55 protein-coding genes and 3 pseudogenes are annotated in these 44,019 nt (G+C 47.7%); 10 read left to right on the top strand and 48 right to left on the bottom strand.

Going from position 1 to position 44,019, the window contains the following annotated elements:
* Window positions 1-98 precede the first annotated feature (98 nt).
* Window positions 99-815, top strand: coding sequence for a PAS domain-containing protein (locus Q0274_RS06445; RefSeq protein WP_298028404.1), 717 nt, complete (start codon window positions 99-101; stop codon window positions 813-815).
* A gap of 172 nt (window positions 816-987) precedes the next feature.
* On the opposite strand, the gene Q0274_RS06440 is transcribed toward Q0274_RS06445, so the two are convergent.
* From Q0274_RS06440 to rpsJ, 23 genes and pseudogenes are all read right to left on the bottom strand, one after another.
* Window positions 988-3,027 (bottom strand): phosphoethanolamine transferase, encoded by a 2,040-nt coding sequence (locus Q0274_RS06440; RefSeq protein ID WP_298028403.1) that lies wholly within the window; start codon window positions 3,025-3,027, stop codon window positions 988-990.
* Between the two features lie 644 nt (window positions 3,028-3,671).
* On the bottom strand, window positions 3,672-4,430 hold the full coding sequence (gene map, locus Q0274_RS06435; RefSeq protein ID WP_298028402.1) for a type I methionyl aminopeptidase: 759 nt from the start codon (window positions 4,428-4,430) through the stop codon (window positions 3,672-3,674).
* A gap of 2 nt (window positions 4,431-4,432) precedes the next feature.
* Window positions 4,433-5,698: a preprotein translocase subunit SecY gene (gene secY, locus Q0274_RS06430; protein WP_295150643.1), complete on the bottom strand. Its 1,266-nt coding sequence runs from the start codon at window positions 5,696-5,698 to the stop codon at window positions 4,433-4,435.
* On the bottom strand, window positions 5,698-6,099 hold the full coding sequence (rplO, locus tag Q0274_RS06425; protein ID WP_005868985.1) for a 50S ribosomal protein L15: 402 nt from the start codon (window positions 6,097-6,099) through the stop codon (window positions 5,698-5,700). Before rplO ends, secY begins: the two co-directional genes overlap by 1 nt.
* A 12-nt stretch (window positions 6,100-6,111) precedes the next feature.
* Window positions 6,112-6,555, bottom strand: a complete 444-nt coding sequence (rpsE, locus tag Q0274_RS06420; RefSeq protein ID WP_005868986.1) for a 30S ribosomal protein S5 — start codon at window positions 6,553-6,555, stop codon at window positions 6,112-6,114.
* 15 nt (window positions 6,556-6,570) lie between these two features.
* The gene (gene rplR / locus Q0274_RS06415; RefSeq protein ID WP_298028401.1) at window positions 6,571-6,927 is read right to left on the bottom strand and encodes a 50S ribosomal protein L18; all 357 of its coding nucleotides are present in this window, start codon (window positions 6,925-6,927) and stop codon (window positions 6,571-6,573) included.
* 10 nt (window positions 6,928-6,937) lie between these two features.
* On the bottom strand, window positions 6,938-7,474 hold the full coding sequence (rplF, locus tag Q0274_RS06410; RefSeq protein ID WP_298028400.1) for a 50S ribosomal protein L6: 537 nt from the start codon (window positions 7,472-7,474) through the stop codon (window positions 6,938-6,940).
* 77 nt (window positions 7,475-7,551) lie between these two features.
* On the bottom strand, window positions 7,552-7,947 hold the full coding sequence (gene rpsH / locus Q0274_RS06405; RefSeq protein WP_005868989.1) for a 30S ribosomal protein S8: 396 nt from the start codon (window positions 7,945-7,947) through the stop codon (window positions 7,552-7,554).
* Between the two features lie 9 nt (window positions 7,948-7,956).
* On the bottom strand, window positions 7,957-8,142 hold the full coding sequence (locus tag Q0274_RS06400; RefSeq protein WP_005868990.1) for a type Z 30S ribosomal protein S14: 186 nt from the start codon (window positions 8,140-8,142) through the stop codon (window positions 7,957-7,959).
* A gap of 1 nt (window position 8,143) precedes the next feature.
* Complete coding sequence (gene rplE / locus Q0274_RS06395; RefSeq protein WP_297960297.1) at window positions 8,144-8,689, bottom strand: 50S ribosomal protein L5; 546 nt, start codon at window positions 8,687-8,689, stop codon at window positions 8,144-8,146.
* Between the two features lie 2 nt (window positions 8,690-8,691).
* Window positions 8,692-8,925: a 50S ribosomal protein L24 gene (gene rplX / locus Q0274_RS06390; RefSeq protein WP_298028399.1), complete on the bottom strand. Its 234-nt coding sequence runs from the start codon at window positions 8,923-8,925 to the stop codon at window positions 8,692-8,694.
* Window positions 8,925-9,293, bottom strand: coding sequence for a 50S ribosomal protein L14 (gene rplN / locus Q0274_RS06385; protein ID WP_005868993.1), 369 nt, complete (start codon window positions 9,291-9,293; stop codon window positions 8,925-8,927). Before rplN ends, rplX begins: the two co-directional genes overlap by 1 nt.
* The gene (rpsQ, locus tag Q0274_RS06380; RefSeq protein ID WP_005868994.1) at window positions 9,293-9,544 is read right to left on the bottom strand and encodes a 30S ribosomal protein S17; all 252 of its coding nucleotides are present in this window, start codon (window positions 9,542-9,544) and stop codon (window positions 9,293-9,295) included. Before rpsQ ends, rplN begins: the two co-directional genes overlap by 1 nt.
* Before the next feature lie 9 nt (window positions 9,545-9,553).
* Window positions 9,554-9,736 carry a 50S ribosomal protein L29 gene (gene rpmC / locus Q0274_RS06375; RefSeq protein WP_005868995.1) on the bottom strand — a complete coding sequence of 61 codons (183 nt, stop codon included), beginning with the start codon at window positions 9,734-9,736 and terminating at the stop codon, window positions 9,554-9,556.
* Entirely contained in the window at window positions 9,723-10,148 is a 426-nt protein-coding gene (rplP, locus tag Q0274_RS06370) for a 50S ribosomal protein L16 (RefSeq protein ID WP_005868996.1), read from the bottom strand. The genes rpmC and rplP overlap by 14 nt, the downstream gene beginning before the upstream one ends.
* A gap of 2 nt (window positions 10,149-10,150) precedes the next feature.
* Window positions 10,151-10,846, bottom strand: a complete 696-nt coding sequence (gene rpsC / locus Q0274_RS06365) for a 30S ribosomal protein S3 (RefSeq protein ID WP_005868997.1) — start codon at window positions 10,844-10,846, stop codon at window positions 10,151-10,153.
* A gap of 21 nt (window positions 10,847-10,867) precedes the next feature.
* Window positions 10,868-11,179 (bottom strand): annotated as a pseudogene (rplV, locus tag Q0274_RS06360) (50S ribosomal protein L22); the annotation flags it as partial.
* A 9-nt stretch (window positions 11,180-11,188) separates the two neighbouring features.
* Window positions 11,189-11,470: a 30S ribosomal protein S19 gene (rpsS, locus tag Q0274_RS06355; protein ID WP_005869002.1), complete on the bottom strand. Its 282-nt coding sequence runs from the start codon at window positions 11,468-11,470 to the stop codon at window positions 11,189-11,191.
* A gap of 2 nt (window positions 11,471-11,472) precedes the next feature.
* Entirely contained in the window at window positions 11,473-12,303 is an 831-nt protein-coding gene (gene rplB / locus Q0274_RS06350) for a 50S ribosomal protein L2 (RefSeq protein WP_297897660.1), read from the bottom strand.
* Window position 12,304: 1 nt separating this feature from the next.
* The gene (locus tag Q0274_RS06345; protein ID WP_298028398.1) at window positions 12,305-12,586 is read right to left on the bottom strand and encodes a 50S ribosomal protein L23; all 282 of its coding nucleotides are present in this window, start codon (window positions 12,584-12,586) and stop codon (window positions 12,305-12,307) included.
* Between the two features lies 1 nt (window position 12,587).
* Window positions 12,588-13,202: a 50S ribosomal protein L4 gene (gene rplD / locus Q0274_RS06340; protein WP_297950195.1), complete on the bottom strand. Its 615-nt coding sequence runs from the start codon at window positions 13,200-13,202 to the stop codon at window positions 12,588-12,590.
* Window positions 13,199-13,777: a 50S ribosomal protein L3 gene (gene rplC, locus Q0274_RS06335; RefSeq protein ID WP_298028397.1), complete on the bottom strand. Its 579-nt coding sequence runs from the start codon at window positions 13,775-13,777 to the stop codon at window positions 13,199-13,201. The genes rplD and rplC overlap by 4 nt, the downstream gene beginning before the upstream one ends.
* Window positions 13,778-13,788: 11 nt before the next feature.
* Window positions 13,789-14,100, bottom strand: a complete 312-nt coding sequence (rpsJ, locus tag Q0274_RS06330) for a 30S ribosomal protein S10 (protein ID WP_005869011.1) — start codon at window positions 14,098-14,100, stop codon at window positions 13,789-13,791.
* Window positions 14,101-14,378: 278 nt separating this feature from the next.
* On the opposite strand from rpsJ, the gene Q0274_RS06325 reads away from it, so the two are divergent.
* Window positions 14,379-15,710: a hypothetical protein gene (locus Q0274_RS06325; RefSeq protein ID WP_298028396.1), complete on the top strand. Its 1,332-nt coding sequence runs from the start codon at window positions 14,379-14,381 to the stop codon at window positions 15,708-15,710.
* A gap of 82 nt (window positions 15,711-15,792) precedes the next feature.
* On the top strand, window positions 15,793-16,128 hold the full coding sequence (locus Q0274_RS06320) for a hypothetical protein (RefSeq protein ID WP_298028395.1): 336 nt from the start codon (window positions 15,793-15,795) through the stop codon (window positions 16,126-16,128).
* Window positions 16,129-17,261: 1,133 nt separating this feature from the next.
* Here the strand turns inward: Q0274_RS06320 and dapF are convergent.
* The 3 genes from dapF to coaE form a co-directional block, all read right to left on the bottom strand.
* Complete coding sequence (dapF, locus tag Q0274_RS06315; protein WP_298028394.1) at window positions 17,262-18,140, bottom strand: diaminopimelate epimerase; 879 nt, start codon at window positions 18,138-18,140, stop codon at window positions 17,262-17,264.
* 176 nt (window positions 18,141-18,316) lie between these two features.
* Window positions 18,317-19,237 (bottom strand): tetratricopeptide repeat protein, encoded by a 921-nt coding sequence (locus Q0274_RS06310; RefSeq protein WP_298028393.1) that lies wholly within the window; start codon window positions 19,235-19,237, stop codon window positions 18,317-18,319.
* Window positions 19,238-19,305: 68 nt separating this feature from the next.
* Window positions 19,306-19,983, bottom strand: coding sequence for a dephospho-CoA kinase (gene coaE, locus Q0274_RS06305; RefSeq protein WP_298028406.1), 678 nt, complete (start codon window positions 19,981-19,983; stop codon window positions 19,306-19,308).
* A gap of 70 nt (window positions 19,984-20,053) precedes the next feature.
* On the opposite strand from coaE, the gene purM reads away from it, so the two are divergent.
* The gene (purM, locus tag Q0274_RS06300; RefSeq protein WP_298028392.1) at window positions 20,054-21,037 is read left to right on the top strand and encodes a phosphoribosylformylglycinamidine cyclo-ligase; all 984 of its coding nucleotides are present in this window, start codon (window positions 20,054-20,056) and stop codon (window positions 21,035-21,037) included.
* Window positions 21,038-21,081: 44 nt separating this feature from the next.
* Window positions 21,082-21,285 (top strand): hypothetical protein, encoded by a 204-nt coding sequence (locus Q0274_RS06295; protein ID WP_298028391.1) that lies wholly within the window; start codon window positions 21,082-21,084, stop codon window positions 21,283-21,285.
* A 20-nt stretch (window positions 21,286-21,305) separates the two neighbouring features.
* Here Q0274_RS06295 and Q0274_RS06290 read toward each other — a convergent pair whose 3' ends face one another.
* Window positions 21,306-21,461, bottom strand: coding sequence for a hypothetical protein (locus tag Q0274_RS06290; protein WP_298028390.1), 156 nt, complete (start codon window positions 21,459-21,461; stop codon window positions 21,306-21,308).
* 172 nt (window positions 21,462-21,633) lie between these two features.
* Here Q0274_RS06290 and Q0274_RS06285 point away from each other — a divergent pair, with 172 nt between their 5' ends.
* Window positions 21,634-21,804 carry a hypothetical protein gene (locus Q0274_RS06285; RefSeq protein WP_298028389.1) on the top strand — a complete coding sequence of 57 codons (171 nt, stop codon included), beginning with the start codon at window positions 21,634-21,636 and terminating at the stop codon, window positions 21,802-21,804.
* 97 nt (window positions 21,805-21,901) lie between these two features.
* Here Q0274_RS06285 and Q0274_RS06280 read toward each other — a convergent pair whose 3' ends face one another.
* The gene (locus Q0274_RS06280) at window positions 21,902-23,047 is read right to left on the bottom strand and encodes an iron-containing alcohol dehydrogenase (protein WP_298028388.1); all 1,146 of its coding nucleotides are present in this window, start codon (window positions 23,045-23,047) and stop codon (window positions 21,902-21,904) included.
* A 129-nt stretch (window positions 23,048-23,176) separates the two neighbouring features.
* Between Q0274_RS06280 and Q0274_RS06275 the strand changes: the two genes are divergently transcribed.
* Window positions 23,177-23,320 (top strand): hypothetical protein, encoded by a 144-nt coding sequence (locus Q0274_RS06275; RefSeq protein WP_298028387.1) that lies wholly within the window; start codon window positions 23,177-23,179, stop codon window positions 23,318-23,320.
* A 7-nt stretch (window positions 23,321-23,327) separates the two neighbouring features.
* A complete protein-coding gene (locus Q0274_RS06270) occupies window positions 23,328-23,618 on the top strand; it encodes an AraC family transcriptional regulator N-terminal domain-containing protein (protein WP_298028386.1) in 291 nt (96 codons plus the stop codon).
* Between the two features lie 96 nt (window positions 23,619-23,714).
* Here Q0274_RS06270 and Q0274_RS06265 read toward each other — a convergent pair whose 3' ends face one another.
* The 12 genes and pseudogenes from Q0274_RS06265 to Q0274_RS06210 all read right to left on the bottom strand — a co-directional run bounded on the left by Q0274_RS06265 (window position 23,715) and on the right by Q0274_RS06210 (window position 33,938).
* The gene (locus Q0274_RS06265; protein ID WP_298028385.1) at window positions 23,715-24,242 is read right to left on the bottom strand and encodes a hypothetical protein; all 528 of its coding nucleotides are present in this window, start codon (window positions 24,240-24,242) and stop codon (window positions 23,715-23,717) included.
* A 133-nt stretch (window positions 24,243-24,375) separates the two neighbouring features.
* Entirely contained in the window at window positions 24,376-24,975 is a 600-nt protein-coding gene (locus tag Q0274_RS06260) for a hypothetical protein (RefSeq protein ID WP_298028384.1), read from the bottom strand.
* Between the two features lie 124 nt (window positions 24,976-25,099).
* A complete protein-coding gene (locus Q0274_RS06255) occupies window positions 25,100-25,990 on the bottom strand; it encodes an NTF2 fold immunity protein (RefSeq protein ID WP_298028383.1) in 891 nt (296 codons plus the stop codon).
* Between the two features lie 238 nt (window positions 25,991-26,228).
* A complete protein-coding gene (locus tag Q0274_RS06250) occupies window positions 26,229-26,906 on the bottom strand; it encodes a phosphoribosyl-ATP diphosphatase (protein ID WP_367271917.1) in 678 nt (225 codons plus the stop codon).
* 15 nt (window positions 26,907-26,921) lie between these two features.
* Window positions 26,922-27,239 (bottom strand): annotated as a pseudogene (gene hisI / locus Q0274_RS06245) (phosphoribosyl-AMP cyclohydrolase); the annotation flags it as partial.
* 290 nt (window positions 27,240-27,529) lie between these two features.
* Window positions 27,530-28,609: an SPFH domain-containing protein gene (locus Q0274_RS06240; RefSeq protein WP_298028382.1), complete on the bottom strand. Its 1,080-nt coding sequence runs from the start codon at window positions 28,607-28,609 to the stop codon at window positions 27,530-27,532.
* Between the two features lie 8 nt (window positions 28,610-28,617).
* Entirely contained in the window at window positions 28,618-29,544 is a 927-nt protein-coding gene (locus Q0274_RS06235; protein WP_298028381.1) for a branched-chain amino acid transaminase, read from the bottom strand.
* Window positions 29,545-29,697: 153 nt separating this feature from the next.
* Complete coding sequence (locus Q0274_RS06230; protein WP_298028380.1) at window positions 29,698-30,822, bottom strand: phospholipase A; 1,125 nt, start codon at window positions 30,820-30,822, stop codon at window positions 29,698-29,700.
* Window positions 30,812-31,357, bottom strand: a complete 546-nt coding sequence (locus Q0274_RS06225) for a molybdenum cofactor guanylyltransferase (protein ID WP_298028379.1) — start codon at window positions 31,355-31,357, stop codon at window positions 30,812-30,814. Before Q0274_RS06225 ends, Q0274_RS06230 begins: the two co-directional genes overlap by 11 nt.
* Window positions 31,358-31,438: 81 nt before the next feature.
* Complete coding sequence (locus Q0274_RS06220; RefSeq protein ID WP_297897563.1) at window positions 31,439-32,215, bottom strand: hypothetical protein; 777 nt, start codon at window positions 32,213-32,215, stop codon at window positions 31,439-31,441.
* Window positions 32,216-32,469: 254 nt separating this feature from the next.
* Entirely contained in the window at window positions 32,470-32,829 is a 360-nt protein-coding gene (locus Q0274_RS06215) for a nitrous oxide-stimulated promoter family protein (RefSeq protein WP_298028378.1), read from the bottom strand.
* A gap of 101 nt (window positions 32,830-32,930) precedes the next feature.
* Window positions 32,931-33,938 (bottom strand): AI-2E family transporter, encoded by a 1,008-nt coding sequence (locus Q0274_RS06210; protein WP_177387122.1) that lies wholly within the window; start codon window positions 33,936-33,938, stop codon window positions 32,931-32,933.
* Window positions 33,939-34,141: 203 nt separating this feature from the next.
* Here Q0274_RS06210 and Q0274_RS06205 point away from each other — a divergent pair, with 203 nt between their 5' ends.
* Both Q0274_RS06205 and Q0274_RS06200 read left to right on the top strand, forming a co-directional pair.
* Complete coding sequence (locus tag Q0274_RS06205) at window positions 34,142-35,230, top strand: methyltransferase (protein WP_298028377.1); 1,089 nt, start codon at window positions 34,142-34,144, stop codon at window positions 35,228-35,230.
* Window positions 35,230-35,709: a hypothetical protein gene (locus tag Q0274_RS06200; RefSeq protein ID WP_298028376.1), complete on the top strand. Its 480-nt coding sequence runs from the start codon at window positions 35,230-35,232 to the stop codon at window positions 35,707-35,709. The genes Q0274_RS06205 and Q0274_RS06200 overlap by 1 nt, the downstream gene beginning before the upstream one ends.
* 577 nt (window positions 35,710-36,286) lie before the next feature.
* Here the strand turns inward: Q0274_RS06200 and Q0274_RS06195 are convergent.
* The 8 genes and pseudogenes from Q0274_RS06195 to Q0274_RS06160 form a co-directional block, all read right to left on the bottom strand.
* Window positions 36,287-36,679 carry a hypothetical protein gene (locus Q0274_RS06195; protein WP_298028374.1) on the bottom strand — a complete coding sequence of 131 codons (393 nt, stop codon included), beginning with the start codon at window positions 36,677-36,679 and terminating at the stop codon, window positions 36,287-36,289.
* A 506-nt stretch (window positions 36,680-37,185) separates the two neighbouring features.
* A complete protein-coding gene (locus Q0274_RS06190; RefSeq protein WP_005871467.1) occupies window positions 37,186-37,800 on the bottom strand; it encodes a hypothetical protein in 615 nt (204 codons plus the stop codon).
* 72 nt (window positions 37,801-37,872) lie between these two features.
* Window positions 37,873-38,562 (bottom strand): hypothetical protein, encoded by a 690-nt coding sequence (locus Q0274_RS06185; RefSeq protein ID WP_298028372.1) that lies wholly within the window; start codon window positions 38,560-38,562, stop codon window positions 37,873-37,875.
* Window positions 38,562-39,869 carry a hypothetical protein gene (locus Q0274_RS06180; protein ID WP_298028370.1) on the bottom strand — a complete coding sequence of 436 codons (1,308 nt, stop codon included), beginning with the start codon at window positions 39,867-39,869 and terminating at the stop codon, window positions 38,562-38,564. Before Q0274_RS06180 ends, Q0274_RS06185 begins: the two co-directional genes overlap by 1 nt.
* A 129-nt stretch (window positions 39,870-39,998) precedes the next feature.
* Window positions 39,999-41,114 carry a chorismate synthase gene (gene aroC, locus Q0274_RS06175; RefSeq protein ID WP_298028368.1) on the bottom strand — a complete coding sequence of 372 codons (1,116 nt, stop codon included), beginning with the start codon at window positions 41,112-41,114 and terminating at the stop codon, window positions 39,999-40,001.
* Between the two features lie 233 nt (window positions 41,115-41,347).
* Window positions 41,348-42,010, bottom strand: a pseudogene (gene rnc / locus Q0274_RS06170) (ribonuclease III); the annotation flags it as partial.
* Window positions 42,011-42,592: 582 nt separating this feature from the next.
* Entirely contained in the window at window positions 42,593-43,015 is a 423-nt protein-coding gene (rnhA, locus tag Q0274_RS06165) for a ribonuclease HI (RefSeq protein ID WP_297903163.1), read from the bottom strand.
* On the bottom strand, window positions 42,993-44,019 hold a 1,027-nt coding region (locus tag Q0274_RS06160; protein WP_367271916.1), incomplete at its 5' end, for a tetratricopeptide repeat protein. The genes Q0274_RS06160 and rnhA, both read right to left, overlap by 23 nt.

The raw sequence follows: 44,019 nt of genomic DNA, 5'->3' as shown, positions 1-44,019 counted from the left end.
ATTTATTAAAAATATATAACTATTTCTATAAATTTGCAAAATTTTAAAATTTAATCTAAATTTATAGATTTTTTTATATGAAATTTAAGGAGCCCGAATTGAACCAACTTTTGCAGACCTTTATACCGACCGCGCACCTTATTAAAAATACGATCGGCGATTGCGAGGTGGTCATCCACGATATGAGCACGCCGCAAAGCTCCGTCGTTTTCGTCCTCGGCGACGTAACGGGCAGGAGGATCGGTCAAAGCTTCGATCATCTGGTAAAGGACGTGTTGCTAAGTAAAAATTTTGAAAACGACTGCACCGCAAACTACTACTTCACCGCGAAAAACGGCAAGCTCATACGCTCCTCGACTTCGCTAATCCGCGGCGCAGACGGCAAAGTAGTAGGCGCGCTATGCGTAAATATCGATACCTCAAGCGCCATGGCGGCATACAAAGTAATAAAAAATCTACTGCCGAATGCAAAGCTCGATAGCAAGGAGCTACAGGGCGCAAATTTTACCGACGAAAGCTGCAATAACGCGGCATTAGACGGGGCGAGCTTAAAGGACGGCGTAAATTTAGAAACGCAAAGCTCTAACGATTTGCAGCAAAATATCCTTGATATCGTCCAGGACCTGATCGCATCGGCTACGCATGATCTGGATGTAGAGCGGATGAAGAAAGAGGATCGAAAGCGTATCGTAAAATTCCTCTCGCAAAAAGGAATTTTTGAGGTAAAAGGCGCTGTAGAGCTCGTCGCAAAGGCGCTTAGGACGCAGAAAGTCACGATCTATTCGTATATAGATGAGGTAAAGAAGGAGAGCTAACCGCGGTGCATAAATTTGATCTCAAATTTAACAAACGTTGCGCGCCTTTTTATCAGCGTAGCCATTGGAGTGGCGTAAATTTTAATCTAAATTTGATGAATCGATCAAAAATCAGAGCATACTAATCCTTCGTTTATACAGCATGTAACGGGATAAAAGCAAAACTCATCTATTACTCGAACTCGTAGCCCTTCGTATTCTTTAATTTCTCGTCATAATCGACTCCGTTAGCAATTCGCTTGCGCGAAGCATTGAAATCCGCTCGTATCGGGCTTTTGCGCTCGTCAAACTCAAGTGGCGCGACACCGATGATATCTGCTAGCAGATGTGCCAAATCATCGCTCATAAAAGGCTTATCTTTCGCCGCAGCTAGCCTCTGCCATAGCTTAGCGTGATCGCTCAAAAACTCGCGAGAGCCTATGAAAATTAGCGGAATTTCGTAAGTAAAGCGGCTCTCCATGCCATGCCCAAGGCGTCCATTTTCGTATAAATTCTCGCCGTGATCGCTAAGATAGACGATGAGGCTGTCGCCATCTGAGAAAATTTTAAAAATTTCATTTATGACAAAATCGTTGTAAAGCACGCTGTTGTCGTAATATGCGACGACATCTTTCTGCTTGGAAGTAAGTTTTGCCTTTACGTCCGCCGCGCTAAACTTGCCAAATCCCTCGGGGTAGCGCAGGCTGTAATCCATATGGCTGCCAATGAGATGGATCACGTAGAAATTTCGCTCGCCCTGCCCCGCTTTCGCCTGATTTATGAGTGGAAGCAGCACTCCGTCAGGCTTGATGCGGACGGTTTCATAAAGATTACTCTTTGAGAGGAATGATTCCGCGTCCGCGCGATCGGCAGCGCTTTTGGCACTTAGCGCATGCGCGCCGAAAGCCTCTTGATTGCTGATCCAAAAGGTGCGGTAGCCACTTAGCTTAAACATATCAATGATGCTAAGGTTGCGAAACCAAGCCCTTTTGCGCTCGCTTTCGTAATCGCTGAAATTTAAAAGCCGCATCAGCACCTGATTAGTCGTGCCGTAAGGCGAGATTGTATCGCTAAATTTTATCAGATTGCCGCTTGCCTCGAGACCCTCCAAAAGCGGCGTATTTTTAACGCCGTAGCCGTAGAGCGACATATGCCCGCGCTGCAAGCTCTCACCGATTATTAGGATGATATTTTTGACGCGAGACTTTTGCAAGGCGTGGTTTGTAGCGGTCTCAGGGTTTTTGGAATTTGAAATCGCGCCGGGGCTTTGCGGCGCAGAATTTAAAGTCTTGCCCCAACTCTGCGCCATAGCGCCCGAGGTGAACGTAGAATTTAAATTTGCGCCGTAATTTTGCGCCTGAGCGTCCGAGGCGGGCGTAGAATTTTGAGATGCAAGGCCGGGGGCTGCGCTTTGCGAATCTAAATTTGCGCTGCCTTTTAAAACGCTTTCGTTCGCGCGCTTGGCCTCGTCATATCCAAGCTGCACTTCGCGCATATCGGTGATGAAATTTTTATCGCTCAGATAGTCTTTTATCGTAAAGGCAAACTCCAGCGGGACGTATTGCGATAGCTTGGTTATATAGCCTTGCTTGCCCTGGGAAGCTTTGACGGCGATATCCGCGCAAAAGATCGTGCCATAGATAAGATAAAGCGCTGCTAGCAGCAATCTTAGACCGCTATGCGTTTGCTCCTCCTTTCTCCGCCCCGTTCTTAGTGCCGCAAAGATGCAGCCAAGCAGCGCCGCTAGATATAAAATCGTTGCGGGGTTAAGAAACTGCGAAACAAACTCGCGCGTCTCGGCTGCGTCGGTATGGACGATCGCGTCAATCGCCACGACGTTGAAGCTTGAGTCGAAATTTACGATCAAAAATAAGGCCACGCTCGCAATTAGCGCAATTAGCGCTAGTAACACGAATGAAACGAGCTTAAAAAATCGGCCGCTAAGCAGATAGCAGAGGTGAAAGATGAGTAAATTTGTGATGAGCACCGCAGAAAAGCCTTTAAATACATGCGAAAAATGATACCCATTGATCTGATAATGTATCTTAGCCCAGCATGCGAGCAGACATAGCGCCGTGCTGAGCCAAAACACCCTCCATACGGGACGTTTGCGCAGAGCAGCAAAAAAGCCGCGGTCGATTTTCATAAGCAAGCGCGCTATGAGCCCGCCCGCTTTCGTCCGCGCCATAAGTCCGCCTATATTTGCTAGCGCTACATAAAATTTTTCTCTCATTTTATATTTCCTGCCTTGTACGAAGAGACGCGACGACGCGCACTCTGTGTAGTGCGACATGTTTTCGCTTTAAAATCAAGGCGCAATCTTAGCCGCTTAAAGCTTTGAGCTTGCTTACTTGCATCCTTTTTACGCTTTAAATTTTACAGCCAAATTTTAAAGATACGGAGAGTTTGGAATTGGACGACGGAATTTTAAGGCTAAATTTTAATTGAAAGCGGATTTATGAGTGAGGTTATGAGACAGAAGCTCTGGGATAAAATTATTAAAACGTAATTTCAAAAAATTTAGCTAATTGAAATTTCGAAGTAATATTGCCGCGGTCAAAACGCTCGGGCAAAAATTTTAATAAGATGCGCGGCAAATGGCGCGTTTTATAACGCTTGCATGCCTCATAAAGCCGGCTACGAGGCTAGAGCAGATGAAGCGACCGCGATGCGATATTTTTTAAAATTTACGTCCAGGCTACAAACCGTCGCGATAAGCTTTGAAAGGTCTTCGGACAAAAATTTATGCATGAAGCGGCTGAGGTAAAATTCTAAGACACGAGCTATGTAAAATTATCAAAGACCGATTGCGGGCAAAATTTCGCACCGACAAAGTGAAAAATTTTAACCAGCCCAAGTCACCTTTTGTGCGAAAATCTACGCGACGCTTAGGACTTCTACCTTGCCGTCGAAAACCGCCATGCAATGCTCGTAGTGACTAGTGCGAAGTCCGTCCCTGCTTCTCGTGCTCCATTTATCCTCGGCGATGACCGGCGTGCCGTCCTTTTGGCAGATCATCGGCTCGATGCAAAAGACCATGCCGTTTTTGATTTTAGGACCTGATTTTGGATTGTTACCTTCTAGATAGTTTGGGATCTCAGGCTCTTCGTGCGGGTGCTTGCCGATGCCGTGACCGCAGAAGCCGTATAGCGGCACGAAGCCGCGCGCACGGATAAATTTCTCGATCTCGAAGCTTAGCTCTTTGAAGTGCATTCCTACTCTGATCGTTTTGATGGCAAACTCCAGCGTATCCTTACTGCATGCGATGAGCTCCTCATCGGCTTTTGAAATTTTACCGACGGGCAGGGTGCGTGCGCTGTCGCCGAAATATCCGTTTAGCTTCGAGCCTAGATCGACGCCTAAGATATCGCCCTCCTGCAAGATCGTTTCGTCTGGGATGCCGTGGATGATGACTTCGTTTAGCGAGAGGCAAGCGGCGTTTGGAAAGCCGTATAGCCCTTTAAAAGCAGGATACGCACCCTTGGATGTGATGAAATCGTCGATCTTCTTATCGACTTCGAGTAGGCTAAGACCCGGCTTTATAAATGAAGTTGCATAATCAAGGGCTTGCGCGACGATCTTGTTCGCTGCACGCAACCCCTGCAAATCTTTTTTTGTTTTAAGCAAAATTGCCATTTTTATAGCCCGACCGCACTTAGAGTCTGATATTTGTTCATATAGATCTGCGCTTCGATGCGCCTCATCGTATCAAGAGCGACGGAGACGACGATCAGCACGCTGGTGCCGCCGAAATAAAACGGCACGCCCATAAATTTAACGAGCAGCCACGGGATGACGGTTACTAGCCCGAGATAGATCGAACCCCAAAACGTAAGACGGCTGGCGACTTCGTTTAAAAAGCTCGCCGTTCCCTCGCCCGGACGAATGCCCGGGATAAATCCGCCCTGCTTCTTTAAATTTTCACTAATGTCCTTGGAATTAAAAGCAATTGACGCATAAAAATAAGCGAAAAATATAACCAACACAAAGGTCAAAAAGTTAAAGAAGTAATTGCTAGGGCTAAGGAAATCGTGGATCTTTTGGATGATCGGATTGGTGCTTGCCTGTAAAATTGTAGTCGGAAACATCAAAATCGCGCTTGCAAAAATAGGCGGAATGACGCCACTTAAATTTAGCTTGATCGGCACGTAATTCATAATGCGCTTGTTTTGATTCGCCATCAATACCTTGCGCGAAAACGATACCGGAATTCTGCGTTCACCTAGCTCCACATATAAAATCGCTCCGATAGTAGCCAGGATAATTAGCACGATCGCGATTAGCTTTAAAACGTTCATTTCGCCGGTATTTACTAAATTTACGGTACTTCCGATCGCTCTAGGGATGGCGCTTACGATACCTGCAAAGATAATAAGGCTAGTGCCGTTACCGACGCCGCGCTGCGTAATCTGCTCGCCGATCCACATCAAAAGCATGGTGCCTGCCAGCATCGAAATGCACGAGATGAAAACAAACTCGTTGGTATTTTCGGCCATTATCGCAGGCGCTCCGGTTTGTCCGTGGATGCCCTGCAAGCCGATGCTAACACCGATGGATTGAACCATAGCAATCGCTATGGTAGCGTATCGGATGATCTGCATATATTTCTGCATACCGTCGCGCTCTTTTTTGAGTTTGCCTAAATTTGGAAAGGTTGCGGCAAGCAGCTCCATAATGATCGAAGCGGTAATATAAGGCATAATGCCTAGCGAGATAACGCTGAATCGCTCCGCCGCGTTACCGCTAAACATATTAAACATTCCAAAAGCGTTGTTGCTATTGTTTTGAAAAAATTGCTTTATAACCTCAACGTCCACTCCCGGAACTGGCACGTAAGCTAGCAACCTATAGGCAAAAAGAAAGCCCAAAGTAATGAGAATTTTGTTGCGTAGCGATTTATTCATTATTTTTGTCCGCTAGACTTTACGTTCTCGTCTTTGATCTTGCTAGCGAGCGCTTTTGCGCCTACGCCGATCAGCTTGATCTTTTTAACGGAATTTGAAATTTTATGAACGGATTTGATGCTTTCGATCGTGATCTCACTAAGATCTTTGATAGCTTCGATTTTATCGACATTGATCACGTAAGGCTTTTCAAATTTAGAAGTAAAACCTACCTTTGGAAGCCTTCGCTGAATCGGCTGCTGACCGCCCTCGAAGCCTCTTTTTTCATGAGAGCCGGTACGCGCGGTCTGACCCTTGCCGCCGCGACCCGCAGTTTTGCCTAGGCCGCTTCCTTGACCGCGACCCAAGCGCTTAGTAGCGTGAGTCGAGCCCGGAGCTTTTTTAAGATTTTCTAATCCCATCTTTTATCCTTGTTAGTGTTTTAACATACTAAGAGCTTTCATCGTAGCTCTTACGACATTTGAGGAGTTGTTCGAACCTAGCGATTTAGTGAGGATATCTTTAACACCCGCAAGCTCTAAAACCGGGCGGACTGAACCGCCTGCGATAACGCCGGTACCTTCGCTCGCCGGCTTAAGTAAAATTTTGCTCGCATTGTATTTAACTTCGATATCATGAGTGATAGTAGAGCCGTTTAAATTTACCTTGATGATATTTTTAAATGCATCGTCTACTGCTTTTTTAATCGCGTCGGGAACCTCTTTGGACTTACCAAAGCCAAAGCCTACCAAGCCGTTTCTATTGCCTACTACGATAAGAGCCGTAAACCTAAACCTTCTACCACCTTTAACGACCTTCGTAACCCTACCGATATTGACGATTACCTCTTCGAATTCTTCTCTATTATACTTTTCCACAATCATTCCTTTGGGTTATAGTTTGATGCCGTTTTGGCGTAGCGACTCGGCAAAGCTTGCGATTACGCCGTGATACAAATAGCCATTACGATCGAAAATCGCTTCAGAAATGCCTTTATCTTTTAGCTTGGAGGCTAAATCTTTAGCTAGACTAGCCGCACCCTCTTTGTTTGCCTTTAAATTTAAAACCTTACCGCTGCTGGCGCACAAAGTCACGCTCGCCGCGTCGTCGATAGCCTGAGCATAGACCGTTCTATTGGATTTGAAAATAGAAATTCTAGGGCAAGATGCGACGCCTGAAATTTTAGCGCGAATTCTTCTTTTTCTCTTGATTCGTAAAGAGATCTTTCTTTTTAATACGTTCTGTGTCATTTCTCAACCCTTATTTCTTAGCTGTTTTTCCGGCTTTGCGGATAATGCGCTCTTCAAGATACTTAATACCCTTACCTTTGTATGGCTCAGGAGGTCTGAATCCTCTGATCTCGGCTGCTACTTGGCCTACTTGCTGCTTGTCGTCGCCTTTGATAGTTACGACGTTTTTATCTACAGAGATTTCGATTCCTTTTGGAGATTCAAAATTTATCGGATGCGAAAAGCCCAAATTTAGCTCAAGCACCTTGCCCTTCATCGCAGCTCTATAGCCGACGCCGTTGATTTCGAGCTGTTTTGAAAAGCCTTCGGTAAGACCAAGGACAATATTGTTGGCTAAAGCGCGGTATGTTCCCCAATACGCCCTGCTCTGTCTATCCTCACCCTTAGGCGAGAATTCTATCTTTCCGTCTTCGATTTTTACATCGACATGACCTTTTAAATCAAGCTCTTTTTCGTTATTCGATTTTTTAAATTTTAACGACGAGCCGTCAATCTTGACCTCAACTCCGTTTGGAATAGAGATCGGTTTTTTACCAATTCTTGACATAATTTTCCTTTTTATTTGTCTAGGGTATGTCTACTTTTACGAATGGATACCACAATGCCATAAAAAGTAGAAACTTCTTACCAGATCGTGCAAAGCACTTCGCCGCCGACGCCCGCTTTGTGCGCGTCGATACCGCTCATAACACCTTTGCTTGTGCTAACGACAACGGTTCCGTAGCCGTTTTTGAAGCGCTTGATCTCATCTTTGCCTTGATATACACGGCGGCCCGGAGTCGAAATTCTTTTAACTTCGTTTATCACGCTCCTGCCCTTTTCGTCGTATTTAAGCACTACGTTGATGATCTTTTTATTGTTTTCCTCTACTACGTTGTAGCTCTCGATATAGCCCTTCTCGGCTAAAATTTTAAGCATAGCCTCAACGACGTTTGAGTGAAAAAGCTTAGTCGTATCTAGCCTTCGCATCGCAGCATTTCTGATGCGAGTTAGTCCATCTGAAATAAGATCGTTAATCATCTTTTCTCCTTACCAGCTTGCTTTTTTTAGACCCGGGATCAAGCCCTCATTTGCCATCTTGCGAAGGCAAACGCGACAAATTCCAAAATCCTTATAAACGGAGTGCGGACGACCGCAAATTTGACATCTGGTATATGCGCGAGTGCTAAATTTAGCGGGGCGTTTCGCCTTGGCTACCATTGATTTTTTTGCCATATCATTTTCCTTTTGCAAAAGGCATGCCGAATAACTCTAGCAATTTAAATGCCTCTTTATCGTTATTTGTAGTCGTTACGACGGTTATATTCATACCGTGAGTTCTTAAAATTTGATCGTATTCGACCTCTGGGAACATCAGCTGCTCTTGCAAGCCGAAGTTATAATTGCCGCGTCCGTCAAAGCCCGTTCTAGGTAGTCCTCGGAAATCCTTAACCCTAGGAAGCGCGATAGAGATCAGTTTGTCTAGGAAGGCAAACATCTGCTCTTTTCGTAACGTAACCATTATGCCTACCGGGAAACCTTCGCGCACTTTAAAGCCGGCAACCGATTTTTTTGCATTGACGATAAGCGCTTTTTGGCCTGCTATCAGCGAGATAGTATCGGCCATATTTTGAAGCACTTTTTGATCTTTGCTCGATTCGCCCGTTCCTACGCTGATAACGATCTTTTCAAGCGCCGGGATAAGCATAGGATTTTTTATATCAAATTCTTTCTGCAAAGCAGCTCTGATGGAATTTACATATTTATCTTTTAGTCTGCTCATAATCAACCCTCTACCAACGCAACGTTTGAAATATCCATAGGCATCTCTTTGCTTGTAAAGCCGCCTTGCGGATTTTGCTCGGTTGGTTTGATAGCCTTTTTAGCCATTTTACAACCCTCGACGATAACTTGAGCTTTTTTAGGAAACACGGCTTTGACTGCGCCTGTTTTGCCCTTATCGTCACCTGCGATGATCTTTACTTGATCGCCCTTTTTAATCTTAAATTTTACTGCCATTATAAAACCTCCGGAGCCAGCGAAACGATCTTCATAAAACCGCCGTATCTGACCTCTCTACCGATAGGACCGAAAATACGAGTACCGATCGGCTCTTTTTTTGAATCCAAAATAACGGCTGCGTTCTCATCGAATCTAATTAGCGAGCCGTTGCCTCTGTGCAACTCTTTAGTCGTACGAACGACTACGGCTTTTACTACTTGACCGCGCTTAATCTTGCCGTTAGGGAGCGCTTTTTTTACAGAGCAAACGATAATATCGCCGATTGTGGCGTATCTTCTTTTGCTGCCGCCCAAAACTTTAATACACATAAGTTCTTTTGCGCCGCTATTATCAGCTACCGCAAGTCTGGTAAAACTCTGTATCATTATTCAACTCCTGTTTTCAAAACCGCTTTTAAGCGAAACGATTTTCTAGCGCTTAGCGGTCTGCACTCGATCGCAGATATGGTGTCGCCGATCTTTACGACGTTGTTTTCATCGTGGATCAGATATTTTTTAAATCTTTTTACGATCTTTCTATATCTAGGGTGCATAACCCTTCGCTCTACCAAAACGGTAGCTGTTTTATCGCCCGCCTTCTTTACGACTACGCCTTGAATTTCTCTTTTAAATGCCATAACCTATCCTTATTTCGCTTTAATAGCGGTGTTGATTCTAGCGATATCTTTTTTGATAGCGCGAATCTCGTTAGGATTGCTTAGCTGCATAGTTTTTAGCTTTTGTCTAGCCGTAAATAAAAGCAACTTACTTTGTTTCAACATAGAATTTAGCTCAGCTAAATCTTTATCTTTCAAATCAGTATATTTCATTTTCGCTTTCCCTACTTACGATTTTCGTTTTAAAAGGTAGTTTATGAATCGAAAGCATAAGCGCCTCTTTAGCAACCTCTTCGCTAACGCCGGTCATCTCGAAAATAATCCTGCCCGGTTTTATATTCATTACCCACTCTTCTACGCCGCTCTTACCTTTACCCATACGAGTTTGTAGAGGCTTTTTGGTAAGCGGCTTGTCTGGGAATACCTTAATCCAAATTTTAGCTTGACGATTCACGAAGCGCGTCATCGCGACACGAGCCGCTTCGATCTGGCGAGAATTTACCCTACCCGCCTCTACCGCTTTGATACCGAAATCGCCAAACGTCAAGGAATTTCCTCTCGTTGCGTAGCCGCGATTGCGACCTTTCATCATCTTGCGGTATTTTGTTCTTTTTGGCATCAACATAACTATTTACCTCTTCTTGGTCTGCGTGTTTTTTTAGGCGCATCATCGGTCTTTTCAGCCTGGATGCCTTTTTGTAAAATTTCACCCTTAAAGATCCAAACCTTAATGCCGATATTACCGTAGGTAGTATGCGCTTCGGCAAAGCCGTAATCGATCCTAGCCCTTAGAGTATGAAGCGGAACGCGTCCCTCCAAATACCATTCGGTTCTAGCCATCTCTGCACCGCCCAAGCGACCTGCGACGCAAATTTTAATTCCCTTTGCGCCTGCTTTTTGAGCGCCCTGGATGACTTTTTTCATAGCGCGGCGGAATGCAACGCGGCGCTCTAGCTGCATAGCTACGTTTTCCGCAGCCAAAAGTGCGTTCGAGCCTACTTTGCGCTCCTCTTTGATGTTGATGGCTATGTCTTTATTGACTAGCTTAACGACTTCGCTTCTTAAATTTTCGACCTCGCCGCCTTTTTTACCGATGATAATACCAGGTCTTGCGGCTACGATCGTTACGCGAATTTTCTTAGCTGTTCTTTCGATAAGAATTTGGCTAATTCCCGCATAGTAAAGCTTAGCTTTTAAAAATTTGCGAATCTTGTAATCCTCGCCGATGCTTTCGGAAAGCGTTGCCTTAGAAGGAAACCATCTAGACTCCCAATTTCGATTAATTCCTAATCTTAAACCGATCGGATTTACTTTCTGTCCCATTTACGCTTCCTTCTTACTTGGTTTTGCTACTTCGACGATGATGTGCGAAGTAGGTTTGCGGATACGGCTAGCTGTACCTCTGGCGCGCGGACGAAATCTCTTAAGTACGGGACCCGCATCCACTCGGCAGCTGGTAACTACGACCTCTTCAGGCTCAAAGCCGCCGTTTGCGACCGCGCTTGAAATCGCCGTAGCGATATATTTCGCGCCGCGATTAGGCGTAAATTCCAAAGTAGCAAGGGCGAATTCAGCATTCATGCCTTGAATTTGCTTCGCGATAAGTCTTGCTTTTGTCGGCGAAAGGCGAACAAATTTAATAGTTGATTTACTCATATTCTATCCTTACTTGCCGATCTTTTTCTGCACGGAGCCTTTGTGGCCCTTAAAAGTGCGCGTAGGAGCGAACTCGCCTAATTTATAACCGATATGATGCTCGGTGACGTAAACCGGGATAAAATTCTTTCCGTTATGAACGTTAAACGTAAGTCCGATCATCTCCGGCACGATCGTGCTTCGTCTCGACCAAGTCTTGATCGGTTTATTATCGCCGGCTTTCTTTGCCGCAACGACTTTTTTCATTACGTGATCATCTACGAAAGGACCTTTTTTTAGCGATCTAGCCATTTTTATTTTCCTTTCCTTCTTGAAATTATAAGCTTATCGCTCGCTTTTTTATGGCGAGTTTTATAGCCCTTCGTCGGTTTGCCCCACGGAGTTACCGGATGACGACCGGAGTTTTTCTTACCCTCGCCACCGCCGTGCGGGTGATCGACCGGGTTCATTGCAGAACCTCTGGTTTGAGGACGGATACCTCTATGGCGATTGCGTCCGGCTTTGCCGATGACGACGTTTGCCCACTCTTCGTTACCTACTACGCCGATACTAGCCATGCACTCTGCGAGCACTCTTCTCATCTCGCCGCTAGGCAGACGCAAAATGACGTATTTTTCCTCTTTACCCATAAGCTGAGCATAGCCTCCGGCACTACGCGCCATTTGAGCACCTTTGCCCGGTTTTAACTCAATATTATGCAGGATAGTTCCCACAGGGATATTTTTCATCTTCATCGCGTTGCCGGGTTTAATATCTAATCCACCCTCGGCAGCAGCTACTACATCGCCCACTTTAAGATCGTTAGGCTTGATAATGTAGCGCTTCTCGCCGTCTGCGTATGAGATCAATGCGATACGGCAGTTGCGATTCGGATCGTATTCAATCGCCTCGACCTTGCCAGCAACGCCGAATTTATTTCGCTTAAAATCAATAATTCTATAAAGTTTAGCAGCTCCAGCTTGTTTATGGCGGCTGGTAATGCGACCGTTGTTGTTTCTTCCGGCTGCGGCAGGAATTTTAACAAGCAAGCCTCTAACGCTAGCTTTTGCAGTGATATCCTCACTACTAAGCCCGGTCATAAATCTTCTACTTGGAGTATACGGTTTATAAGTTTTAATTGCCATTTTACGCCTCCACGCTTTCTAGGCTTACGCCTTCAGGTAGTTTGACGTAGAATTTTTTCACATCGTTTCTAGCGCCAGTTCTGCCTTTAAATCTTTTTACTTTGCCATCCTGTCTTAAAGAATTTATCTTTAGCGGAGTAATCCCGAAATAGTTTTTTAAAACGCTCTTTAGTCCGTTTTTCGTAACCGACGGGCTAGTTTGGATAACGACCACGCCATTTTCTTGAAGACCGAGAGACTTTTCCGTATAAAGGATCGTTTTGATATCTGTTATATCTGCCATTTTAGTCCTCTTTCACTATTGATTCAAATGCCGCTTTTTCGAATACGACTGAGCCGTAAACTGCGATTAGGTAAGCATTGACCTCGCTTACATCGATGACATAGCAATTCTTAAGATTTCTATAGGCCAAAAGAGTTTGCGCGTCCAGCTCGTTTTTAACGATTAGCGCATCTCTAACGCCTAATTTCTTAATAAAATTTGCCGCGTCTTTAGTTTTGCCGCTTTTTAGCTCCAAATCATCGAAGATAAAAATTTTACTCTCGTTTGCTTTCTCATTGATAGCAAATTCCAGCGCAAGGCGTTTTTGCTTTTTATTGACCTTCTGCTCGTAATTTCGCTCGTTAGTCGGACCGAATGCGACCGCGCCGCCTACCCAGACGTTAGTTCTGGTTGAGCCCGCACGTGCGCCGCCGCGACCCTTTTGTCGCCATGGTTTTTTGCCGCCGCCGCTAACCTCGGCGCGAGTTTTAGCGTTAGCCGTATTTGCACGAAGCGAAGCAAGGTAAGATTTGACGTACAAATATAGATTGTGCGAATTGACCTCCGAAAATTTCGCAGGAATTTCAATTTCGCTTGCTTTTTCTAGTTTTTCGTTAAGCACGCTTACTTTACTCATTTTACTATCCTTATTCTGCCCATTGCGCCGTTAAATCCGGGAACCGAGCCTTTAAGCACCAAAATTTTATTCTCGGCATCAAAACTTATGACTTCGTTTTTAGCGGTAATCGTTTCATTTCCAGTGTGTCCCGCCATCCTCATACCAGGCTGAACGCGACCGGGCCACTCGCAGTTGCCAATAGAACCAGGCCTTCGGTGGAAGCGGCTACCGTGTGCTGCAGGACCGCCCGCAAAGCCATGGCGCTTAATGACGCCTTGATAGCCTTTGCCCTTGGATTTAAAGCTTACTTTGACGATCTTGGCTTCGCTCAAAACATCTAAATTTTGATCGCCAAGCTCGGTATTTTCTAAGCTTAAAGTCGCAAATTTATTAAATTCCTTGCTTAGGCTATATTTCTTTTGAATGCCGGCTATAGCTTTATTATACGCTTTTCCCTCTGCATATGCTACGATAGCTTTTTTCTCATCGCAAACTTCGCAAATTTTGGTATTGATAAGTCGTAAAAGCGTCACGGGCGTGCTGCTCGTGTCGATCGTCCTACTCATACCTATTTTTTCTACAATATATTCCATTGTTTTACCCCTTATTTGCCCATCGCGTGAACTTCGACGTTGACTTCCGGAGCCAAATCAAGCTTAGTTAGCGAATCAACCGTATCTGGCGTAGCTGCTACGATGTCTAGCATACGAGCGTGAATTTTCATCTCAAACTGCTCTCTGGAGTCTTTATTTACGTGCGGAGATCTTAAAACGGTGTAGCGTTTAATCTTCGTAGGCATCGGCACGGGACCTCTGACGTCCGCACCTGTTCTTTTTACGGCTTCAACGATAGCCGAAACTGTGCGATCTAAAACTCGATGGTCATAAGCCTTGAGTTTTAACCTAATTTTTTGCATCACTTTTCCTTAATAAAGAACTTGTCGCAACACGCGACCCTTTGTTTCAAACAAAAGACGCACATTATATAAAAGCGCTTCCTCTTTGTCAAGAAAATAGCCAAATTTTATTGAAATATTTCCTTTTTATAAGGAAAAACATATAGAATTTCGAAAATTTTTAGGATGCCGAAAATTTTCAATACAAAAATTTTGGATAAATTTAAAATGGATATAAAAATTTTATAGAATTTTTCAGATTTATTTCCTTTTAATAAGGAAAATTTTAAAATACTCGCATGAATGATCTGAGATTTTTTTACGAAAATCCGCCGGAATTTACGGCTTTTATCCCGCGCAAAAGAGGTATAGACTCACCCAAAACTATAATCTACGGAGTGCTAAATTCCGGCAAAAGCGCCGTGCTGAAAAATGAAATTTCGGAACTTAAAAAAGATGAAATTTTGTATCTAAATTTAGCCGATCTACGCCTTGAAGAGGCGGTAGCGAATGATGGAATTTTTGTGGCTAGAAATAGTGCGGACAATACAAAGGCTAGCGCAGCAAATGAATATGAAATAAGTAGAGAAGCTACGTTAGACGCGGAAATTTCGGATATAGATGAATTTTACCGCGCCGCCGCAAAAAATACAGATAAAAAAAACGTAAGCGCAGGCAGCTCAAACAACGCAAAAAATATGGAGTTCTACGACACAAAAAACAGGAGTGAGAATTTCTTCCGCGAGATCAAAGAATTTTTAGCCGCCAACGAGCAAATTTCATCGCTTTTTTTAGATAATTTCAGTAGCGCTGATTTTGAAATTTCATCGCTTCAAAGCTTCGCCGAGGGGCTAAATTTAAAGCGTTTTATTATCTCTACTCGCGATAGAGAGTTGATCCTGCCAGGCTTTGAGCGGATTGAGCTTTTGCCGCTTTCGTTTGAAGAATTTATCGCCTTCGATAAGCGCCATAACGAGATAAACTCGATGATTTCGGCCTTTTTAGCCCAAGGTGGCGGCGCAAAAAATCCCTTCATAGCGCCTGCCGAAATTTTAGAATTCGAGCAGAGACTGCTTGCGGCAAACTTTAGCCGCACGGAAATTTTAATCCTCAAAGAGTGCCTAAGCTCTGTCCACACCGCATTTAGCGCAAATAAAATTTACACCGCGCTAAAGACGCGCATTAAGATCTCAAAAGACGCGGTATACAGCACTATCGCCAAACTTGAGCGGGAAAATTTCATCAGATTTTTAAACAAAGCTGGCGAGCCCGCGCGCGCAAAAAAACTATATTTTTCGCATTTTAATATGCGAGAAATTTTAACAAGCAAAAAGGACTTCTCGAAAAAATTTGCCAACGTCCTGTTCTGCGAGCTTTTGGAGCTAAATACGCCGATTTCTTACACAAAAGAGCTGGATTTTTACCTGCCTGCTCTAAAAATGGGGGTTCTCGTTATCCCATTCAGCGACGCGGACATTATCTTTTTAAAATTTCGTAAAATTTTAAGCGTGCTCAAGAGACTCGGCATCACGAGCTTAAAAGTTGTGTCTATGGCAAACTCCGGTAGGCTCGAGATTGAGGGTATCCGCTGCGATGTAGTGCCGTTTTATGAATTCGCGCTTAGCTTCTGATTATTGACATCTCATATCATAAAAATATAAATTTTATGATATAATTTTGGCAAACCCATATCAATTACATAAGGGAAAGCCAATGATCAAATTAAAAGACAAACTCATTTATGAAACGCTAAAACTAGTCGAATCGCAAGGCGAAGATGGGCTTTTGTGTCGCAATAAGCAAAGCGATGCGGAGTTTATGAGACCCGTGAACGAATTCGCAGCTGCGAGTGGACGCAACTACACCTCGGTCAAATCGACTCTTGATATCATCCATAAAAACTGTGGCTATCTGCAGCGCGAAAGCATTAAGGACACGGGGCTTGATGCGGGCAAGGCGTCGAAGATTTTCATCTACCGCCTATGCGAGTCAGGGCGAAGCTTTATCGAAAAATACGAAAAAGCCCTCGTCCAAAACACCGACAAATAGCCCAAAATTAAAAATTTTAAGCGCCGATTAGATAGAATTCTTTAATTTCACGTGGCGCGACAGAATTTCATTTTTATGCGACTCGCCTTAAAAAAGGAGATGAAAATGCTGGATTTTATAGTAAAAATGTTCGCATGGAAAGCTGAGTGGGAGGTAAAAAAGGAATATGACAAAGAATTTGGCGATCTATCCTCCATGCACTCAATCTTGCGCTTTATAATACTTCTTATCATACTTAGCATTTTGATTAAATTTCAATTAAGCGTATGAAAGATACATTTTTAGACATTGCGCTCGTTTTATTAGGCATTGCTATGCTCGTCACAATGCGACAAAAATCTTTATTAAAATTTACAATCTTCGTCGTGATTTTAGCGCTCGCCAGAGAGTTAATCATTAGATTTTATGCCTAGTTTCGGCGAAACCGACGCGGATGGAATTTAAAATTTAAACGACAAAATGACGGCTCGGCAGAATTCGGCTGGCGCAAATTTAAATTTCGCCGTATCCACACTATGCTTTTATCGTCGTTAGTAAATTCTACCGCACTTCAAGAATTGCCGCATCTACAAATCCAGCCTTTATCGTCAATGATAGATTTTATCCGCGTCGAGGATTTGCGCTTGATGCCGCGCTTTCTGCTATTAGTGGCGGATTTTACTCGTGCAAATACGACAGAATTTCACTTGTGCGAACACGGCGGCGGATTTTTTGCGGTGGCAGCAAAATTTATAAACCGAATGAGTGGGCTAGAGCGTAAATTTTATAACGCTATAACGCTTAAATTCCACAGAAGCCTAAATTAGCGCAATACAAGTGCAGAATTCAATCAAAAAATTCCAAACTTAGTAGTAAAATTCCGCACGCTGAAATCTTAAAATTTTATTTCATAAAATTCCGAAATTTAGGAATTAAATTTTGCAGTGAAGCGGCAAATTTTACTTCGCAATTAAAATTCTCACGCAAACCATCCTCAAAAATTCTAAAATTTCATCATTATAAAATTTTAAAATTTCACTGTCGTATTGCAAATCTATTATTTTATAAAACGGAGTGAAAAGCGAAATTTTGTATAAATTACACTCGAAAATTTGACGGATTCTCGCGCAAATCGGCTCGAAATTCCCCCCTGCCTACTCCACGTATCCGATAAATTCGCCATCGAAAGTATGCCTAACGTCGCCGCGAAAGTAAATTTTACCTCCATCTCCTAAGCGCAAATTTAGCGTTTCGCCGCTTGCAGGTATCACGCGGATGTCGGGAGCTAGCCCCATATTTTCGACGCCTGCGATGAAGCATGCCGCCATCCCTGTACCGCATGCAAGCGTTTCTGCCTCTACGCCGCGCTCAAAGGTGCGCACTTTTAAAATTTTGCTTGCGAGGCGACTTTGAACTAACGCATAATTAACGTTAGCGTTATACTTTTCGCGCAGATCGCGGGCCAGTGCGGCATTGAACTCATTTAAATCGCTAACAAAAGTTACCAAATGCGGCACTCCAGTGTTATAAAAATACCACGTTAGCCCTGCCTCCTCAAAGCTCTCGCCAAGGCGTTTAGGACGAGTTAACATTACCTCGACGTTAGCTACTAACGCGTGAGCGTTAGGACGCAGATTGAAAATCTCGCCGAAGCTTACATTGCGTAGCTCGCCGCGCATACTCTCGCTCAAATTTCCGCCGAAAATACCGAAAATTTCGCCGCTAATTACGCCTGCGCCACTTAGGAATTTCATACTCTGCGCGGCCAAGAAATTTTCATACGCATACATGCATACCGCTCGCGAGCCGTTGCCGCACATATCGGCGGTGCTGCCGTCGCTATTATAAAATTCCCACTCGAAATTTATTCCCTCGATACCGTTAAATTTCGGCAGTACGACGATGAGCCCGTCGGCGCCTACTCCATCGCGCCTATCACATAGCTCACGCGCTAGCTTGGATCTATCCGCCTTAACCGAATCCGTAAAAATCACGAAATCATTTCCGCTCGCATTATATTTTGAAATTTTCATCATTTACCTCGCAAATTTTTAAAATTACTAACGCTCACTAACGCTTTATTAAAATTTTACTTCTATCTAAATTTAAGCGCATCGCTTATTTATAGGCTTTACTAAGGCTCAATTTACTAACTATCTTCTTTCGTGAGCCCATTTTGTTATGCGTTTTTCGCGCTTGATGTTAGAGCCTACCTCATAGCCTTTAAATGCTCGCAAGCATCAAATCTTCCGAGCTTGCAAGCCTTTTCATAAAGCTCGCGTGCCCTCTTTTTATCTTTCGCTACGCCCCAGCCCTTTTCGTATTGATACGCTAAATTTGAGCAGGCTAGCGGCTCGCCACCATTCTCGCACGCCTCGCTAAAATACTTCGCGGCAAGCACATAATCCTTTTGCCCGCCGTCGCCTTTAAAATACGTAACGCCCAAATTTACGCATGAATCCACGTGTCCTTGCTCGCAAGCCCTAGTAAAAAATGTCCTAGCCCTGTCCGCGTCTTTTTTCACGCCTTCGCCGAGGACGTAGCTAAGCCCTAGGTTATGGCACGCCTCTACCTGCCCCATTTTGCAAGCCTTGATCAAAAGCTCGATCGCCTTTTTCACGTCGGGATAGACGCCGAGCCCCTTTTTATAGTTGTATGCAAGGCTCGCGCACCCCTCGCTGCTGTTTTTCTTGCAAGCATCGCTAAAAAGCTCATTCGCCCTCTTGCGATCCTGCGCCACTCCCTGCCCGTCGTTATAGAGCAGCCCCAAATAGACGCAGCCCTTCTGCTCGCCGAGCTTGCACGCCCTGTCGTAATAGCGCGCGGCCTGCTTGAAGCTTCTATTTGAGTCGTATGCATAGCCCAAATTTGCGCAATCCAGCGCGTTTTCCTCGCCACCGGCGTCGCAGTTGCGCTGTAGCTCATTTATCACGCGGCTTAGTTTTTTACAATCCATCTCGCTCCCCGCGGCGCAGCCCTTCCTCAGATCGTCGATCTCTGCCGCAGCGCCCGTCGCAAACAACGCAGAGAGCAAAACCGCTCGCGCCGTAAATTTCAACCGCTCTTTAAGCGGTGCGCTTTTAAAATTTTGAAATTTAGCGCCGCTTTGGGCGCGACTGCCGATCCTCATCGCTCTCTCCTTTATTTTTAGTCTCATTTTAATTCGCACAGAAATTTTACGAGTTCTCGCGCAAAGGGCTAAATTTTATCTTTTAGCTCTTTTAAAAATCTCTCCACCGCGGTCTTAAGCGCGGCAAAATCGCCACTATTATCTATCACAAAGTCCGCTATAGCGCGCTTTTGCTCGATATCCGTTTGCAGCTCCACGCGGTGCTTTGCGGCGGCATGATCTAGTCCGTTTCGCTTCATCACGCGCGCGATCAGCGTATCTTTAGGCGCATAAACGACTGCCACTTTGTCAAAAAACTCGTACCTCTTACCCTCGAAAAACAGCGGAATATCTACAAAATAAAGCTTTCCTTTTGCCTCCAAAGCCCGCGCCTGCGATAAAATTTCAGCCGTTATCTTCGGATGCAGCAGCGCTTCAAGCTTTGCAAGCTCCGTAGGGTTTTTAAACACCAGCTCGCCTAGCTTTTTTCGGTCCACCGAGGCGCAGGTGGCGGACGAAATTTCCTCGCCTGAACTAACGCGAAATTCCGGATGCAAGCCTAAATTTTCGGCCTGCGCGTCTTTTTGCACGATGTATTGCGCGCCGAAAATTTCAGCCACCTGCGCGGCGCAGCGATCAAGAACGCAATGCGAAATCTTATCGGCGTCGATAATCTCAAATCCGCGATCACGAAGTAGCTCGCAAACCGCGCTCTTGCCGCTGCCGATGCTGCCAGTGATGACGACGGCGTATTTAAATTTCAAGATGGGCCTTTATAGCGTTTTTATTCGATTTTAGCTAAAATCTGCGAAATTATACCATCTTGGAGGATAAAATTTGATAAGCTACAAAGACGCGGGCGTCGATATAGACGCGGGAAATGACTTCGTAAACGCGATAAAACCATTCGTCAAAGCTACGCAAACTCCGCACGTTTTGGGCGGTATCGGCTCGTTTTCAGGCGCGGTGAGACTGCCCGCAGGCTACAAAAAGCCCGCGATCCTAGGCGCCACCGACGGCGTGGGCACAAAACTACGACTCGCGATCGACGCGCGCAAATTTGAGGGCGTGGGCCAAGATCTTGTCGCGATGTGCGTAAATGATCTCATCTGCAACTTCGCCGAGCCGCTATTTTTCCTCGACTATTACGCGACGGCAAAGCTCGAGATCGCGGATGCCAAAGAGGTCGTAAAAAGCATCGCCGAGGGCTGCAAGCTCGCCCGTTGCGCGCTAATCGGCGGCGAGACGGCAGAGATGCCCTCGATGTATGAAAAGGGCGACTTCGACCTTGCAGGCTTTGCCGTGGGCATCGCCGAGGAGGACGAGATCGACCGTAGCAAGTTCGTCCGCGAAGGCGACGTGCTCATCGCGCTTCCAAGCAGCGGCCTGCACTCAAACGGCTTCTCGCTCGCGCGCAAAGTGGTCGCCGAGCTGGGGCTAAAATTTGACGACAAGGTAGGCGGTCGCGCGCTCATCGATGTGCTTTTGGAACCGACCAGGATTTACGTCGGCGACTTTTTAAATTTAAAAGACAAAATCCACGCGCTCGCGCACATCACGGGCGGCGGCATCGTGGAAAATCTGCCGCGCGTATTTCCACAGGGACTAGGCGCAAAGATCGAACACGCCGCAATCCGCACGCCCGAAATCTTTAAAATCATCGCGCAAAAAGTGGAGCCGGCAGAGATGATGAGGACGTTTAATATGGGCGTTGGTATGATCCTCGTAGCGCCAAAAGAAAACGCTGATTTTGTGCTAGCAAATACCGACGGCTACGTCATCGGAGAGGTCGTAAAAGGCTGGGGCGTGCAGTTCGTGTAAATTTGAAGCGGTAAAATTTGCCGCTTTCTGCCAAAGCAGAATTTATGTTTAGACTAAATTTTAAAGCAGGTATTGCGACCGCTTCCAAAAACAGCGCCGAGAATTATTATATGATAGGCCTTGCGGACGATAAGTACGACTATAAAAACTATCTGCTTTTCCAAAGACCGATCAAGCTCGGGCGATATGGGGACGCAGACGCACCGCGCAACGGCTTATACGCCAAGTGTAGGCGACGTATGCTATAACGGATGCAAAGCAGTGAAAATCACTTAGCGAGCTTATCGTTTTTGAGATCCAAGACAGCGTCATCGCCGTGGATATCTGCGGCGTCAAAATTCCCAAGCGCTTCATTCAGTATTGTAAAGAAATTTTCGGCGATCTGCTTAGCATCGAGGGATAAATTTAAATGCACCAGCGGCATATAAAAGCAAATTTCGCAATCACAAATATAAAGCGGAGTTAAAATTTAATGAGCGAATTTTTAGATAGCGCGGGATAAAAGCGTTTAAGCAAAGCCATTAAACGCGATAAAACTTCGCGCCAGAGTAAAATTTATTGCGAGATTTACGCATCAAATTCGGCGCAAGTATTATGTGGCAAAATTTAGCCTTCCAAACATAGCTAAATTTTGCGTTCGATCCGCAACCGCCTGCGCTTTAAATTTAGACGCGCCACTATCGCCTCTGCCCTCTTACAGCGAGCCTCGCGGACTTAAGGGATACAAAGCGATCATCTCGCTATCCGCGCTGCCGCTTGTTTTTTAGGAAGGATAATCCTTAGCGCGCCCACACTGCCGCCTGCCTTTTCGGAAAAGGGCGATCGCTCGCCCCTTCTATTTAAATTTTATCATGCGCTAGCGCTTTATTTTGCAAAATCTAAAATTTTAGCGATATTTTCGCGGCTGTAGAGCTCCGCCATATTCCATGCTTTGGCGTTTGTCGCGGCTACGTCTATGACCTCGTCTAGCACCTTGCCTTCGATGCCTAGCTGCGCGAGGCTAGTCGGCGTGCCGATCTTATCAAACCACGCTTTAAGCGCCGCTGTGCCTTCATCTGCGCTTTTAAGGTCAAAAATTTCACGAGCGAAACGCTCAAACGCGCTTAAATTCCTATCCTTATACCACCTCATCCACGCAGGCATTACCACGCTAAGACCGGCTCCGTGCGCGCAGTCCACGACCGCGCTCATCGCATGCTCAATCATATGATTCGGATAGCCAAAGCCGCCCACGCCCACGTAGGTTAGTCCGTTTAGCGCCATCGTCGCAGCCCACGCAAACTCGGCGCGCGCATCGTAATCGCTCGGATCTGCGAGCAGAGCTTCAGTCGTGCGGATGACGGTTTTGATATTGGCTTCGATATAGGCTCGCACGATCTCCGGATGGACGCTAGCGGTAAAATACCCCTCGATGCTGTGCGCGATGATGTCGCTCGCGCTATATACGAGATACTCGCGGCTGACGGTTGCTTGCAATTGCGGATTTATGACCGAGACCTTTGGGTATAGACACGGCGCGCTGATCGCGTATTTTTGTTTGGTCTGCTCCTTGGTCACCACGCCGCCGCAGTTCATCTCCGAGCCCGTCGCGGCAAGGGTGATGATGTCAAAAATTTTAAGCGCGGCGCTCGGACTTTTACCGGTGAAAAAATCCCACACGTCGCCTTCATAGCAGGCGCCTGCGGCTACTGCTTTCGCCGAGTCCAGCACGCTTCCGCCGCCCACAGCAAGCACGCTATCGGCGCCAAATTCTTTGGCGAGCTTGATCGCTTCGTTTACCTTGCTTAGCACGGGATTTGATTTTATGCCGCCAAGCTGCGCAAATTCTATACCGTTTGCCTTTAAGCTGCTCTCCACCACGTCCATCAGACCGCTCTTTCGCACGCGCTCGCTACCGTATAGTACGAGAGCTTTTTTCGCGCCCGCTTCCTTCATATACTGCCCGATATGTTTTTCTTTTTCCTTGCCGAATTCTATCCTCACGGGGTTGCAAAAACTAAAATCTGTCATCTTCTCTCCTTTAAATAAAGTTGGCTAAATTATAGCCTTTTTTAAAATTTTGCGGTAGCACGATAGTCCAAATTCCTTGCCTAATCGTGCAAATGTAAGTGTAATCTGCATAAATTTAAAGGAGCGAGCATGAACGAAGTAAATAAAATTTTAAAAGACGCCGCAAAGATCGCGGACGAGCTATATTCCGCCTACGGACACGTTCAGACGCCTATAGGGGCGCTCGGCTTTTACCGTCAAAGAAAGCCCCAGACTTCACGCGACGATCTATGAGCCTAGCGTGTGCTTGTGCCTGCGCGGCGGTAAAATGGTAGAATTTAGCGGCAAGCAGTATCGCTACGATACGCAAAAATTCCTACTTTGCGCAAGCGACCTGCCGCTTTTGGGGCGGGTAGAGCACTGCCCGTTTCTATCGGTAAGCATTAAATTTCAAAGCGAGGACATTCTTGAAGCGCTAAAGGAGATAGAGGGGCAAGAGCCACGCGGGCAGACTTCTGTGGCTCGTTTAATTTACGACGCCGTTTTTTCGCGCCTTACTAAACATCGAGCTAAATTTTACTCTCCGATGTGATCTGTGGCGCAGATTTTGCGCGAGGGTAAAATTTATTCATACCCCGCCGCTGTTTTACTCGCGCTCGCAGTACCGCTTTGTTCGTATCGCATGCCGCTACGCAAAGCAAGAAAGCGGATATTTCACGGCGCTTTTGTCCGTGAGTACGGCGAGGAAAAGAGCGATAAATTCCTCGAAATTTGGCGCAATGACCAGGACATCCTCGTAGATCGGTTCCGCGCCGAATATGATCTTGCCCGCGTCCGCGCCCTGCGTGAGGATGCCCGCGAAGCAGCGCTCGCCTCTGACCGAAAATAAAAACGGCAAGCACCCGCTCCAGAACGCGCTCACGGCGGCTCTTTCCGCATCGTTAACCGCGCACTCCAAGCTGTCTTTTTCAAAATCTTCGTAGCAAAATTCCGCCTCGTCCGCGCCTGACGACGCATAATCCCTGGCGGATACGAACCAAACGGCGTCCGCAGCGTCATGCAAAGTCTCAAAAGAGCAAACGAAGCTGTAAAAATCTTCGCTTAAATTTTTAAATCTACCGCCCAAAAATTCGCCCCGCGGCGGGCAAATTTCATCCCTGCGCCGTATCTGCCAGCCGTTTTGCGCCAGCGCGTCCATAAGTTCGTCAAAAACCATCTCGCCTCCCGTAATTTGGCGCCGATTATAGCATTTTGCTCGGCGCAGCGGTTAAATGCGGCTAAATTTATAAAATTTTGCCTGCCCGCCGCGCATAAAAAGAGAAATTTTGCGCGAAATTTTATAAATTCTGCTAAAAATAAAATGACGTTTCCAAATCACCGCTAAATTTGGGCTCAGCGGAAGGCGTAAGCCGCAAATGAAAAACGGGCGTATCGCTTAAAATAGACGTATCGCCGAGGGGAGTGGGCGCGCCGCTAAAATTTGCGCCTCGGTATCCGCCTAAAATTTCCAAGCGGTACCGACCGCGCTCTAGCTTAAAGCTTAGACTGTTTTGCTCGCTAATGCGGCTCGTATCTTTAAAATAGCCGATGCCGACGATCCTTAGCGTGCCCGAGGAGTGAAAAACCCAGCCGTGAGAGATGATTTTCGCTTCGTTTTGTGCGAATATCTCCCCATCCGCCTCGCCCACGGTAACCGCAAAATCGTAATAATCGCTGCGAACGCCCAATATCGGCACGGCGATACCCTCTTCTGTGACCGCGCCCCCGTGCTCGGTCTGCGTAAAATAGGCAAGAACGTCGTCGCCTACAAGTCCATGCTCATCCAGATAGCGCGCTAGTAGTGCAGGCTCGTATAACACGAAGCCGCCCAGCTCGGAGAAAATTCGCCTTTTCATTCGCGCCTTTCTTTGATCGCCGTGCGCGTCGTACACAGAAATTTTACCGCTCATTTGCCCTCTTTATCTTTATTTTCGCAGCGCCGATGAAATTTTACTATCGTGCTTGCAGCAAGCTAAATTTTATCCATGCGATCGCGCCGCAGATGAAATTTAAACTCCCATTTCGCGCTCAAATTTACAGTCCGCGGTTTTTGCCGTCCATGCCTTGGCACTTATCTACGAGCCAGCGCCCGTCCTTGCGCACGAGCAAGAAGCGGCGCGCAAAGCCGTACTCGTCCTTGGCGTAGATGTAAATTTTGTTTTTGCTCTCGCATTCGGCGTCCGTTAGCTCGTACCCGCCGTAGGTGCCGCCCTCCATCATCGAAAATGAGATGCCCTCGGGACGGAAGCCGCTGCGCCTAACGGGCGTGCAGTATCGCGCAAAGAGCTCATCACATCTGCGCTGCACCTCGCCGTCGTCCAGATCATCAATTCGCGATGTGGCAAATTTCTCCCATTCGCTCATCGCCGCGAAAAATTCTAAAAGCGTACTCCGCGCCGCCGCCAGGTTATCTGGATCAAGCTTCTTTTTACTCTTTGCGGCGTCTCTTTGCGCCTGTTCGAATTTCGTGATCTGCTCCTTGCTGAAGCGCCCGCCGTCTAGATAAAACTGGATTTTGGTATCCGCCGCGGCTAGCAGCCCCGCAAAGTTCACGCGCGAATTGATCAGGCGTAGCGATTTTAGCTTCGGGATTTGCACGATCGCTTTTAGCCCCTCGTCCGTGATGCTAACGTTTTCGATACCGACGTGCTCGAGCTTGGCGTGTTCCGCAAAGTATCTAAAGCCCTCGCCGCTTATCTTATCGCTATCTTGCAAAAACAGATACGCAAGCTTCGGTAGCATGGCTAGATGCTGTAGTGCCGCGTCCGTGATGGCCGTAGCCATAAAGCCCATATTTACGAGGCTTTTTACCTCGCAGATGCGACGCACCATCTCATCGCTTAGCGCTACGTTTTCGTAGTGATGACCTTTGCAGTAGCGCTCGCTAACCGCGTCCAAAGCCTCTTGCATCGTGATCTGCTTCATCAGCTATCCTTTAAAATTTGATTTTAAAATTTTAGTGAAATTTTACGATTTACGCAAGCGCTTAAATTTACGCGCGAATTTACGCGCGCAGCAAAATTAAATTTCGCAGCAATAGCGCGGTTGAAATGTACTTTCGTCGTTGAAATTTGGCACAGAATTTCGGCAACGTTTTTTAAATTTAGCTCGCCGCGCAAGGCGGGCGAGCGGAAAAGGTGCTTTTGTGATTAAATTTTACGCATCATTTTTCACGGTGACGCTTTTCTTCGATGCCGCTTTGCCCTTGCCTGCGTGCTAGCTCGTCAAGTAGGGCGTCCGGGTGGATATTGTGCGCCGCAAGTGCCAGCAGAAGGTGAAATAAAAGATCCGCTCCCTCGTAAATCACGTCGTATCGCGGCTCGCCCGCTCTGTGCTCACCGAAGCCCTCGCGCGCGGCGTCTGCGTAAAGCTCGCTGCGCGAAAGGTCCTTGCACGCCAGCGCGAACTCGCACGCCTCCTCGGCGATCTTTTTGAGATAGGCGTTTTCGCCCTTCGCGTAGAGCGAGGCGACGTAGGAGAGTGCGGACTCGCCGTTTAGCTTGCGATCCAAGCAGACGTGATAAATTTCGTCCAAAATGCCGTACGGGCTTTTTTCTGCGGAGTTTTCGAGCGTGGAATTTTCCGAGGAGGCGTCTAAATTTTGCTCGCTGCGCTCTACGGCGGAATTTGTGAACGCAGAATTCGTCGCAGCAGGGCTTTGCATTGCGGAATTTTGCTTACCGCAGGAATCGGTAGAATTTTTGGAGGTTAAATTCTGCAAGCCGTCGCAAGAAGCGGAATTCTGCTCTGCGCGGGAATTTGCGGAATTTTTCTGCACGAGAGAGGTTACAGAGCCGTGCTCTGCAAAATTTATCGCGCCGCAAGCGCTCGAGCTCCCCACATTTTCGCCGTATTTTTGCAGCGAAATCTCTTTGAAAAAACAGCTTCGCGCGCCCGTGTGGCAGGCGGATCCGCCCCATTGCTCGACTTTAAGTAGCAACGTATCGTTATCGCAGTCCAAAAACACCTCTCGCACGAGCTGAACGTGCCCGCTGCTCTCGCCCTTTTTCCAGATGCGTCCCTTGCTGCGCGAGAAGTAGTGCGCATAGCCCGTTTGCAGCGTCATACTTAGCGCCTCCTCGTTCATATACGCGAGCATCAAAACCGTGCCGTCACCCGCATCTTGCACGATCGCTGGGAGCAGCCCGCCCAGTTTTTGCCAATCTACCTTCATCTTTGATCCTTAGTTTGCGAAGTCGCGCGCTTTAAATTTAGCCGCCGCACGCGGAATTTGAGTTATGAATTTACGAAGCGGCGAGCCTCGTAAATTTAAAGGACAAATCTAGCGGCTAAATTTAAGCGACCACTAGACTTAAACCGCAACGAGCGCGAGTTCTGCTCGTCACGAGCTTTCGCGCTCGCTGCTAAGCCTGGCTCGCAAAATCACGAGTTAAGCTTATGCGCCCAGAGCAACTCGCCATTAAATTTAACTCGCAAAATCGGGCGCATAGCCCGCTTAAAATTTTAGTTCTCCCGCTCGATGGCGCTTTGCTTCGCCTTATCTTTTGTATCGACCCAGATATTAGGCACCGCGCCGCCCGGCGTTAGGAAAATTTTCGCGTCGCCGTTTTCGCGCAACGCCTCGTTAAATTTAGCCTGCGTCTCGATCTGCTTAAGGCTTAAAAGATTTGCATCCAAGCTCTTTGCGACCTCTTTGTTAGCGTAGGCTTGCGCGTCAGCCTCGATCTTAGCGGCATCGGCGCGACCTTGAGCCTCGATTTTGACGGCGTCTGCGTTACCTTTGGCAAGAGCAGCCTTTTTAAGCGCCTCTTGATTCGCGCGCTCGACCTCGTATTTAGTGCGCTCGGCCTCCTGCTTGGCGATCTGTACGCTCTCGATCTGCTCCTTTACCTTCGCCGGCAGGATGATCTCGCGAAGCTGCACGGCTAGCAGATCTACGGGCGAATTCGGCAGTGCTTCGATATTCTTGCGGATGCCGTCGTCGATCGATTTGGCGATCTCGTCGCGTTTGGTAGGCAGCTCCTCGGCGGCATAGTTGCCAATGACGCTACGCACGACGTCCTTTACGCGCGGATCGATGATCTTATCCTCCCACAAAAAGCCCCACTCGGCGATCGTGTTGGGTGCCGTGGCTTCATTGAGCCTGTATTGCACGGTGATGTCGATGCTGACGGGCAAATTTCGCGAATCTAGCACCGAAAGCGAGTTTTTACTGATGATACCGCCTGTGGTGCCGCTTTTAGTAGCGATACCCGCGCTCATATCTTCGCTGCTGGTGTAGTTGATGATACGCGTGCGAGTATCTACGACGAATACGTCCTGTATGAACGGCACGAAAAAGTGAAGTCCCGCGCCAAGAGGCGTCGGATCGTATTTGCCTAAATTTGACTTGATCCCCACCTCGCCCGATTGGATCGTGACAAAGGGTTTTGAGATCACGAGTAACGCGATTATCGCAATAATAGCGTAAATCACGCCGCTAAACTTGCCCATTCCTCCAAAATTAGGAATTTTAAAATTTAAATTCCCGCCTTTTTTGTCGCTGTTTTTCTTATTAAAATAATCATTCAAATCCGCAGGCATGCGCGTCCTTATTTAACGTAAGTGAGCCAGTGCTCAAATTTTGGGTCTTTGCCCGTGACGGCGGCGAAATACGCCTTTTGCAAGCGGCTCGTGATCTCACCCATCTCGCCTTTGCCGATGATCCTACCGTCGATGTTGCTAATCGGCGTGACCTCCGCGGCGGTACCGGTAAAAAATGCCTCATCCGCGGCATAGAGTTGATCACGAGCGATGCGCTCTCTGCGGACCTCGTAGCCCAGGCTGCGCGCGATTTTTATGACTGAATTTTGAGTAATGCTCTCTAGGCTGGTGTCGTTCGGCGGAGTGATGATGACGCCCTCTTTTACGATAAATAGGCACTCGCCGGGGCCCTCCGCGACGAAGCCCTGAGGATCGAGCAGTATCGCCTCATCGTATCCTGCATCGACCGCCTCAAAATTTGCCATCTGCGAGTTGAAATAATTCGCGCTCGCTTTGGCTTTTGCCATCATCGAAAATTGCGCAGGCTTTATCCACGATGAAATTTTAGCCTTGATGCCCTTGCGTAGCGCCTCTTCGCCCATATACGCGCCCCACTGCCACGCTGCCACGATGACGTTTACCGAGCAGTCCTTGGACGAAACGCCCATCGAGCCATAGCCGAAGTACGCTAGCGGGCGAATATAGACGGTCTGATCGAAGCGGTTTTTTGCGACGACGTCGATCTGGGCCTGACGAAGCTGCTCGAAGCTAAACGGAAGCTTGATCAGGCAGAGTTTTGCCGAAATTTCAAGCCTACGAGTGTGCTCGTCCAAGCGAAAAATCGCGTAGCCTTTGTCGGTTTTATAGGCGCGCACGCCCTCAAATACGGCGTTTCCATAGTGCAGAGAATGCGTCAAAACGTGGGTGGTGGCCTCCGCCCAGGGGATTAGCTTGCCGTCTTTCCAGATGAGTTCGGCCTCTTGAATTTGTGCCATTTCTTGATCCTTTTGTTTAAAATTTGATCTGCGATTTTAGCTAAAACAATATTAATTTCTAAGAAATTTAAAAGCGGTTGAAATTTGGTGCGATTTTAAGACGCACAACGAGTCGTGAGTTCAAATTTAGCTCGCAACTCGGTGCAGATGGCATTAAAATTCCACGAAAGAAAGCCCGATACCGATCTTATTGACGCTGCGTTTGTAATCCGCGAGGCTCTCGCCATAGCCGTTAAAGTAGCGCAGATAGCCGTAAAACCCGCTGTTAAAGATCGGGAAGCTGTAGTTCAGCTCGATCGCGCCGCGGTTGCTGCCATCAAAATGTAGGTTGTTTCGCCATAGAGCACTAAGTCGCTGCTTGCCGAAGGTGTATGACGCGCGCAGATCGCCGTAGCCCATATAATCCGCGATGTCCTCGTTCGTGCGGTCTAGCCAAAACGCATACCATGCTCTGGGGGTGATCGAAAATCCGTCCGCGCTCCACGTGCTTTGGGCGTAGAGCCTATTCCATGAGCGCGATTCCTCGTCGCCCTTGCCGTTTGACTCATGCATGGCGCCTATCTTTAGCTCGTCCGCAAACGGCACCGGCGCGCTAACGTATAGCTCGGGGCGATAGTTGCTTTCGCGAAAGGGGGCGCTATCCTGCGTGATCTGCCACCAGGAATTTTGCGCGTAAGCGAATGAAATTTTCTCTCCAAGCCCCAGCGCGTCGTATGTGATCGGGCGCTCGAAGCTAAACTCAAAATGCAGCTCATCCGCCTTACGATCGGGTTTTTTGCTAAAATCGTGGGTAAAGAGCATATAGATCGGCTCGTAGTATTTAAGCCCTAAAAATCCAAAATTTCGACCATTTTGCTCGCCTTGTGGCGCGGAATTTGACACAGTGGAATTCTGCGAGAGCGAGGCGAAATTTGATGATTCTAAATTTGACGCGGAGTCTGACGCAGCCGAGTTTGCGTCTGCGAAATTTGACGAAGTGGGTTTCGGCGCGGCGGAATTTTGTGCGAAAGAATTTTGCGACTCAGCGGAGTTTAAAATGGCGATATCGTCGCGTGAAGCGGGAGTTTGTGCGGACACGATAGAATTTTTTGCTGAATTTCGGCGCGACTTTTCGTCGCTTTCCGTTAGACTTGCCGCGGCGATCTTTTTGTAATAGATCATCGCGTTTTTGTAATCGCCCTTGGCCTCGTATTCGCTAGCCTTTGCGTATAGCTCGGATAGATCTTGCGCGGCTAGGCTTATGGCGCAAAGCGCGAACGCTAAAGCTTTAAATTTCATCTACGCCCTTTAAATCGTTTTGATAATTTATATTTAAAAACTGCTCTTTGTTTTTGAAATTTAACACTTTGGAATTTGCAGATCCGATGAGCGCACCGATCTTGTGCTCTTTCGCGCGGTAGAGCTCAAGCGCGCGTGGCGCGAGAGCTGCGTCAAAAAATCCGCACAAGCTATGTCTGTGCGTCTCGTCGCCCGCCACGCAAATTTGCCCCTCTTGCTCGCTAAGCGCGCGAATGGTGGAAATTTCTACAAAGGGCATGTCGGCGGGGATGATAAAAATGCGCTCGGCGCTAAACGGCTTTAGCGCCGAATACAGCGCGCCTATCGGCGAAAATTCCTCAAATTCGTCGTAGATCATAGGAAGCGGCGGGTTAAATTTAGAGCTTTTGGCGCAGGCGAAAACCCGCTCAAACTCGCGGCTTAAGCGCGAAAAAAGAAAGTGCGTCATGCTGGGATGCCCGCGAAATGGAAACAGCGTTTTGTCGCTGCCGAAACGCGAGCTTTTGCCGCCGCAGAGAATGACGCAGGTTTTCATAGAAATTTCACCGGCTTTCATTGATTTTATCGCGGCGAAATTTTAAATTTGAAAGTAAAATTTGAAAGAAGCGCGGGCATATCAGTCTTTTTGCATATATTTAGCTTTGCCAAGGGCGTTGTTTGCGATGAACTGATAAAGGCTCGGCGCCTGAAGCTTGGCTAGCTCGGGGTATTTGGCTTTAAGCGTCTTCCAGATGTCATAGACTCGCATACCGCTTGCGTAAAGCTTCATAATCTCGCTAAAATGCGGATCGTAAAGGCTCGGCTTTTTATACAGCGAGAGTTTGCGGTCGGTATCCAGCACCGCGTTTGCCTCGATAAAAGCAGCTAGATCGCGCTCACTTACTTTGGCAAAATCCTTTTCGTAATGAGCTTTCATATATTTTAAAATTTCTTTATTGCTAACGCCTTGGAAGTGCATTTTCTTGATCTCGAAGCGATATGCGTATAAGAAATCTTCGCTTTTTTTTGCGGTTGCGCGAAGTCTTGTTTTTTCATCTTTGAACGTCACGGAGATGAAGTGCGTAAGCCCGGGCGCAGTAACGGCGTTTTTGAACGCTTCGTCCTCCTCGCCGATCTTTTTTAGGATCGCCTTGACGGTGTAGCCCTCGGCGATAAGGTTTGAAATTTTATCTTTATAAGGTTTGTAGTCGAATCGCACGCGCCTAAAGCCCGTCTCGACGCTGATTTTTTTGTAGATCCTCGCATGCTCTCTAGATGTAAAATACCTCGATTTCAGCCCTTTGCGGAGTTGTTCGGCAACCGCGGTAAAATCGTCATAATCGGCGATGGACGCGATTAATTCCTTTTCGTTTACGACCCTGCCGTTAACGACCGCGATGGTAATGACCTTCATATTTTCTCCTTTGATTGGGCACAATTCTAACTTAAAACTATAAACTCAAATTTAATTATTTATTATCAAGGATTGCGGAGGATTTGTGTTTGCAAGGTAAAATTTTACGCGCTAAGATTTAGCATTTTGATTGATTTTTATATCTTTTTTGTGCTTGTTCTCACGCTGCTTTTTTATACTTTTTTGTGTAGAGATGAAACGGGTTTGCAGAGATAAATTTTACCCGCAAACTTTAACTAAATTGCCCACGCAAGTTAGCTTTTTTTAAACGAAAAAAGCTTTTTGATCTTCGTAAGCCCAAGCTTCATGCCGCTATATTTCATCATCTTAGCCATATTTACCCACATTTCGCGCTCGTAGCACGGATGTGGGCAGTGGTGACAGCGCGGCTTTTCGGTATGCGGGCAGGCACCAAGGCGCGCGTAGGCGTAACGCAGCATCCGCTCGCAGTCGCTACAGAGATGAAACTGCGTTTGCACTAGCCCCTTATCGTCTTTGTAGTCATGAAGCACGGCACCGTCTTTTTTAGGCGCATCCGCATGCTTGCCATCGCAGTAAATTTGGATAAATTTCGTCACCGTGTTTACTTCGTAAATAAATTTCTCGCTCGTCATATTTGATCCTTTGGGCGGATTTTATCTAAAAGAGACAAAAATACTCTTGAGCGCGCTCAAGCTAAAATTTATAGAATTTTAAAATTCCGCGGAATTTCGCTTTATCTTTCGACCTTGTTGCTTAATAGAGTCGCAATGAAGCGTGTTTTGTCATTTGAGGCAAGCGCGATTTGCAAGCTCATCGTAAGCGGCACAGCCAAAAATAGCCCGCCGATACCAAGCACGAAGCCCCACAGTAGTAGCCCTGCAAGTACGCTGATCGTTGAAAGCCCGAGCCCTTGCCCTAAAAATCGTGGCTCGATGATATTTCCGATCGCTACGTTTACGACCAAATAGATTGCAATAGTCCAGATGCTAGAGCTTATATCCATCGTAGCTAGCGTCACGAAAAGCGTCGGAAAGACCGCTACGATCGAGCCTATCGTAGGAATGAAATTTAGCACGAAAGCTAAAATCCCCCACAGCGCGGCATATGGAACACCAAGAGCCCACAGCCCGAGCCCGATGAGCGCACCGGTGCAAGCAGAAGCGATAGTTTTGATTAGTAGATATTTTTTGAGGCTAGAGGCGAATTTTTTTACGAAGGTGTGCGTAGCGCGGCTACTTTGCGAAAAATAGCGGATTTTCTCGTCGATCACGGAGCTTTCAAAGACCATAAATGAAACCATTATAAAAATGAAAAATCCCGTCGAGACTATCGAGCCTGTTTTGCGCAGTAGTGCAGATAGCTGTGCGGCGGCTTCGCTCGGATCGATGCCTAGGCTTGCGGCGTTAAGCTCTATGCCGAATCGAGAGAGCTTTGCGCTCACGCCTCCTAGCACCTCTTCAAATTTTGCTTGAAGCTCGGGTAGGCGCGCTGAAAATTCCTTGATCGCATCGAAGATGACTGCGCCGAAAAACACTATAATCGCCACAAAGGCAAAGGTGATGATGAGGAAACTAAAAACGCGCCCGACGCGGATCTTTTGGACATAAAGCACCAGCGGCGAGACGAGCACCGTGATGAAAATAGCTAGCAAAAATGGCACGACGATAGCCTGCGCGGCTTTAAGACCAGCCAGGATGATTATGACGCAAGCAACCGACATCAAGGACATTTGAAGCTTCAAGGATTCTCCTAAATTTGACATTTTCGCAGAGCTTTTACGCGAAATTTTGATGAAAGGATTTTAACTAAAATTCCATAAATTTTAAGACGGAATTTTAAAATTTCATCGCAAAATTCTAAGATACGCGCAAATTCTTAGCGTACGCGAGAAAAGTTAGAATTTTTTGCTAAAATTTTGCGAAATTTACATAAGCAGGATTAAAAATGAAACTTCCCAAACAGCTTTTAGACCGCTACGGCGCCGAGCGTCAAAGCGCGGGCGAGGCGCAGCGGACGGCGAATGAGATCGCCTTTGCACCCGTAGTTTTTCAGGTAAGTAGGCTGATGAAAAAATTTGGAATTTTAAGCGCGCTTCATGAGGTGGAGGGCGGGCTAAGCATAAGTGAGATCGCGAAGAAGCTCTCGCTTAGCGAATACGCCGTAAAGCTGCTTTTGGAAAGTTCGCTTAGCATCGGCACGGTGCTGCTGTGCGGCGAGAAATTTAGGCTCAGCAAGGCGGGGTATTTTCTACTCACCGACGAGCTCGTCGGCGTGGATATGGACTTCATCCACGACGTGTGCTATGAGGGGCTATTTAGGCTCGAAGAGACGCTAAAATCGGGCAAACCAGAGGGGCTAAAGGTTTTTGGGCAGTGGGCTACGATCTACGAGGCGCTTTCACATCTACCGCCGCACGTGTGCAAAAGCTGGCTCGCGTTTGATCATTTTTATTCGGATTTGGCGTTTGAGCCTGCGTTAAAGATCATTTTCTCGCGCAAGACAGATAAAATTTTAGACGTAGGCGGCAACACGGGGCGCTTTGCTAAGCGGTGCGTAGGTTACGACGAAAATGTGCGCGTCACGATAATGGATCTTGCGGGGCAAATTTCGATGATGAAAGACGCCGTCGCGGGCGCGCAGGGCGCAGAGCGCATAGACGGGCTTGCGGCCGATCTGCTAGATCCCGCTACGCGCTTTCCGTGCGGCTTTGACGCGATCTGGCTTAGTCAGTTTTTGGACTGCTTTGCAGAGGAGCAGATCGTAAGCATCCTCTCGCGCGCGGCGGAGTCGATGAGCGAGCAGGCGCGGCTTTATATTTTAGAGCCGTTTTGGGACAGGCAGCGCTACGAAACCGCCGCGTATAGTATGACGCAGATCAGCGTCTATTTCGCCGCGATGGCAAACGGCAATAGCAAAATTTATCACTCGGACGATATGGTTAAATTTGCTCAGCGCGCCGGGCTTAAAATTTCACGCATCCACGACGGGCTGGGCGTCGGACACACGCTGTTATGCTGCGAAAGGGCGCGCTGATGGATGCGCAAAGCTTAAGCGCGCGGCTAAATAAGCCGATTAAAATTTTGCTAGTGCTTTTTGGAATCGGAATTTTGGCAAATGTGGCGATGGAATTTTATGCGGAGAAACAACGCGGCGAGCTAGAGCGAAACTTCTGCGAAAGCAAGCAGGTGCGAGATGCGCTAGTGCGGATAAACGAGGGCGCGCCGCGCAGGATCGACGATGCTACGACTTTAAAAGGCGCCGTATGCGAAGAGGGTAGCTTTATATACGATTACGCGCTAAATAGCTCACCGAATTTAGATCTTAGCGCGCTGGACGCGGGCGATGCGGAAATTTTAAAAGAGATGCTGTTTGCCAAGGCGAAGGTCAGCTTTTGCAGCACGGAATTTTCGCAGCGCCTGCGGGAGCTCGGCAAAACGATGGTGTTAAATTACGAGATAGAGGGCTTGCCGCCGATAAAAATCACGCTGGATAAAAGCAGTTGTGCGCGGTGAATTTTAAAACCCAAGCGAGGCATTTGATTAGCCGCGTTTTGTGCGGCGGCGCGTTGGCGGTTGGCACCCCTGTAAGCTCGCAAGCAAGCTCATGGTTTGACGCAGAATTTTATGTGAGCAGGTCGCGGATAAAATTTAGCAAGATTTTATCGCAGCAAGTGCAGCATCGCAATAAATCCTAAAATTTTAACTCAAAATCTATGATGCTGTTTCAAATAAAATTCCGTAACTTATAGAATTTCGCGTTAAAGCTTTACGTGGTGTTTGCGCTGCTGCACAGATATAATTCCGCGTGAAATAGTAAAATTTTAATGAAAAACGCCGCTGGCAGAACCTAGCACGAAATTAGATCGCGGCTCAAAAAGGACTCGCGCATTTTAGCGCTTTGTGGTGACGAAATACACGCCGATCTGCGTCATGCTATACGCGGCGACGCGGTAAAAGCCAAGCAGAGATTTTAGCACATTGCTTTTGCACAGGCGAAATCAAAAGCGAAGCGGATAAATTTTAAGCGAATTCGGCGCGGGCGAGCAGGCAAAGGCTCGCGCCGCGCTAAATTTTAAATCCTGCACAAGCGCTACTTGCAGTCGCTAGGCTTAAATTCTACCCTTATAAATTCTTCGCCACTTTTTATCTTATAGCTCCATATCGCGCTGTTTATTAGCGGATGCATTACCTTCATCTGATTGCAAAAAATTTGCTTATTTTGGCTATCTATGACATTTTGTATCATGGTTTTTTGATCATTTCCGACACTGTCAAATTTCATCCCCATGCCGTCATTTAGCTCGTAGTTATAGATGAAGCTGCCATCCTTGCACTCAGCACCCGTTAATGTGGTAATCTCGTCGACTCGCATCGGCGCACTCTTATTGATACCTTCCACGACTGCTTTGAGCTGAACATTATCACAGCTTGGTGCTGCAAAAAGCGCCGCGAAAGCAAACGGAAGCAATAAAAACTTTTTCATAATTCTCTCCTTAAAAAATTTAGTAATGATATAAAAATTAATATTAATCGGTGCTTTAAATTTAGATCGAATTTTTGGTGCCGCGAATATGGAATTTTATGCAAGCAGGGCAGAGAATGTGAAAAATTTATTTACAAAATTTGGCTCCGAAAAGTGAAATTAGGCAGTATGTCAAGGTGCGGAATTTATTGGCTCGCCGCACTTAAATATGAGCTGCCAAGTTAATTTCATAACGCGATTTTTACGGAATTTAACTCAGCTTGCGAAATAAATTCGATGCTTAGAGTACCGACAAACTCGATATCAAAAGGATTTAATGCCGTAGATTAGTAAATCCCGCAAGAAAGCGCGTCTATGAGAGCTTTAAAGCCTATCGCTAGATAGAGCTTAGGCGCGACGATCCGCAAGTGCGTGTCGTAAGATCGCCGCGACAAATTTTACCACAAGACGGCGGGCAAAAATAAGCGACCAGATGCCGCTTACCACGCACAAAGGCGTAAGCGCGATTAATTATCGTTGATTACGTCCAAAATCTCTCTGGCGTGCACGGCGTAGTCATTCGCCATCGATTTTTGAAAGATCCCGCCGATCTGCGCGTATGAGCCCTGACCGCCGCCGAAGAATTCCTCCTCGCCGAAGTTGCGCTCGTTTACGGCTATATTTTGGTTGTAGATCGGCTTTCCGTTTTTAAACATTTTTAGACGTAGATTGTAGCGCACATAGGGCTTTGCCGAAACGTCGATGCCGTCGGAGCTGTAAAAGCCAAAGCCGAATGAGCTAAGCTCGGGTGCGATGACGAGCCCTTTGCCTTGCAGCGCTTTTTCGTCGTCGGTGACGCTCACGCGCCTTAGGTAGGTGCCAAAGAAGCGCTTTGCCTCGCCTGCGACGAACTCGCCGACATCGATTTTAAGCTCATCGTCTCTGCCTAGCTTCGAGCTTGCGGCGTAGCTTTTCGTCCCCATTAGCTCGCTAGGGATATAAATGAGCGCGCTTTGCATGGCGTTAGTCGCGCTTATAGTGTCATCAAACGGCGCCACATCGGCGTTTTGATTAAACTGCGCTTCGTATGCGCAACCGCTAAAAAGCGCGCAAACTATTGCGGCTAGAAAGAAATTTTTCATTGTTTGCTCCGTGTAAAAATTTTTGTAATTCTACCCCGCGGGTCTAAATTTTACGCTGAAAACCGAAAAATTTCACGCCTTAATGTCGTAGCTGAAATTTTTCAAGAAATATATGCGTAAAGCCTCACGCTCGGCGCGGCTAGGACGGATGCAAAAAAATACCGCCGCGCCCGTATCGTCCCTCCCGCGCAGTAGCAGGCAGTCGCGCAGTCGTAGCCCCACTCGTCCGTCTAGCCTTCGCGCGACTACGAGCTTTGAAGCGATCAAAATCGCAAAAATGCCCGCCGCTGCATAGATCGCAGCCTCGGCAAAGCCGAATTTGATCGTCAAAAACACGCCCGCGACGTATGCGAAAAGAAGCAAGAATTTTAAAATTTCTTGCAGTTTCAAAAACCGCTCGTAGCTTATAAACGGCACGCGAAACGTCCGCACGAAGCCGAGCGACAGCTCTATCAGATCAACGCATCCAAGCATAAGATCGTATTTGTCTAGCCCTCTGCGAAAGGATATTTTAAGCTCGTCAAATTCCACGCGCGCCGCCTCTTTGCTACCGCTTCGCAGATAAAGTAGCGCTAAAAACATAAAAACAATCGTCAGGCTGGGCTTGGCTCGCTGCGAGCGTAGCGGGCTGTCCGTGTAAAACAGTTCCCCCGATCCGCCGATGTCTAAAGAGATAAAAATGCAAAAAAACGCAAGGATCGCGACGGAGAAAATTCTATAAAATGTATCATCGCAGATGAGGCTAAATTCGGGCTTTTGCATTAGTTTTTGTATAGCGGCGCGTCGGTGATTTTAAATCTAAATTTATTGCCCGCGCCGATAAATCTCACGAAGCTCGCTACGTCAAATCCCTGCTGCGGCGCGCTTAGCGGCGGTTTAGCAAGGATCTCGAAGCTTAGCCCCGCGTAGTTGAAAAACTTGCCGCAGCGCCGAAAACCGTGCCTGCCGTAGAATTCTATGCGGCGTAGGCGCTGCGCGAGGTTGGGCGCGTCCTCGTGCGGTGGCTCGACATCAAGGACGATTTGCGCGCGCGGATTTTGCGTGACGATGAGAGCGAGCAGCCTTGAGCCGATCCCTAGCCCGCGAAATTTCGCATCGATGCCGAGGTAAGCCACGTAAAAAATCTCGCTCTGCTTGCCGCTTGAGGGTTCGCTCTTCTCGCAACTCGAAATTTTACTTTCATCGCGGCACGAAATCCCGCTTTCATCGTAGCACAAAATCTTTCCCTTTGCGGCATCGGACGAAATTTCGCTCTCCGTAGCGCTCGGTGAAATTTCGTCGTGCACGCTCACATTTGAAATTTTATCTGTCGCGGCACCGCGGCATAGTATTTCTCCCGCACTAGCCTGCTTTAAATCGCCGTCCGCGCGTTTTATATTATCGCTCACTAGCCCTTGATCCACGCCCGCGCCCAAAACTCGGTTGTTAGCGCTTAAATCTGAAATTTCATCGCTCGCAGCACCGAAAGATCCTGAGCCGCAGGTGAATTCCGCGCCGCTATGGGCTTTGGATCTTAAAATTTTATCCACATTTAGGCGAGGCGGCGGCTGTTTGTGGTGCAAAACCGCGCGCTTGTAAGTTTGCTCGGTCCTATAGACGAAAAATCCCACCAGTTCCTCGCCGCTTAAATTTTGCGCCGCCGCGCTTGAATTTCCGCTTGCCTCCGCGCTGGGATTTTTACTTTCCAAGCTGGATTTTTCACACGTCGCACTGGATTTTTTACCTACCGCGCTGCGATTTTTGGAATTCAAAGAGGCGAATTCTGCCGCGCCGCAGTTATCCGCATCATAATTTTTACCCGCAGCACTGCGATTTTGGTTAGCTTCGCCGCGATCTTGCGATCCCACGCATAAATTTTCGCTCGCCGCCGCGTAGTGTTTATCGGGCACGCCGCCGGCGCCCATGGCAGTAAAATCCTCGAAAATCGCCGCGATTTCAAGCTGTCCTTTACGCGACATTTTTAAGAAATTTTTTATGCTGATACGTTCGATTTCGGGGAACGCTGCGACGTTGATCGCCTCTATGCGCGCAATCAGCGCCGAGTCCTCGCCGATACGCTCAAGTCTCATTTGCCCTCCTTGTCGCGATAAGCCTACCGCGTAAATTTAAAATTTGCCTGCCTAGCTCGCGGGGATTTCATCGCTCGGCCCTTAAATTTAATGAAATTTCGCGAAATTTAAGGGACCGCGCGTCTAAATTTAATCCTCGCCGTAAATTCGCTTTAAATTCCCCAGCGTCGCGCTCGCGTTTAGCAGCAGCGCATCGGCGATCGCCAGCCGCGCCATTGCAGTAGCTACGACGCTGCCGCGCACGGCGATACACGGATCGTGCCGCCCGCGCAGCTCGCAGATCGCGTCTGCGCCGCGCACGTCCACGCTATGCTGCGCCATGAAAATGCTCGGAGTGGGCTTAAAATGCGTCGTTATCTCGATAGGCGCGCCGCTACTTATGCCGCCTAAGATCCCGCCTGCGTTGTTGCTCGCGAAATTTGCGCCGATCTTGCCGCCGTTGGTGTGGATCGAATTTTTGCTAGCGCGCATAAAATCGTTATTTTCGCTGCCTTTTAGCGTGCTTGCCTTCACTCCGGCGCCGATCTGCACTGCCTTTACGCCGTTTATGCCCATCAGCGCGCCCGCAAGCGTCGCATCCAGCTTGCCGTACAGCGGCTCGCCGAGCCCAGCAGGCACGCCCGTGACGCGCGTTAGCACGCAGCCGCCGATACTATCGCCCGCATTTTTGACGCTTAGAATTAACTCCTTTTGTGCGCCCTCTACGGCGGGATCGAGCGCGAAAATCTCGCTGTTTTGCGCAAAGTCGAAGTCTAAATTTCCCGCGTAAATTTCGCCCACGCCGCAGATTCCGCTTTTTACGGAAATTTTAAAGTGATTTAGCAGGATTTGCGCAAACGCTCCCGCAGCCACGCGCACGGCGGTTTCTCGCGCGCTTGCCCGTCCGCCGCCTCGGTAATCGCGCAGTCCATATTTGGCAAAATACGAAAAATCGGCGTGTGCGGGGCGGAAAATATCCTTGAGATTTTCGTAGTCCTTTGAATGCTGGTTTGCGTTGCGGATGATAAATCCGATCGCCGCGCCGGAGCTGCGACCGTCAAAAATTCCGCTTAAAATTTCGATCTCGTCGGCTTCTTTGCGCGGCGTAGCATATTTGCCGCCCGGTTTGCGGCGGTCAAGCTCGCTTTGGATATTTGAAGGCTCGATCGCCACGCCAGCCGGAAAGCCGTCCAAAACGCCGCCGATCGCCGCGCCGTGGCTCTCGCCGAAGGTGCTAAGGCGTAATCTCTCGCCGAAAGTATTCATAGCGCGCCTCCTTGTCTATCCGTATCACGCCCGTTTCGCTCATTGCTTTTTTTAGCGCTCGGCGTGCCGCCTGATGCGCCGGCGCGGTCGCTCTTTTTGCAGCCATGCGCCCGTCCGCTGCCGCCTCGTGAGCCTTTTTTGCCGTCCTGAGCGCAGTTCGCGCCGCTTTGTACGTCACTGGCGCATGCCGTTTGCTCACTATTTTTCGCGCTAGTGCCGTGTGAGGCGCCGTTTTGTAAAAGCTCGATCGCAATTTGCGCGCATTTTTGCTCTGCTTCTTTTTTGCTGGCTCCCACGGCGGAGGAGAGCCGCTTGCCGCCTACGAGCGCCGCCATTTCGAAGCTTTTTTTATGATCTGGGCCGCTCGAGCCTAAAAGAACATATTCGGGCGTGACGCCGAATTTTGCCTGCGTGAGCTCTTGCAGCGCGGTTTTGTAGTCTTTAACGAGCTCGTTAAAGCTGATGCGCGGATAGAGGATTTCTAAGATTGTAGTCGCGATGCGGGCGGTGTTTTGCAGCCCGCTCTCGAGATAGACGGCGCCCATTATCGCCTCAAACGCGTCCGAAAGCAGCGATGGCTTCTCGCGCCCGCCGTTGCGCTCCTCAGACAGCGACATATTCAGGTTCTCGCCGATGCCCAAAAATTTTGCAAATTTAGAAAAGCTACTTTCGTTCACGAGTGCGGCGCGCAGCTTGCTCAGATCGCCCTCATCGCTGCTAAATTTTTTGAAAAGATACTCGCCCACGATCAGATCCATCACCGCATCGCCTAAAAATTCCAGCCTCTCGTTGTTGTGCCCGTTTTTGGCGCTTTTGTGCGTAAGAGCGATCTTGAGGTGGGCCTGGTTTTTAAATTTATAGCCCAGTTTTTCTTGTAGTTTTTCTAAATTTTGCATCTTTGCCCTTTATTATAAAATTTTACGAAATTCGCGGCGATCCGCACGCAAACGGCATCCGGTGCGAACAAAACTCGCACAAGTGAAACGAACGCGAGCGGGATCTGCGCTAAATTTGCATTAACGCGGCGAATGAAACGCACCGTCGCCGATCTGAGGCGAATAAAATTTAAACGTAGCCTGCTAATTCTAACGCAAACCGCGCCGAAGCCCACTTGCCGCAAATTTAATCTTCGCCAAAAACGCGCTCGCCGCGAATAGGGTAGCGCTAAAGCCTGCTCGCTGCTAACAAAATCTTCACCAAAGCTCGTCCGCCACAGACCAAATCCGTGCGCAAAATAAGTGCGAGCTTGCGCGAGCAAACGCGAACGAATAGAACGTATCAAAGCTAAACCGCGCCGAAGCCCACTTGCTGCACATACAATCCACGCCAAAAACACGCCTGCCCCCAAATACAAGAGCTCGATTGCGTGAACGAAAGCGTCAAAACCGGCTTCGGGCGATAAAATTTACGCCGAGGCGGCTCTGCGTGCAAAGTAAACGCGGGCAAATCCGCGCAACCACAAGCTTTGCCGCAGAATTTTAGCCCTTTATCGCTTCTGCAGCCGCGCGAGCCATAGCATCGCACTCCTCATTTTGCGGATGACCCGCATGCCCCTTGACCCAGGAGGCTTTGATCTCGTGAGGCGCTGCCGCCGCAAGGTATCTACGCCACAGATCCGCGTTTTTTTTGCCCTTAAAATCGGTAGCGACCCACTTTGCGAGCCAGGAATTTATCGCTTTAACGACATATTCGCTGTCGGTAAAAAGCTCGACGCGGCAGGGCTGCTTAAGCGCGCTAAGCCCCATTATAGCGGCTGTTAGCTCCATTTGATTATTGGTCGTCATCGCCTCTGCGCCGCTTGCCTTTTTTATCGCGTCGCCATATTGCAGTATGTAAGCCCAGCCGCCCGCTCCAGGGTTTCCGAGACAACTGCCGTCGCTAAAAAGTTTGACCGATTTCACCGGTTTTCTCCGAAATTTGCGCTCTGATCTCCATACTGCCTAGCTCGTAGCAGACCGGACAGCGGTGCGAGAAGAGCCCCACCGAGCTTTTGCACTTCGCGCAGGTGTAGCTAAAGCTAAGCCTCGCGTCCTCAAAGCCCGCGTCTTTCATAGCAATAAGCGCGTTGATCTCAAAAATTTTACTCGCGCTCTGCGGCTTTTGATCGCTTTTTCCGAGCGCGTAAAAAAGGGCGTTATACTCCGCATCCTGCGTGTTTACCGCCGCAGGGAAATCATAGATCAGATCGATCGCCTGCTCGATCGGCGGGAAGCGATCGAAACCCTCCATAGGCTCTTTGTTTTTGATAAAAAGCTCCATACAGAACCGCCCCGCGCCTTTGAAGTTTAGCTTTGAAATTTTAGCGATCTTCTTATTAAACGGCGTATTGGCGTCGTTTGCGATGATTTGAGCGCGCTCGAACTGGCTTTGAGCATATACTTCGGCGTCCTGTTCGCGTAGCGCGTCAAGCACCTCAAGCGCCTCATTAAAGCGCTTCAGCCGCTCATAAATCACCGTAAGATGCGTAAGAGCCTCTTTGTTTCTCGGGCGCAGCTTCAGCGCCTGCAAAAACACCTCTTCGGCGCGCCCCAAAAAGCCCGCTTTGAAATATACGATACCGAGATTGGTGAGGATAAACTCCCTCTGTACGCCGCCGCTAGCCTTACTTAGCGCGATTAGATAAATTTCTATCGCGCGCTCGAAGTCGCCGCTTTTGACGAAAGAGCTAGCTAAAATTTCAAGCGTCGGGATGTCTATTTGCGGGCTTGCTAAAAGCTGTCTGTGCTCCGAGCTAAGCGCGTCTAGGGTGTCAAATTTTTTGATGAAATTCTCTAGGCTCTGCCTCTCGTTTTTTTTAGAAAAAACTCCCCAAATGTAGCTTAGAATCGACACTAGCAAGATTATGCTTATCAACATGATAAGCCCGAAAATCGGGTCGCGATCGTCTAAGAAAAAATTATCCAAA

It is taken from the genome of uncultured Campylobacter sp. (genome assembly GCF_937973075.1).
Taxonomy (GTDB): Bacteria; Campylobacterota; Campylobacteria; order Campylobacterales; family Campylobacteraceae; genus Campylobacter_B.
Note: the sequence above shows the minus strand (reverse complement) of the source record. Positions and strands in the feature narration are given on the sequence as shown.

Bases quoted from the DNA above. Each gene is read 5' to 3' on its own strand.
- Q0274_RS06440 (WP_298028403.1), bottom strand. From the start codon at position 3,027: ATGAGAGAAAAATTTTATGTAGCGCTAGCAAATATAGGCGGACTTATG.
- map (WP_298028402.1), bottom strand. From the start codon at position 4,430: ATGGCAATTTTGCTTAAAACAAAAAAAGATTTGCAGGGGTTGCGTGCA.
- secY (WP_295150643.1), bottom strand. From the start codon at position 5,698: ATGAATAAATCGCTACGCAACAAAATTCTCATTACTTTGGGCTTTCTT.
- rplO (WP_005868985.1), bottom strand. From the start codon at position 6,099: ATGGGATTAGAAAATCTTAAAAAAGCTCCGGGCTCGACTCACGCTACT.
- rplR (WP_298028401.1), bottom strand. From the start codon at position 6,927: ATGACACAGAACGTATTAAAAAGAAAGATCTCTTTACGAATCAAGAGA.
- rplF (WP_298028400.1), bottom strand. From the start codon at position 7,474: ATGTCAAGAATTGGTAAAAAACCGATCTCTATTCCAAACGGAGTTGAG.
- rpsH (WP_005868989.1), bottom strand. From the start codon at position 7,947: ATGATTAACGATCTTATTTCAGATGGACTAACTCGCATCAGAAATGCT.
- Q0274_RS06400 (WP_005868990.1), bottom strand. From the start codon at position 8,142: ATGGCAAAAAAATCAATGGTAGCCAAGGCGAAACGCCCCGCTAAATTT.
- rplE (WP_297960297.1), bottom strand. From the start codon at position 8,689: ATGAGCAGACTAAAAGATAAATATGTAAATTCCATCAGAGCTGCTTTG.
- rplX (WP_298028399.1), bottom strand. From the start codon at position 8,925: ATGGCAGTAAAATTTAAGATTAAAAAGGGCGATCAAGTAAAGATCATC.
- rplN (WP_005868993.1), bottom strand. From the start codon at position 9,293: ATGATACAGAGTTTTACCAGACTTGCGGTAGCTGATAATAGCGGCGCA.
- rpsQ (WP_005868994.1), bottom strand. From the start codon at position 9,544: ATGGCATTTAAAAGAGAAATTCAAGGCGTAGTCGTAAAGAAGGCGGGC.
- rpmC (WP_005868995.1), bottom strand. From the start codon at position 9,736: ATGAAATATACTGATTTGAAAGATAAAGATTTAGCTGAGCTAAATTCT.
- rplP (WP_005868996.1), bottom strand. From the start codon at position 10,148: ATGTTGATGCCAAAAAGAACAAAATACCGCAAGATGATGAAAGGTCGC.
- rpsC (WP_005868997.1), bottom strand. From the start codon at position 10,846: ATGGGACAGAAAGTAAATCCGATCGGTTTAAGATTAGGAATTAATCGA.
- rpsS (WP_005869002.1), bottom strand. From the start codon at position 11,470: ATGGCTAGATCGCTAAAAAAAGGTCCTTTCGTAGATGATCACGTAATG.
- rplB (WP_297897660.1), bottom strand. From the start codon at position 12,303: ATGGCAATTAAAACTTATAAACCGTATACTCCAAGTAGAAGATTTATG.
- Q0274_RS06345 (WP_298028398.1), bottom strand. From the start codon at position 12,586: ATGGCAGATATAACAGATATCAAAACGATCCTTTATACGGAAAAGTCT.
- rplD (WP_297950195.1), bottom strand. From the start codon at position 13,202: ATGAGTAAAGTAAGCGTGCTTAACGAAAAACTAGAAAAAGCAAGCGAA.
- rplC (WP_298028397.1), bottom strand. From the start codon at position 13,777: ATGGAATATATTGTAGAAAAAATAGGTATGAGTAGGACGATCGACACG.
- rpsJ (WP_005869011.1), bottom strand. From the start codon at position 14,100: ATGCAAAAAATTAGGTTAAAACTCAAGGCTTATGACCATCGAGTTTTA.
- Q0274_RS06325 (WP_298028396.1), top strand. From the start codon at position 14,379: ATGAATGATCTGAGATTTTTTTACGAAAATCCGCCGGAATTTACGGCT.
- Q0274_RS06320 (WP_298028395.1), top strand. From the start codon at position 15,793: ATGATCAAATTAAAAGACAAACTCATTTATGAAACGCTAAAACTAGTC.
- dapF (WP_298028394.1), bottom strand. From the start codon at position 18,140: ATGAAAATTTCAAAATATAATGCGAGCGGAAATGATTTCGTGATTTTT.
- Q0274_RS06310 (WP_298028393.1), bottom strand. From the start codon at position 19,237: ATGAGGATCGGCAGTCGCGCCCAAAGCGGCGCTAAATTTCAAAATTTT.
- Q0274_RS06295 (WP_298028391.1), top strand. From the start codon at position 21,082: ATGTTTAGACTAAATTTTAAAGCAGGTATTGCGACCGCTTCCAAAAAC.
- Q0274_RS06290 (WP_298028390.1), bottom strand. From the start codon at position 21,461: ATGCCGCTGGTGCATTTAAATTTATCCCTCGATGCTAAGCAGATCGCC.
- Q0274_RS06280 (WP_298028388.1), bottom strand. From the start codon at position 23,047: ATGACAGATTTTAGTTTTTGCAACCCCGTGAGGATAGAATTCGGCAAG.
- Q0274_RS06275 (WP_298028387.1), top strand. From the start codon at position 23,177: ATGAACGAAGTAAATAAAATTTTAAAAGACGCCGCAAAGATCGCGGAC.
- Q0274_RS06265 (WP_298028385.1), bottom strand. From the start codon at position 24,242: ATGGTTTTTGACGAACTTATGGACGCGCTGGCGCAAAACGGCTGGCAG.
- Q0274_RS06260 (WP_298028384.1), bottom strand. From the start codon at position 24,975: ATGAGCGGTAAAATTTCTGTGTACGACGCGCACGGCGATCAAAGAAAG.
- Q0274_RS06255 (WP_298028383.1), bottom strand. From the start codon at position 25,990: ATGAAGCAGATCACGATGCAAGAGGCTTTGGACGCGGTTAGCGAGCGC.
- Q0274_RS06240 (WP_298028382.1), bottom strand. From the start codon at position 28,609: ATGCCTGCGGATTTGAATGATTATTTTAATAAGAAAAACAGCGACAAA.
- Q0274_RS06235 (WP_298028381.1), bottom strand. From the start codon at position 29,544: ATGGCACAAATTCAAGAGGCCGAACTCATCTGGAAAGACGGCAAGCTA.
- Q0274_RS06230 (WP_298028380.1), bottom strand. From the start codon at position 30,822: ATGAAATTTAAAGCTTTAGCGTTCGCGCTTTGCGCCATAAGCCTAGCC.
- Q0274_RS06225 (WP_298028379.1), bottom strand. From the start codon at position 31,357: ATGAAAACCTGCGTCATTCTCTGCGGCGGCAAAAGCTCGCGTTTCGGC.
- Q0274_RS06220 (WP_297897563.1), bottom strand. From the start codon at position 32,215: ATGAAGGTCATTACCATCGCGGTCGTTAACGGCAGGGTCGTAAACGAA.
- Q0274_RS06215 (WP_298028378.1), bottom strand. From the start codon at position 32,829: ATGACGAGCGAGAAATTTATTTACGAAGTAAACACGGTGACGAAATTT.
- Q0274_RS06205 (WP_298028377.1), top strand. From the start codon at position 34,142: ATGAAACTTCCCAAACAGCTTTTAGACCGCTACGGCGCCGAGCGTCAA.
- Q0274_RS06200 (WP_298028376.1), top strand. From the start codon at position 35,230: ATGGATGCGCAAAGCTTAAGCGCGCGGCTAAATAAGCCGATTAAAATT.
- Q0274_RS06195 (WP_298028374.1), bottom strand. From the start codon at position 36,679: ATGAAAAAGTTTTTATTGCTTCCGTTTGCTTTCGCGGCGCTTTTTGCA.
- Q0274_RS06190 (WP_005871467.1), bottom strand. From the start codon at position 37,800: ATGAAAAATTTCTTTCTAGCCGCAATAGTTTGCGCGCTTTTTAGCGGT.
- Q0274_RS06185 (WP_298028372.1), bottom strand. From the start codon at position 38,562: ATGCAAAAGCCCGAATTTAGCCTCATCTGCGATGATACATTTTATAGA.
- Q0274_RS06180 (WP_298028370.1), bottom strand. From the start codon at position 39,869: ATGAGACTTGAGCGTATCGGCGAGGACTCGGCGCTGATTGCGCGCATA.
- aroC (WP_298028368.1), bottom strand. From the start codon at position 41,114: ATGAATACTTTCGGCGAGAGATTACGCCTTAGCACCTTCGGCGAGAGC.